Origin of the sequence: Pseudoalteromonas sp. SG44-17 (genome assembly GCF_014164235.1) — a bacterium.
GTDB lineage: Bacteria > Pseudomonadota > Gammaproteobacteria > Enterobacterales > Alteromonadaceae > Pseudoalteromonas > Pseudoalteromonas rhizosphaerae.
Window position 1 is genome coordinate 1 of sequence record NZ_JACJEV010000011.1, and the last position, 57,671, is coordinate 57,671.

Consider the following 57,671-nt stretch of genomic DNA (forward strand, 5'->3'; position numbering starts at 1 on the left):
TTATATCAACGGATATTACAACAATGTTAGACCACATCATTATAATGCAGGTTTAGCACCAAATGAATCTGAGGTTAGATACCAAGATTCTAAAACTGTGGCCAAAATTAGTTGACCACTACAAAACGGCGTGATATGAAATACCTTGAGTAGAATCAATAGTTAGTAATTGATCCGTAGTCATAATTATAGGTTCTTTGGTTTTGGGATGAGCTGGATGCTTAATACCCAGTATATTTGCCACTTTTAGTGTATAGTTAAGTGGCAAGATAGGAAACTGCTCTCTTATATCAACGACACTGTCAGAGAACTCGGCTAGGTAAAAGAGTTCAGCTTCAATTGAGGACATCATATGATGCTCACGCTGAGACTTTCGCCCAAAAACTAGTGACCTAGTTCCGTGGGATTTAACATCCTGAATTCGCAGCCAGGGCTTATAATTAAATCCTTCTCCTATCCCATATTTGTTCTTAAGGGCTCGCTGAAAATCCTGCACAGATTCTAACTTTCTTCCTCGTGACATGAGTATTATCATTACCTTTACATAGATAAAGCATAGTAGCAAACCTCGCTACGGGCAAACTTTTGTGCTTACGGACCAACTTTATTGTCGCTGCACAAGCTAACAATACTGCCCTGCTGCAAAGCCGCAGCTCCAAGCATATTGGAAGTTATAGCCTCCTAGCCAACCGGTTACGTCGGTTACTTCACCAATAAAGTACAGCCCTTGGGCTTTTTTCGCTTCAAAGGTTTTTGAGCTAAGTTCGTCGGTGTCTATACCGCCTAGAGTTACTTCCGCTGTGCGGTAACCTTCGGTGCCGTTGGGTTTAATTTGCCAGTTATGAATGTAATTAGCTAGATCGTCAATTTGGCTATGGGTGAGCTGATTTACATTGCAATCTGGAATAGCTTTACTCTCATGCAGTATTTCAATAAAGCGTTTTGGCAAAATAGTCGCTAGGCTATTTTTTAATGATTTTTGTGCTTGGGTTTCTCGCCATGTTGCTAATTGCTCTGTTAAATCAAGCTCTGGTAACAGGTTTATAGTCACTGCTTGCCCTGCTCGCCAAAATGAGCTGATTTGTAATATAGCGGGGCCTGATAAACCACGGTGAGTAAATAGGATGTTTTCTTTAAAACTTGTGCCGTCTTCACTGCTGACGATACATGGCACGCTAATACCCGATAACCCTTCAAAGCGGTCCTTATCATGTTGGTGCAAGGTAAATGGTACAAGTGCAGCCATGGTCGGTAATACTTTTAAGCCAAATTGCTCAGCAATTTTATACCCTATTGGTGTTGCGCCTAGTTTTGGCATGGTTAAGCCACCAGCGGCAACAACGAGTGACTCACAGCTGTATGACTGTTGTTCTGTGATCACGAGATAGCCAGTAGCGGTTTTTTCAACGCTAAGCACTTCGTTACGCAGCGCAACATTAACACCCGCCCACTCGCACTCAGTTAGCAAAATATCAACGATATCTTGTGCGCTATTGTCGCAAAATAACTGCCCAAGGGTTTTATGGTGATACGCCAAACCGTGTCTGTCCACCAGCTCAATAAAATCATGCTGGGTATAACGGCTTAAACACGATTTTACAAAGTGTGGATTACCACATAAATAGTTTTCAGGGCTGGCGTTTTCATTGGTGAAGTTACAACGTCCGCCGCCGCTGATGAGAATTTTACGACCAGGCTTTTTGCCCATATCAAGCACTGTAACACTGCGGCCACGGTATCCTGCTTGTGCTGCACACATTAAACCTGCGGCTCCGGCACCGATCACTATTACATCTACTTGGGTCATTTGTTCATCTCATGAGGAAATTTTTGCAATTGTAGCAAATTTAAAAGTACAAACTGAGCGGTATTTCACTATTTTATTATTAACAACAAAGTGTGAAAAAATAAATGTTCACCTCGCCAGTCTACAAATTAATTAATACTTTATAACCACTGTAACGGCATAATAAAAGTCATAAAATCGTATTTAGCCATATAAACATCCCGATATAACTAAAATAGAGACATTAATAATAAAACGTTATTTTAACTATTTTAACAGATCATTTACTTTTGTTCCCCTTCACGACAATTCATCGTGAAGCTTAATAACAATCTAGGGATAATTATGACAACAAGAAAAATATTTAAAAAATGCGCTGTAGCGCTTACTGTGAGCGCGATATTTGCAGCGACATCAAGCATGGCAAATCCTAGCGAAGCAATAACACCATCTATTGCTGACATAACAACAAAACTACAAAGCCAAGATCCTCTCGGTACACGCTTTATCATCAAGTATAAAAATAATAGTAATGATATGGCAACATTTTCGATTGCTGATACTAGCCCACAAATGATGAATAAAAAGGCCCAAGGCTTTGTTAAAAACTTTACCAGTAAAAAAGGAAAAGTTAAGGCGCAATATATCCGTGCAATGGCATTGGACAATCATCATGTTATGCGTGCAAATAAAAAACTAAGCGCTGACGAAGCCCAACAATATATGCAAGAAGTAATGGCTTCAGGCAATGTTGAATACATTGAAATCGACCAGATGTTAAAACCATTTGCAACTCCTAACGACCCTCGTTATGACGACCAATGGCATTACTATGAGCAAGCTGGCGGGTTAAACCTTCCAACTGCATGGGATACCGCAACAGGTAGCGGTGTAACAGTGGCAGTATTAGATACTGGTTATCGTCCACACATTGATCTTAATGCCAATATTTTACCTGGCTACGATATGATTTCGGATACATTTGTCGCAAATGACGGCGGCGCACGCGATAGTGATGCACGCGATCCAGGTGATGCAGTATCTGCCGGTGAGTGTGGTAATAATAACAGTGCACAAGGTTCAAGCTGGCACGGAACCCATGTTGCAGGTACTGTTGCAGCCGTTACGAATAATGGCGAAGGTGTTGCTGGTGTTGCTTATGATGCTAAAGTTGTTCCGGTACGCGTACTTGGTAAATGTGGTGGTTTAACATCTGATATTGCCGACGGTATTATTTGGGCTTCAGGCGGGTCAGTTTCTGGCGTACCTGCTAATGCTAACCCTGCTGATGTCATCAATATGAGTTTAGGTGGCAGCGGCTCTTGTAGCTCAACAACACAAAACGCGATTAACCAAGCACGTAATAACGGCACTGTAATTGTCATTGCCGCAGGTAATGATAACGACAATGCTAACAACTATAACCCTGGTAACTGTAATGGCGTAGTAAATGTTGCATCGGTTGGTCGTAATGGTGGGCGAGCTTACTACTCAAACTATGGTACATCTATCGATGTTGCAGCACCTGGTGGTGCGCAAAGCTTTGCTAATGATTCAGAAGGTGTTTTATCTACACATAACTCAGGTTCATCAAGCCCTTCTAGTGACAGCTATCATTACTCACAAGGTACATCGATGGCAGCACCTCATGTTGCTGGTGTTGCTGCTCTTATTAAACAAGCAAAGCCAACTGCAACGCCTGATGAAATTGAAAGCATATTAAAATCAAGCACTCGCTCATTCCCTGCCACATGCAATAACTGTGGTACTGGTATTGTTGACGCTGCAGCCGCAGTTGCTGCTGCAAGCGGTGGTACTACACCACCCGTTGGCGGCAATGAGTTACTTGATGGCCAAGCTCAAACGGGCCTAAGTGGCGCTGCGAGTAGTGATACTTTTTATACAATGACTGTACCAAGTGGCGCAACTAATGTGACTTTCACTATGAGTGGCGGAACGGGTGATGCAGATTTATATGTACGCTCAGGTAGTAAACCCACTACATCAACTTATGATTGTCGTCCGTATAAAGGGGGTAACAGCGAAGAGTGCTCTATAGACAGCCCAACTGCTGGTACATATCATGTGATGGTACGTGGTTACTCGGCTTACTCAGGCGTGAGTTTAGTTGGTAATTTAACAACCTCTGGTAACACAGGTAATCCACAAGCAGGTGGTGGAAATGTATCTGATATTTCAGCTAATGCAGGGCAATGGAAACATTATACCCTTGATGTTCCAGCAGGAATGGCAAGCTTTACCGTAACAACGTCTGGTGGCTCAGGTGATGCAGATTTATTTGTTAAGTTTGGCAGCCAACCAACAGGCTCTAGCTATGATTGCCGCCCATATAAAAACGGTAACGCAGAGACATGTACGTTTAGCAATCCTCAAGCAGGAACTTGGCACATGAGTGTGAATGCTTATAAAACCTTTGCCGGTTTAACGCTTGACGCACAATACCAGCCTTAATTAGCAATAAGGCATAGGGTTTGTATTAAACTCTATGCCTATAAGTGCTATTTGCCAGTTCCCTTGGTAACTTTGGCCGAATGAAAGTTCGGCTTTTTTAGCTCTTTTTTAAAGCTTTTCAAGTACCGCTTCTGCGCGACTTACTGCAAACTCTTTATCTTGTTCAACAAATAAACCTGTGACTTGCTGATCTTCAACAATCATTGCATAACGCGTTGAGCGTACACCACCAAATGCAGCAGTGTCTTTATCTAAACCAAGTGCTTTGGTAAAGCTAGCATCGCCATCGGCAAGCATCTCGATTGCTTGAGCATTATGTTGCTCACCCCATGCTTTCATTACAAACGCATCGTTTACTGATACACAGTAAATAGCGTCAACGCCTTTGGCTTTTATTTTATCTGCTAGAGTAATAAATTCAGGTAAATGTGCATTTGAACACGTAGGTGTAAACGCGCCTGGCACTGCAAATAACACCACTTTTTTACCTGCAAAAAGTGTTTCATTGGTAAGTGTTTGCATACCGTCGTCAGTAAGCTGTGTAAGACTAACGGCTGGTAATGTTTGACCTTGAGAAATCATGATATTTCCTTTTAAAGTGATGGGTTTTGAACAACACCAAAATAGCACAAAAGCGCAACCAACCCTAACATCGAGTTGCGAGTAATTGTGCCTTTGCAAGCAAAGTTACAATCCTAAACTACTGCGAATAGTATGCATTTGCTGCTGTAAACGCTGATGAATATCAGCCACTAATAAACTGGATTCACTCACCTGCCCTTTCATACTTTGCATTGACTGGCTGAAGTTCTCTAACAATGAGTTTTGCTGCTTTGCCAACTCCATGGCATCAAAAGCGACTTTATTAGCATCCTGTGCATTATGAGCTACCCCTTCGGAGTTTCGTTTCAGCTCTTGGGCATTATCGGTTTGCAATTGAGCATCATCAGCTAATGCTGATATTTGCGTTGACACCATAGTTGAGTTTTCACTCAATAGATTGAGCTGGTTATTAATATCACTCAGCGAACCTTGTGTTTGCCGAGCTAACTTGCGCACTTCATCTGCAACCACAGCAAAACCACGGCCATGTTCACCTGCGCGCGCTGATTCGATCGCAGCATTGAGTGCCAGCAAATTAGTTTGATCTGCAATATTGCGGATCACTTCAATAACTTTCCCTACATCTTGTACACCACTGAGCAACTCTTGCAAGCTATGTAAACCTTGCTCCACCCGCTGTTGTGTATTTGAGCTAGCACTGAGCATGTTTTGGGCAAACCCTAAACTTTGCTCCATTGCTGAAAACGTATGCTTGGCGTTATCTGCTACCTTGCCGTTTATATCGTTTACTTGCTCACCAATATGTTGAATATCAGCCAATAATTCTTGATTTTGTTCAACTTGATGATGACTGGCATCTGTTTGCTGACTTATCGTATGTAGATGCTCGCTCATTTCTTGCATAAAATCGTTAATCACCTTGAGCATTTGTGCACGCTCTTCAGCCTCTAACCGTTGACGCTCAATTAACTGGTTAAAGTAACTAGCTATTTCACCAACTTCTGTTTTTGAGTTACTACTTTCAATATTTTTTAATTCGTTACTTTCGATTAAAAATGCAAAGCCATCACGTAATTGACGAAGCGGGGTTAATACTTGATTTCGCTGTACAAAGTAAACACCAACAGCCAATACAACTAACATACCAATGGCAATACAAAACACTACAAATACTCGCTGCTTTAACGTACCTTGCTGAATTTTAAGTTGCTGCTCAGCATTTATCACCGTGTCAGAAAGTGTACTGATCTGTTTGCGCAGAGCCTGTATGCCTGTTTGACGCTGCTGAGCTTGTGCAATGGTGTTCTCTAAATCACGTGGGTAGCGGTTCGGCCAGCTTCTTAGCTCAGCCTTAATTTCACCTGCTAAATCTTCGGCTTCTTCATCTATAAACAAACTATCTTCATCAACTTCACTCATAACGCCCAAGTTTTCAAGCTCGTCAATCTGCTTTGCTAAACGGTTTAAGTTAGCAATACTTTGTTGTAAGTTGGTTTGTGTGTCTTGATCAAAACTAAGCATTAGCTGATAAGTAAACAACGACAAATTTGTCACTTCGCGGTAGTAATCACTGGCAAGCTGATAATAAGCCTGAGCGTTAGTATTTTGTTGCCCTGCTTTGTTAGCATAACCAATTAAAGAAGAAGCTGAGCCCGCCATTTGCCTAAGTGCATTATCAAGTAATGCTGTTTCATTACCTGACAGTTTACCTAAAGCACGATACTTACCTTTTATATCAGTATCGAGTTGGCTTAATTGCAGATCTAACTGTTGTTTTAAATCAATTGGTAAAATAGCAAGTTGGGTGTCTTTTACTTGGCTAATTAAATCCGACGCTTTCCCTAAATACTGACTATCGCCCTGTGCTAAGTAATCTTCTAGTAAGCCTTTTAAATCAACGAGTATTTTATTTTTTAATTGATTATAAGATTGGTCTTGTTGTTCGAGTTTAACTAAGGTTTGACTTGCCCAGTACAAGGTTCCGCCTAACAGCAGGCTAGCCAATGCCAGCAAAATAGCCAGCAACCGAGTGAATGATGACACGCGCATGAAATTAAATTCCTTTGGGTAACTGCGCGTACACTATTAACTATTTATGACAGTTTAATGAAAATCGATATGAAACTCTTATAACTTTATGGGAACAAAAATAAAAAATACGAATAAAGCCTCACACCATGGCGGCTTTGACATACACATCAAAGCGATTCTTTTTGGTTTTAATCTGCATGCTAGGCGTCTGATTATTTAAAAATGGTGCGTAATCAGGCCGCTTAACAACCACTCGCTTACTAGCCAGTGGGTAGGCAAATGCGAGTAAGTCATCAGCATCATTATCTGCGCCAACCAAGTCTTGAAACACCCGCATTTCTTTTTTAACCAGTGCTGACTTTTCACGGTGTGGAAACATTGGATCCAAATAAACTACATCTGGCATACTTTCGCATTGCGCGAGTAAGGTATGACTTGAGCCAAACACTAGGCTCATGTTTTGCTTCATCCACGGACCAATTTCATTATCGCTATAAGCACGTTGCAAACCATCATAAAGTAATGCTGCAACAACCGGATGGCGCTCATGTAAAATCACTTTACAACCCAGTGATGCTAACACAAAACCATCACGGCCAAGCCCTGCGGTCGCATCTAGAACAACGGGGGTCGCTCCTTTATTTAAACCCACCGCTTTAGCAATTGATTGACCTTTACCGCCACCGAATTTACGCCGATGAGCAACAGCCCCAGTTACAAAGTCAACGCTAATAGCGCCAAGTTTTGGTTCATCGGTTTTTCGTAAGCTTAAGCCTTGATCATCATAATGAAGTGAAAAGCCTTCGCTTTGTGCCGCCCACTCAGCGAGCCCAAAACGCAGCTCAATTTCATTAAGATAAGGACGTACTTCTTTAAAAGGACACTGTATAACCAAAATAAACTCCGACCGTAAATAGCTTGCGAAGTATATCAATTGCTTAACGCTATAGCACTAAAATAGCTCAATATCAGTTTGCGAAGTAACGTCTTGAGAGTGCTCTGACGCGGCTGTGTTGCTCAAGCTTTCTATCAATTCGCTGCGCGATTCAATAATGTGATTGAGCTGATGCTTAATAAAAGCCAAGTCATCATTCAAGATAGTTAACTGTAATTGTGTTTGCTCTAATTGCTCAACCTGCAATGCCAACGCTTGGTTCGCAGCAAAAGCGGGATCTTGCTGCATAAGTGCACGTAATTCAGATAACTGAGTTGTCAATTTAGCTACGGCTTCTTCACGCGCCTCGCTACTGACAAATAATTGCGAAGAAAGCTCATTGAAAGCATTACCAACCGCATGCGCTTGGGCTAGCGCCATTTCCTTTACTTCCATATCTTGAATTTTGGCATTGGTCACCTCCAAAATATGCGGGAATAAATCTTTATAGCGACCATACAGCACAACATCATCTAAAGGCATATTTTTAATTAAAATAGACACTTTAGGATAATTAACAATAGTACGACTACTAAAATCAACAAAGCGATTAGAGTAACGGTGCTTTTCTAATAACTCTTGCTCTAACGGACAAACACCACCGTCATCAGTACACACAACTCCTACATCTTGATACCAAAATGCCACAACCACATCGAGATTCAGCGGTCGGAAGAATTCAAAAAAATAGGCCGATAATGATTGCACATCATGGGCGTGATAGGTTTGCCCAACATAACGCATTATGCGCCCCATATCGCCGGAGTCAGTCATGGCGATTTCAGCAGTGCTCTGCGCGCGCGCAACATCATTTTTTAACTTAATAGAATGCTGACGATATTGATACAACACCCGAATACGCGCCATTAATTCTTCTGCATTAAAGGGCTTTACAATGTAATCGGCAGCACCGGCATTATAACCTTTAACACGTTCTGGTAATTCGCTTTTACCCGACAAAAACATCACTGGGGTATCTTTGGTTTGCTCATTACTTTTCAGCTCACGACACACTTCGTAGCCCGTTTTACCCGGCATTTCAACATCCAATAAAATAATGTCAGGGCTATATTTATAAGCTTGCCTTAAACCTTCTTCGCCATTTTTAGCATGAATTAACTGACAAAACCCCGCTAATGATTCCTCTATTACACGATGAACATATTTATCATCATCAATCGCCAGTACCAGTTTTGTCATGCCCAATTCCTTTTTATTAATTACTTAAAAAAGCATAGTACGGAGCCCTGATTTTGCGACAATTTATTACTCTAAATAGTAAAAAAGCGCCAAACGGCGCTTTTCAAGATTAAATATACGTAGTGCTTAAGCTGCAATACCACTGTGGCGCAATAGTGCATCGACACTTGGCTCACGACCACGGAAGTTTTTAAACAACTCCATTGGTTCTTCACTGCCGCCTTTTTCTAAAATATGCTGCATAAAGGCTTGCCCAGTTTCTGGGTTAAAAATACCTTCTTCTTCAAATTTGGAAAACGCATCAGCTGAGAGCACTTCGGCCCATTTATACGAATAATAACCTGCGCTATAACCACCAGCAAAGATATGGCTAAAACCATGTTGAAAACGGTTAAACTCTGGTGCTTTAACAACTGATGTATGGCTACGTACTTCATCTAAACGCGCTTGAATTTGGCATTCTTCACCCGCTTGATAATCGTTGTGAATTCTAAAATCAAATAACGAGAACTCGATTTGACGCAGCATTTGCATGCCTGAGTTATAGTTTTTAGCTGCTAGTAGTTTATCCAATAACTCTTTAGGCAATGACTCGCCCGTTTCATAGTGACCTGAAATAAAGTTAAGTGCTTCTTCTTCATAACACCAGTTTTCTAAAAACTGACTTGGCAGCTCAACGGCATCCCATGCAACACCATTAATACCCGCAACTGGCGCGGCATCAACTTGGGTTAGCATATGGTGAATACCATGGCCAAACTCATGGAATAAAGTGGTGACTTCATTATGAGTAAACAGTGCAGGCTTATCGCCTACCGCTTTATTAAAGTTACACACTAAATACGCTACAGGCGTTTGTAACTCGCCATTGGCGCGTACTTTGCGACCCATGCAGTCATCCATCCACGCGCCACCGCGTTTGTGATCACGCGCGTATAAATCAAGATAAAAACGGCCACGCAGGGTATTGCTACTGTCGTAAATTTCAAAAAAGCGTACATCTTTATGGTAACTATCAATGTCTTTTAACTCTTTAACACTAATACCAAATAAACGATTTACTGTTTCAAACAAGCCGCTTAGTACTTTATCTGCGGGGAAATACGGGCGCAGTACTTCGTCTGATATTGCGTATTTCTCTTGCTTAAGCTTTTCACCGTAATAACCATAATCCCACGCAGCGAGTTGCTCAATGCCATGTTTTTCTTTAGCGTAAGCTTGTAGCTCAGCGAGCTCTTGCTCAGCTTGTGGTTTAGATTTAGCGGCTAAGTCTTCTAAAAATGAGAATACTTGCTCTGGCGTTTCAGCCATTTTAGTGGCTAATGATTTTTCAGCATAACTGGCAAAACCTAATAGTTGCGCAATTTCATGACGCAGCGCGAGTTCTTCACTCATAATCTCAGAGTTATCAAACTGACCAGCGTGTGGGCCTTGATCAGATGCGCGTGTTGCAAATGCCGTATACGTCTCTTCGCGTAATTCACGGTTATCAGCATAAGTCATGATCGGTAAGTAAGACGGGAAATCAAGGGTAAATACCCAGCCGTCCAATTCTTTGCTTGCTGCTGTATCTGCCGCTAACGCTAACGCCGACTCAGGTAAACCTGCGAGTTCGCTTTCATCAGTAATGTGCTTTTGCCAAGCCAATGTGGCATCCATCACGTTATTGCCAAATTTAGCCGCAAGTTCTGATAAACGTGCGCTGATCTCGCCGTAGCGCTTTTGCTGCTCAGGCGCCAAGGCGATGCCCGATAATTCAAAGCTACGCAATGCATTAGTAATAGTTTTTTGTTCAGCCGTACTTAACGTTTTAAACTCATCGCTGTTGTGCAGTGCGTTGTAGGCTTCATACAACCCTTGGTGTTGACCAACAAAGGTTGAATACTCTGAGATAAGTGGTAAACATTGTTCGTACGCTTCACGTAATTCATCGCTATTAACTACGGAGTTCATATGCGATACCGGAGAAAACATTCGCGATAATTTATCGTCAACTTCTTCAAGAGGTAACACTAAGTCCTGCCAAGTGAATGATTTATTAGCCAGCACTTCGTCTATTTTAGCGCGGCATTCGCTAATACCCGCTTTTAGCGCCGGCACAACATGCTCTGGCTTAATTTTTGAAAACGGTGGTAAGCCTTCAAGGCCTATTAGTGGGTTATTTTGTAAATCGCTCATGTTAGCTCTCAAATCGTTTCGAATATGATTTTTAAGTTGGGGCGTACGTCTCGAAATACAAGGGGCTTTTAACGGGTCTGCCATGTGTTATTATCAGAGAAATACGTTTTATATAAACTTGAGGACTAAAGATGGCTCAGCATTTTGATTACATTGCGATTGGCGGCGGCAGCGGCGGGATAGCGTCAGCTAACCGTGCAGCAATGCGTGGCGCGAAAGTGGCACTAATTGAAGCAAAACATATGGGTGGAACCTGTGTAAATGTAGGTTGTGTACCAAAAAAAGTAATGTGGCATGGCGCTCAAGTTGCTGAAGCAATTAACTTATACGCCCCTGATTACGGCTTTAATGTTGAAGTAAAAGAATTCAACTGGAGTAAACTAGTAGAAAGCCGTGAAGCCTATATTGGCCGCATTCATAAAGGTTACGATAATGGCCTTGCTAAAAACGGCGTAACAGTTATTAAAGGCTTCGCTAAATTTGTTGACAGTAAAACAATCGAAGTAGACGGCGAGCACTACACCGCCGATCATATTTTAGTGGCCGTAGGCGGTCGCCCTAGCATTCCAAATATCCCAGGTGCTGAACACGGCATCGATTCAAATGGCTTTTTTGAGCTGAATGAACAACCAAAACGCGTTGCAGTTGTTGGTGCCGGTTATATCGCGGTAGAGATTGCCGGTGTACTACATAGCCTAGGTACAGAAACCCATTTATTTGTTCGTAAAAATAAACCATTGCGCACCTTTGACCCATACATCATCGACACCCTTGTTGATATTATGGCCAAAGAAGGCCCGACGCTGCATACCGAATGCTCACCAAAAGAAGTAGTTAAAGAAAGCGATGGCAGCTTAACTATCCACTTTGAAAATGGCTACAGTCAAAATGTTGATCAAGTCATTTGGGCCATTGGCCGTACACCGACGACTGATAAGATTAACCTAGTCGCAGCGGGTGTTGAAGTAAACGAAGGCGGTTACGTTAAGGTAGACGAGTACCAAAATACCACGGCTAAAAATGTTTATGCTGTGGGTGATATCATCGAAGGCGGTATAGAGCTTACCCCTGTTGCAGTAAAAGCAGGCCGTACTTTATCAGAGCGTTTGTTCAATAAAGACCTGCCAGATGATTTAAAAATGGATTACAGCTTAGTTCCTACCGTGGTATTTAGCCACCCGCCAATTGGTACCATTGGTTTAACTGAGCAAGAAGCAATTTCGCAGTACGGCAACGAGAACGTAAAAGTGTATAAATCAAGCTTTGCAGCTATGTACACTGCGGTTACTCAGCATCGCCAAGCATGTAACATGATGCTAGTGTGCGCAGGCCCTGACGAGAAAGTTGTAGGCTTACACGGCTTAGGTTTTGCTGTTGATGAAATGATCCAAGGCTTTGCAGTAGCTATGAAAATGGGCGCAACCAAAGCAGATTTTGATGCCGTTGTTGCGCTGCACCCAACTGGCTCAGAAGAGTTTGTTACTATGCGCTAGCTAAAGGCTAAAGGCTAAAGGCTAAAGGCTAAAGGCTAAAAAGATAAAACCTTGCAGTTAACGCTGCAAGGTTTTTTTTATCGCTGTATCCCTTCTCAATTGATCGCCCTAGCCCCTTTATTACTGTTCTACCGTGGTTAAATCTGCAAAATTTAGTTAGTATGGTCGCGTGTTATTTCTTATTAACGCTCCATCAATTAGGAATTTATGAACAAAGATTTACTGCTCCATCCGGTACTTATTTCACTAGCAATGATCACTATTGCGTTTACTCTTAAGGCGCTGGTTGACAGATTTGCGCGCCATAAAGCAGAAAAAAAAGAAAAAGATATTCGCTATATTTCGCACAATATTAAGCACTCTATTAACCTAGCAACGGTGCTATTACTGCTATTTGTATGGTCTACTGAAATCCAGAACTTTGCGCTGTCGATCGCGGCATTTGCAGTGGCTATTGTATTTGCGACCAGAGAGTTTATTCAATGTATAATTGGCTTTTTCTATTTAGTCACTACCCGTCCGTTTCGGGTTGGCGACTGGGTTCAGGTTGGTGAATATTATGGTGAAATAGCAGAAACTGATTGGATCAAAACCACCATGCATGAAATTGACATGCACACCTATCAGTTTTCTCGCAAAACTATTTATATTCCGAATAATAAACTGATCACTAACCCGATTAAAAACTTAAACTTTGTAAAACGTTTTACCACTCATCACTTTAGTATTGTGCGTAAAGAAAGTTTTAATCCGTATCCAATTTACGAAACTCTAACCACGAAAGCGAAGCAATATTGTGAAGAGTTTCAAGATGTGGCTGGTCGTTATAATTCGATTATCGAAAGAAAATTAGATGCAAAAATTTCTGGCCCTGAGCCTGAAATACACTTTAGTACCACAGAGTTGGGCGAGTTTAAAGCCAGCTTTACGCTATTTTGCCCAACTGACAAGGCGCTAGAAATAGAGCATAAGCTAACCGCTTTTTTTATGGAGCTTTGGTATAACGAAGCTGCAAAAAGTGAGTTAAAAAACTAAGTTTAAGCACTTAGTTATCAATCAATAAAGAAAAAGCTTAGCCCCATCAGGGGCTAAGCTTTTTTCTTTACAGCTCAACAGCAGTTACAAAAATTAAGCGGTGCCACCCACTGTTAAGTTATCTATTTTCAAGCTTGGCTGGCCAACGCCAACAGGGACACTTTGACCGTCTTTACCGCACACACCCACACCTTTATCCAGCGCAAGATCGTTACCAACCATAGATATTTGCTGCATAACTTCAGGGCCGTTACCAATTAATGTGGCGCCTTTGATTGGCCGAGTAATTTTGCCGTTTTCAATTAAGTAGGCTTCTGAGGCACTAAATACAAACTTGCCTGAAGTGATATCTACTTGGCCGCCACCAAAGTTTGGGGCGAAGATACCTTTTTTAACTGTGCTAATAATATCGGCTTGGCTGTGCTCGCCGCCTAACATATAAGTATTGGTCATACGTGGCATAGGTAAATGCGCGTATGACTCACGGCGCGCATTACCAGTTGGGTTAACGCCCATCAAACGCGCATTCATTTTATCTTGCATGTAGCCTTTTAAAATACCGTTTTCGATAAGTACGTTGTACGCTGCAGGCGTACCTTCGTCATCCACATTAAGTGAACCACGGCGATCGGCAATGGTGCCGTCATCAACTACAGTACACAGCTCTGATGCGACTTTTTGGCCCACTTTACCGCTAAATGCCGAGGCTCCTTTACGGTTAAAGTCGCCTTCTAGGCCATGACCTACGGCTTCATGCAGTAATACTCCTGGCCAACCTGCGCCAAGTACCACTTCCATCGTGCCCGCTGGAGCGTCAATAGCTTCAAGGTTTACTTTTGCTTGGCGTACGGCTTCTTCTGCGTATTCCATCCAGCGGGGTTTACCATCCACCAGCTCTTTAAAGTAACCATAGTCTAAACGTGCGCCACCACCTGCGCCACCGCGTTCACGGCGGCCGTCTTTTTCAAGTAATACCGAGCAATTTAAACGGATCAATGGGCGGATATCGGTGGCAAATGTGCCATCGCTGGCCGCAATCAATACTTCTTCATACACCGCAGACATAGAGCTAATAACTTGCTCTGCGTCAGGAGCAAGCTCACGAATATAATTTTCAAGCTCACGTAACAAATTTACTTTGTCGGTATCACTCATGCTTTGAATCGGCTGCAGTGGTGCAAACTGCTGTTTTGCTGCTACATCACTAAATACCTGAATGGCTTTACTTTCACCTGCTTCGGCAATACTGCGCGCAGCGGTTGCGGCTTTGTTAAGTGCTTCTAAATTAATTGCATCAGAGTACGAAAAACCGGTTTTTTCGCCGCTAACTGCACGTACGCCGACGCCGCGTTCAACGTTGTATGAGCCTTCTTTTACTAAGCCATCTTCAAGCACCCATGATTCATGGTGGCTAGATTGAAAGTAAAGATCCGCGTAATCAACTTTATGCTGATGAATAAAACCAAGCGTTTTTTCGAGTTCTTCTCGATTTAGCTGGCTGTCGTGTAATAAATGCTGTTCAACCGTGTTCATAATAAATGCTCTCTAAATCGTTGGTGAGATTGCACTGGCATATCTCGACGAATGGCGTGTAAGCGGTTTAGATCTGGCTGACAACCAATAAACCCAATGCCATTTGCAAGCTCGCTGAGGACGTCGCCCCAAGGAGAAATGATAATACTGTGGCCGTATGTCGCGCGACCATTTTCGTGTTGCCCTACTTGCGCAGCAGCAATCACATAACTTTGCGTCTCTATCGCTCTGGCCGTTAATAACGGTTGCCAATGAGCTGCACCTGTTATGGTAGTAAATGCGCTAGGCACTAAAATAACCTCTGCCCCAGCTCGTTGCAAAGCACTAAATAAGCCACTAAAGCGTAGATCATAACATACTGTAAGACCTATTTTACCAAACGGTGAATCGACCACCACAATGTCACTGCCCGCTTCGGTGAAGTTAGACTCGCGATACGCACCAGTCCCATCAGCAACATCAACGTCAAATAAATGCATTTTATTGTACTGGGCCAGCACTTCACCTTGCTCATTAAACAGCAAAGACGCTGCAAAATATTTGTCATGCTCTGTGGCAATCGGCACAGTACCTGCAGCTAGCCAAATATCATGTTGGCGACATAACTCACTTAATTGTTGTTGATAAACATCACTTTGCTTTGCTACAACAAGTGTTTCATGGCCGCTATTAGCAAACACCAAGAAGCTTTCAGGTAAACACACCAGTAACGGCCGAGTTGCAGGAAGCGTGGTTAACTGTTGCCTAAGTTGATTCATGTTGCCATCAGCACACAGCCCGGAGCACATTTGTAGAGCGACTATCATAGCTTGCATCGTTTAAGGCCTCATTGGGTGGCTGTATCCGCGGCATCTTTGAGTGTTAACTCACTGGAGGCGGCGGCTTGAGGTTGGTTTTGTGCAGCTTGCGGAAGAGTCACTTCACGACTTTTACGATCTACTTCTTTCACTACAGGATCAGTCATGCTGCCGGTCACTTTAAAGTTAATCTCAGAAATAACGCGCGCCGAGTGGATCACTTTATCTATCGCCAGTGCCGCAAGCCCAGTTACCGGATTGACCATCCACGCGACAATCACCGGAATACTTGAGGTCACTTGTGGTGCAACCGCTAAATCGTAATCAATTTCCATGGTATTGAGGTTGGTATGACCTTTAATCGTCAGATCAGCAGGCACCCCATCCATTTTAGTATCTTGCGTGTAAGCGATGCCTTTATCTACCTGCATGGTGCCTTGCAGACTGTTATAAAAAAAACCTTTCGAAAATACATCTCTAAAATCGAGTTTTAACTTACGCACTAATGAATCCAGGCTCAATAACGAAAATACCCGTGCGCCGCCATCGCTTACCTCAGCTAAATGCCCTTCGCCTAAATGCCAATCTAAATTACCATTGAGGCTGGCAATATCAAATAAATAAGGCGCATCTTGCCATTCAAGCGTAAATTTAATATCTGCGGGTGAATCTTTAACTGTGGTGGTTATATCAAACTCATCAAATAGCTCACCAATGTCATCACTTTGCATATTGCCACTAAATTGGCTTATACCATCTTGCCAGTGCCCTTTAGCACGTAACACATGCTTGCCTTTATCAACCACCAGCTCAGATATGGTGAGCTTATGACCATCGCCATAAAGCGATGCGCTGACTTTATCTAATTGATAGCTGGCCACTTTACAATCAGTACACTCAAATTCAATGGCCGGTATGTCACTCAACCAAGTGTAATCTTGAGGTGTTTCAGATGGCGGTAATTCGTCTGTTGTTGGGGTAAAATTAACGCGTAAATAATCACTGGCAATATGAATCGGACGACTTGATTTATCTCGCGGAATAAGTACTTGCGAGCGTAATTCTTTGGCGTTTAGCCGTAAGCTCATGTCACTTGGGGTCGGCGCTAAACGCATTTCAAAATCATTAAATGCAATATCACCAATGGTTAATTGCTGAATGTTACCCACCACTTCTTTTAATGGTGGTAGTACGCTCTGCTCAGCTGATTCTATTTGACTGATGGTGATGATCTGCTGGATCAAGCCAAGCCAAGGTAATAGATCTGTTTGCTCTAAATCAATTGCAACACTTAAGTCTTGCTGGTTTAAACCCAGATCATGCTCGCCTAAAATAAACTGTGCATTGGTTAGTTTGCCAACGTTATTCGCTAAGATGCCATTAAAATATAAGTTGTTATTAATATTAGCGGTGATCAAATTAGAAATATTATCACCTTGAATAACAGCCGTTAGCGGCCATACTTGATCGGCACTTTTAGTGTACGGTGCGGGCAGCTCACTACTGAGCCCTTCGAGTTGTGAGCTGACATTAGCGCGATAATCAAAGCCGTCCGTTAAAAAGTTTAGAGCAAGATTAATAGCCACTTCACTTTCACCATGCAAGTAACCTTTTAGTAAGTCTTGACCATGAGAAATTAACGTATCAGCATTTAACTGTGCTTTTATATCAACGTCAGCACGATAGTTTGGGCCAATATTTTTACCATTAAAGTTAACTTTCAGCGGCATTCCTAACCAACTTGCGTTAGCATTTTCTAAAGTGATCTGATCATCATTAAAATAGAGCTTACCTGTCACACCTTCAAGCTGAAGCCCAGGTTGTGCTAAATACACTGGCAGATCTTTTAAATTAACCATGCCTTTAGCTGTTACATCTAACTCATTTAAATCAACAAGTAGCTCAATATCAGCGCTGGCAGCGCCGTTACCTTGGATCACCTCAAATACATTTGCTAGTGGCTCAGCAATTGGCGTTGCTTTAAAAAACGGAAGTAATTTTTCCATCTCAGCACGTTTATTAATTTTTACGCTCAGTACATCTGCGTTCATTAGATCTGTAATACTGACATGCACGGCATCACCGACCGCTAAGTTAACAAGCCGCCCATGCTCAGAGTAAATATCCATACGCTGATTTTCAAAATGTAATTTTGCACTCGCTTGAGTTACTGCAGGCCAATCAGGGGCAAATTGATAATTGGCGTTATCTACCTGCGCTAATACTTCAAACTGTCCTGAATTATCGGCAAATGGAAAGCCCGTTAATGGCCCAGAAAACAGCACTTGTGTTTGAGTAAGTTCGCCACCTTTAATAGCCCCAGTTAAGTAATCAACTAAATTTTTAGTCATCACAGGGCGTGGGAAATAATGGCTGGCAACACTGGCATCTGGTGCAAATGCTTCTGCATATAAATCAAGCCGAGGCTGTTCGTCTAAGCTAAGCTTCATTTCGGCTGCAACAGTGACCTCATCATTATCAAGCCACATATTATCACTGCTGATCTGCCAACCTTGCTCACTATTGGCTAAATCAATTTGCATATTCAGTTGGTTATATTTGATTGGCTGGCTAAAAGTATCAGCGGTAAGTAACTCGCTATTTTCGCCAAACAGATTAATACGACCACGATCTTGATTTAACAAACCATCGACAAGTAAGCCCTGCACACCGGGCACACCTTGCTCTGCAAGCCAGCCCAATTGCTGGGCTTCAAACCATAATTGCCATTGCTGTGTTGATGTAAATTGCACATAAGCGCGCTTAACTTGACCACTGGGTTGACGACTTAACAGCGGCTCTAATTCAGCAAAATCACTTAACTGGGCTAACCTTGTAACCAAGTCAAAATCGAGTTCTTGCAACCAAATTTGTTGTTGCTTGTTATCCAGCTGTGCTTCAAATTGAAAGTCGGGCCAATGCTGTTGATCGTTTGAGAGCCGCACCCCTGAACTTTTTAACCGCCAACCTTGCTGCCAAGGGTAAAGGCGAAAACCCCCTTCACTTAAACTAAATTGATGACTTTTTGTATCTTGCTGCCAATTAATAAAGCTTGGCAACCATTTAACTGTGACATCTTTGATCAGGCCTTTTTCAATACTCAACCATGATTCTAAGTTAATGTCAGAATTGAGCTGCTCTTTACTGGCATTAATATACTGAGCCAGCCATTTCGACACATCAACATTATTTGCTTGCACATAAATATCACCCAGCATGGTTTCTAGCGTCGATCCGGTTAATGCCAAGCGAGCATCAAATGTACCCACTGAAATCCCGGGCAATGCTAAAGTACCACTAGCTAAGTGTTGTTCGTATTGATTTTGCCAAACGATGTCTTCAAGCATTACCCGACGCTCTTTACCATCTGCCAAGATAAAATTAAGACTACTATTTTCAACCGCAAAATGACCGGTTTTACCTAAGAATAAGCCTTCAATCAGCTCTTTTTGTTCAAACGATACCTCACTGCTGTTTGACTGCAACATAGTCGGCATATCAACATCAGCATGGAAACCGTTGATCACAAAGTAGTTAGATTTTAACTGTCGTGTTTTGATGGTTTCCCAGACGTTTAATTCAAGGCTAGCTTTAGCGATAGTCAGTGCGATGGGTGAGCTTTTATTATCTTCAAAGGTGATATCTTCCAAGACAATAGAAGGACCTTGGCCATGCCAGCTGGCAGAAATAGCCCCAATTGATAAATTAACCGCAAACTTATCATATAGGTAACTTTCAAGGTCACCTTTATAGTCATTGGCATACGGCAGGGTATATTTTAAAACCGAAACAACAACGGCAAGCAGTACCAGCGTTATGGCGAACACTTGCCATAACTTACGGATACAAAAAAAACAGACCGTCTTTGCTTTCATTACATCATAACCACATCAAACTGCTCTTGACTGTAGAGGCTTTCGGTTTGAATGCTCACTTGCTTACCAATAAATAACTCTAGTTCTGCAAGATTATGATACTCGTCGTTAAGTAATGCCTCACTTACCGCGGGAGCTGCATAAACCATAAATTTATCAGCCGCGTAAGCACGGTTTACTCGAACAATTTCACGTAGTATTTCATAGCATACGGTTTCAACGGTTTTTTGTGAACCGCGCCCAGAGCAGGCCGGACATACATCACATAAAATATGTTCAAGACTTTCTCGAGTACGTTTGCGGGTCATTTCCACTAAGCCTAATGCCGATAAACCATTAATATTTGATTTAACGCGATCTTTACCCAGCGCAGACTCAAGTGAATGCAATACCCTACGCTTATGCTCTTCGCTAACCATGTCAATAAAGTCGATAATGATAATACCGCCCAAGTTACGCAACCTAAGCTGACGGGCAATCGCAGAAGTAGCTTCTACGTTGGTGTTAAAAATAGTTTCTTCGAGATTTCGATGGCCAACAAAGGCACCGGTATTAACATCGACCGTGGTCATCGCTTCGGTTTGGTCGATAATTAAATAGCCACCTGACTTTAACGTCACTTTACGATGTAAGGCTTTTTGTATTTCACTTTCAACATCAAACAAATCAAAAATTGGTCGCTCGCCTGGGTAATACTCTAAAGCATCGGAAAGGATTGGTACAAACTCTGCGGTAAAGCTTTTTAGCTCTTCATAGGTTAGCTTTGAGTCAACCCGAATACGCTCCATGTCTTCCCCTACGTAATCTCGTAGAGTTCGAAATGCTAAGGTTAAATCTTCATGCAAAATACTTTCTTTGCTGGTTTTTTTACGTTTAGTGACGATTTTTTTCCATAGTTTTTTTAAAAACTCGGCATCGTGACGCAACTCAGCTTCGCTGGCACCTTCAGCTGCAGTACGAACTATAAAGCTGCCGTCTTCATCGCCATACTCACCTACAATGCTTTTCAATCGCGCGCGTTCTTCTTCGGTTTCTATACGCTGACTCACACCAACATGGGTGGCATCTGGCATAAATACTAAATAACGAGAAGGGATGGTGATGTCAGTTGTTAAACGTGCGCCTTTAGTACCCAGTGGATCTTTTACCACTTGCACCATAATGTATTGACCTTGGCGCACTAACTCGCGAATATCTTGTACTTTTTTAATTGGTTGCTCGTCAACACCTTCAACAATAGAGGCGCTATTTACAATATCAGACGCGTGTAAAAAAGCCGCTTTATCTAAACCAATATCAACAAACGCAGCTTGCATACCCGGTAACACTCGGCTTATTTTACCTAAATAAATATTACCGACGATACCTAAATTGCCAATACGTTCTAGTTGAATTTCTTGTAATACACCGTTTTCAATCAGGGCAACACGGCTTTCACTCGGGGTGACGTTGATCAGTAATTCTATACTCATGTTACCTACTTAGGAATTCGCTTAATAATTTTTCGCATTCATATAAAGGTAAGCCTACTACCGCAAAATAGCTACCGGAAATATTAGTAACAAAGCGCCCACCGAGTCCTTGTATACCATAGCCACCGGCTTTGTCTTGTGGTTCACCAGTTTGCCAATATGCTGCTAATTCTTGTTCTGAGAGTGTTTTAAAACTCACTTGCGTGGTTACTACACAACTCATGACCTTGTGTTCAGTAGCAAATGCAATTGCCGTTAACACTTGATGACTGCGCCCAGATAAACGTTTTAGGGTTGCCATAAAGTCAGTTTTATCACGGGGTTTACCTAGTGACTGATTATCTATGACCACTACGGTATCACTGCCGAGTACGGGGCGATCTGTATACCCCATAGCAACACCGGTTTGAGCTTTTAGACGCGCTAAACGCTCAACAAGTTCAAGGGGAGTTTCGTCTGCTAGCTGGCTTTCATCAGCATCAACACTAAATTGTGAAAATTCGATACCAAGTTGAGTTAGTAATTCTTTGCGCCGAGGAGAAGCTGACGCTAAATAAATGGCAGTTTGCATTACCTGATCCTGAAATGACGGCGATATTTACGTAGCAATAAGAAAATCCAAGGCCAACTTAACATGCCAGTCACGACCGGCCATAAATACTGCGGGTTGAAATAAACATCCATTAAAAAGTGATTAAGCCAAAATTGCATTAAGTGATATAGGGTTAAAAATAAGCCCACGAGTATCGCTTGCTGCCAAATTGAAAAATTACGAATTTTTTGAAAGTTACTTGCGGTTACAAAAATACAAATTGAGTAAGTGAGTGAATTAATTCCCAGCGGTGACCCTGTGGCTAAATCAATCAGCAAGCCAACTACCCAAGCCGTACCAATATTTAATCGATGTGGAACAGCTAAAGACCAGTACATTAATACTAATAACACCCAGTCAGGGCGAAAGGGTTCAAACGAAAAAGGCAATGGCATCAAAGCCATGATCAACGCAAAGAAAATACTCACGGTGATCAATAAGAAGTAACGACTATTCATTGCTGATAGTTTCCTGCTGATTACGCCATAAGATCACTAATAAGCGAATACGATCTAACTGAGCTATAGGCTCGGCGTATACTTGAGCAAACGGGCGGCCCTCATCGCGATTAATTTCAGTTACCACAGCAACCGGGTAGCCCTCAGGAAAAGTGCCTCCAAGTCCTGATGTCACTAGCACATCACCAATCCGTACATCTAAACTATGGGGTACATGGGAGAGTTTAACTAAATTAATTTTACCAATCCCTTCAACCACGGTACGCACATCATTACGTAAAATACGTACTGGTGTGGCATGGGTTGTGTCGGTCATCAGTAACACCCGAGACGTCGTTGAGCCTACTTTGGTAAGTTGTCCGACGACCCCCATCTCATCAATCACCGCTTGGCCTTCACTGATGCCATCTATCGTGCCACGATTGATCACCACTTGATGGCTATAAGGATTTGAATGAACAGAGAGAACTTGAGCAATAATTTTACGATTTGACTGCTTAGCAGAAGAACCAAGTAACGCGCGTAGCTTTTGATTTTCTTTGTTTAAGAATTGATATTGCTGAAGCTGTTCGCTTTGCAGTAATTGTTTTTTCTTGAGGGCTTCGTTTTCAGTTAATAATTGATCGCGCGTGTGTAAGCTTTTAGCCCCGAGGCTAAATACTTCATAAGGTAAATTGGCTAAATACAATAACGGACTAACTAAGGTGTTTAAACTAGTGCGTACTGTGGTGCCACCTTGCGTATAACGATCGCCTACGATCAACACGATACTCAAAAGCACTGCGACAAAAAGTCGCAGCTGCAAAGAAATGGCACGCCCGAACATTAACTTCATTAGTCGTAACTAAATACATCACCACCATGCATATCAATCATCTCAAGTGCCTTACCGCCGCCACGCGCAACGCACGTTAATGGATCATCAGCAACCACAACAGGAATGCCGGTCTCTTCCATTAATAAACGGTCTAAATCTTTAAGTAATGCACCACCACCTGTTAATACCATGCCTTTGGCTGATATATCTGACGCCAGCTCTGGTGGCGATTGCTCAAGGGCAACCATTACCGCACTAACAATCCCCATTAATGGCTCTTGCAAGGCTTCTAATATTTCATGTGAATTAAGCGTAAATGAACGCGGAACACCTTCGGCAAGGTTACGGCCACGTACTTCAATCTCAATTGGCTCATCTGTTTTAAACGCAGAACCAATTTGATGTTTAATGTTTTCAGCCGTTGCTTCACCAATTAAACTACCAAAATTACGACGTACATAGTTGATAATTGCTTCATCAAACTTATCCCCACCAATACGTACAGATGATGAGTACACCACGCCGTTTAGTGAAATAATTGCAACTTCAGTGGTACCACCACCGATATCTACAACCATTGAACCTGTTGCTTCTGATACCGGTAAACCTGCACCGATTGCCGCAGCCATTGGCTCTTCAATTAAATAAACTTCACGCGCACCTGCGCCCATAGCCGATTCACGAATTGCGCGTTTTTCTACTTGCGTAGCACCGCACGGTACGCAAATAAGCACACGCGGACTTGGACGTAAAAAGTTATTGTTATGCACTTGTTTAATAAAGTGTTGTAACATTTTTTCAGTTACATAAAAATCAGCAATTACACCGTCTTTCATTGGCCGAATGGCTTTGATATTACCAGGCGTTCGACCAAGCATTTGCTTTGCTTCAGTCCCTACTGAGGCTACACTTTTAGGTCCACCAGCGCGTTCTTGACGGATCGCAACTACTGATGGTTCATTAAGGACAATGCCTTCGTCTTTAACATAAATAAGGGTGTTGGCTGTACCCAAGTCGATCGATAGATCGTTTGAAAAAATACCACGGAGCTTTTTAAACATGAGGCTGGATGACCTTTGAAAAATATTCTTATATTAGCTTATGCAACTTTACCATGCTGAATCAGTTCGGCAATAAAAGTGCAGCTACCTTTGTTAATTGGGTAAAAAAGGAAGCTATGCTTCCTTTTTAAATTAATTTTATCGTTCGCGTACTAGACGAAAACCAATATAGTTTGCACGAAAATCTGGCGCTAAAATCAAACGAGTTGAAGCACGAGCTAAGCTAGGCGCGAAATTCCACGCACCACCACGGACAGTAACATCCGCTTGTTCAGCTGACTTATGAGTCCATTCCCATACATTTCCTACTGTGTCGTAGAGACCAAACGCATTAGGTGCAAACGAGCCTGTTGGCGATGCACTTTTATTTGACCACTCACTACCACACCAACCACAATTGGCTAAATTTTTACCTATCTCATTCCCCCACGGGTATTCAGTTTTAGTACCAGCGCGTGCTGCATACTCCCACTCAACCTCATTAGGTAAACGATATTGTTGACCTGTTTGACCAGACAACCAATCAGCGTATGCTTTCGCATCGTTGTAGGTTAAGCACACTGCTGGAAAATCACTGCCTTGCTCAAAACCTGGATTACGCCAATTTAAATTTGCTTCCCAGACCGGTTCGCCATTTAAATAATAAGCACAGCCACGATTACGCTCAGCTTCAGTTTTATAGTTAGTGTTGCTGACGAACTTTTGATAAGCCCCGACTGTCACTTCTTTATTTTGCATCGCAAATGAGTTTGCAATGGTTTTTTCAACAACTGGACGCTCATTTGCAAGTCCATTGCCATTGATATCACCCATTTCAAACTTACCTGCGGGAATAACTACCACGTCAGCGGCAGCATTGCCTATAGCTGCACTAGTTACTGATGTCGTATTACGTTGCTCGCTGGTGTATGTCGGTGCAGCAATCGACTCAGGCTTTTTTACCAACTTAGCATGAATCGTCTGCGGCTTTCGTAAATCAACACGCACGCGATAAGGTTTATAACCCTGCTTGCGAACTTCAACATCATGAATACCACTTGGTAAAGTCGTTGCTAAACGTGTTGAACCAAAACTTACGCCATCAATAAACACTTCGTCGTCGTATACGTTTGAACGCAGTGTAAATTCAATCATTTTATTACTATCAACGACTTGTGTATTAACCGTTGGCATTGGTTTGACTGAATAATCACGTATTGGTTGTTCACTCAAGCGTGACACCGAAACGTTGGCATTATCCTGACCATCACTGAATGTTAACTGACTATCAGTAAAAGTAGTGTCATACCGAGTTTGATAGGTTGCCGTTAGCGGCGTGCCGTACTCTGAACAATAGCGATTATCAACACTCAATAAATTACATAAGCGGCTGCTATTCACATCACCGCGCATAGTGACGCTTAAGTTAACGTTATAATTGCCTTGACCGCTAAAAGCACTATTAACTACATGGCTACTTAAAACCTGTACTTGTGCACCAGCCATATTACGTTTGGGTTCAACTAGGCGCTCTTCAGTTAAGTTAGCAAAAATTTGGTCTACAAAACGCTTGGTTGCTTTTTGTAAGCCCATTTGCTGGCCTCGTTGCTCACAGGCTGCCAATGTTTCTGTTCGTTTACAGTTGATAGTGTGATTAACTTCTAGCGTCCCTTCGCGGGTAAACTCATTGCGTAAGCGCTCAACTCGGGCTGTTGTTAATTGTTCTTTTAAGCTTTCGAGTGTATTTAACTGAGTATGTTTTGCTACGCGAATTTGTTCAATGTCTTTGCGGTGGGATGCAATTGCCGCCAACTGCATCGCGATATCGTCTTTATTTTGCTTATGATCAACCACAGCTTGCTGATATCGCGCCTGTGCAGCACTTATATCAATAGTGGGATCATCAATTAAACGACGATACATTTCATTCATGGCATCAAGTGCTTGATTTTTTTCTTTGTCCAGCTCAGTCGAACGAGTGCGTAATAAATCAAGTTGACTTTGTAACTGACTTTCTTCTTTTAAATGTTTTTCAAGTATCTGTGTAGCGTTATCGTATTCAGCTTGTTTAATACTGATCTCAGATTCAATTCCAGTAACTGTGGCTGTATCTTGTGCAAATGCACTCGATGCAAACAAACTAGCTGAAATTAACAGAGATAAAGGAGCAATTCGCATATATTCCATTCCCAAAAAGCGGCAATTATTTGGTCATTATTTATTTTTTATAATTAAACTCTTATGCTATGTACTTGCAAGGCAAAACACAAGCTTTGTTCAAAAATTATCTGAGTTTACAACTATTACCGTACTTCATGCCAGTAAATTACCATCACATAGTATGAAAATAGCCCCTTTTCTTGTTCATGGCTAATTTGTTAAACTTATGGCCCATTTATTTTAAGTTGCAACTGTGAATTTAATCCCTGAGTCTCCACTGCAAAAAATCACTTGTTCGATGCTGAGTGAACAAAGAATATCTTTATCGATAAAACGTGACGATCTTCTGCATCCGTTAATAAGCGGCAATAAATGGCGAAAATTAAAATATAACTTAACTGCAATGAAAACAGAGGGTAAAACAGAATTAGTTACTTTTGGCGGTGCTTTTTCAAATCATATTCATGCCTGTGCTGCTGCAGGAAAGCAATTCAACTTAAAAACCCACGGCATTATTCGCGGCCCTGAACTTGATCGACACAACCCCACCTTACAGTTTGCTAAGCAATGCGGTATGCAGCTTCACCCTGTAACACGTATAGAATACCGAGAGCGAAATACTCCAGATTACCTAGCTCAGTTACAAGCATATTTCCCCAATGCATATATATTACCGGAAGGTGGCACTAATAAAGCCGCCTTGCTAGGTTGTAGAGAACTCGCTCAATCATTACCTCACACTGATTATGTTTTATGCCCAACCGGTAGTGGCGGCACATTAGCAGGACTGATTGAAGGCTGCGATAAGACCACTCAGGTTTTAGGGGTTGCGGTATTAAAGCAAGCAGATTATCTAGTGGATGAAATCAAATCTCTTAGTGCAATAGCTACGCAGCAGCAAAACTGGCAATTACTCACCGCGTTTCATGATGGTGGCTATGGTAAATTTAGCCCTAAACTTTGGCAGTTTTGCCAAATGATGCAAACCCAACATAAATTACCACTTGAGCCTATTTATTCAGGAAAAATGATGTATGCATTATGGCAATTAATCGCACAAGGCTACTTTCCAGCAGGTAGCAGGATCGTTGCGATTCATACCGGCGGTTTGCAAGGCTTAGATGGACTGCGTTACCGCCAGTTAATAGATTAATTAACCATTACATTAGTAAACTCTTGCAAAGGCTCCGTAAAATAAAATCCTTGCGCGCCAATGACGCCCTGTTTTTTAAGCATATTGAGCTCTTGCTGCGTCTCAACACCAACACCGTATACGGGTAAGTTCACTCGCTCTGCACTGGCTACAATTTGGCGCACCACTTTTTGCTGCGTTACATTTTTATCAATGTCGTGGATTAAATCATAGCTAAGCTTGAGTCCTTTGATCCCTTTGTAAGGCGCTAATAAAGCGATTTTATCGTGCGATGAAACATTATCAATTGATACTGAGCTCCCCACTGATTTAATTGTACTAAAAGCAAAATTCAATCGCTGTTGATGTTGATAAAAATCCACCTCCGATATCTCAAACTGTAGTTTATCAGCGCCTTTTACATTTTTCATCCTCTGCCCAAACCAGCGCCAATAGTCATTAGAAAACCAATTAAATGCGTGTAAGTTAATACTCACAGTTAACGCACTTGTTTCACTTTCTAATAACTTAACAACTTGATCCAATACTGTTTTATCCAATAAAACAATCGCTGAATCATTTTTTAGTTGAGGAATAAATTGCTTAGCAGAAAGCATCCCTAAAGACTTATGACGAACCCGGATCAAAGCTTCATGCTGTAAAATATCACCACTGGCGAACTCAAATAGCGGCTGAAAAAACAACATAAATTTCTTTTTGCTAATGTAATCAGCTAAGTTCTCATCGCTATTTGCCAGCACCGTTGAACGCGTATGGTTAAACGGTACCCGATGAGTATGCTGCCATGGACTTTGTTTTGCTAATGCGAGTGCTGATTTAGTTAACTGATAAACCACAGTTTGATCGGCACCATCGCGGTAATTACATACGCCTATTTTAATTTCTTTACGAGACAAATCACCGCGATAAAGCAAAGAAGCCTGATAAATAATTTGATGCAAGCGCTTAGTGTAAGCATCGATATCAGGTTGAGGTATATTCTCCAAGGTAATTGCCAGACCTCCTGAAGATAACAACTTAACTGATACCCGAGATAACTCTTTAAAACCTTTGATTACAATAAGTTTAAAGTGGCTTTCTAAATCAACGTTATCTGGAAATGGCCGTGTCCAATAAAGTAAAGCAAAAAGGTGGTTATGATTATTTTGGATACCGTACATTGCGGTAATTGCAACATCGTCTGCGGAACTTAATTTACGCTTGGCTGTAAGTACTTTTGTACTATTAATTGCAATATCATTTAGTGCTAATTTAACCACATCTTTAGGCGCTTGTTGGCTGCTTGATACTTTACTACCAGTTAATAATGCAATTGAATCTACGCCATCGCGCTGTTTAAATAGCAGACGCCACCAGCGATAACTCCAAATAGCAGCGCCAATCATCACTAGATTTAATAAAATAAATAGCGGACTTTCTACAACCCAAAAAGGCAAATGATAAAGCTTTAAACTAACTGTTTTATATTTAAAGATATCACTATCTTGGGTCATAAAAGCAGAAAAGTGAAACGACTCATGGGCTGATTCAAGCATAAAACCATGACTTTGAGCAAGTGCGGCAATGATCTCTTTATCTGCAATTGGCTTTAGTTTGAGGCTATAGACTTGCTTAGCTAATTGACTCCCAGTGATGTGTACTTTTTGATGCAATATCTCCCCTAACAAGAGATTAAATACTGTTAGTAAAAGCATAAAAGCAATCACATAAATACTTAGCATCCGTACTTGTGCATTTTTAAATTGAGTCACCATGGCTGTTACGCTATTTGTATGAATAGCTAAAGTGTTGTTCAAGATCCTTATAAACACAAGACTACAGCATGATTAAAGATGGTTTTAAATGCTATAAATATAGTAACAAAGCCAAAACTGACGCTTTTTTAGAGACCTAGGACAGTACACGTTCTAAATAAAAATAACTCTCACTCCATAGCATTTGATAGCTGTTAACTAAAAAAACTCCAACATAAAAGAAAAATAGCGGTCAGCTCCCTCTATTCACCAGCTCTTACTATTTTGTAATATTCAGACTACAGCACACTATAAAAACAAAAAAGCCGCTTAAAAGCGGCTTTTCAGGGTATTTTTAAACATTTTCATTTTTGTCTTGAATTAGAACGGGATATCGTCATCAAAATCGATAGGTGGTTCCATTGGATTTGATGCGCCGCCTTGCGGAGCACTTTGTGGCTTAGGTGCAAAACCACCTTGCGCTTGTCCACCACCTTGTGGAGCATAGCCGCCACCTTGGTATTGATTACTTTGCTGTGGTGCTGCCGCTGATTGCTGACGAGCTGCTGGCGCTTGTTGTGGCGCTGGTGCATACCCACCGCTTTGCTGTGGTGCACTTTGCTGCTGAGCATACCCACCACCTTGTTGTGGTGCGCTTTGCTGCGGTGCGCTCTGTTGTTGGCCGTAACCACCTTGAGATTGACCACCGTGGCTTTGCTGTTGGCCACCTTGGTAACCGCCACTTTGTTGGTCGCCACCACGGGCACCTAACATTTGCATTTGACCAGTGAAACCATCCACTACGATTTCAGTGGTGAATTTCTCTTGGCCTTGTTGGTCAGTCCATTTACGGGTTTGAAGTTTGCCTTCAACGTAAATTTGTGAACCTTTACGGCAATATTCACCAACAATTTCAGCTAACTTGCCAAAAAACACAACACGGTGCCATTCTGTTTTATCAACCATTTGACCGGTGTTTTTGTCTTTATAGCTATCTGACGTAGCTAGAGTAATATTCGCTACACCATTGCCGTTAGGCATATAACGTACTTCTGGATCTTGACCTAAATTACCAACCAAGATTACTTTGTTCACACCGCGTGCCATGGACCTTTCTCCTATAAACGTTATATTAAACCAGCCACTTTGCGGGCTTGGTCTAGGTCAAATTCTTTATCATCAATCTTTAAATAACTGCGATTTTCATCACAGACTACTGTTGCTTCAATTACGCCTGGTAAAGCAACTAAACGAGAAGCAAGGGTTTGCGCTTGCTGCTCGTTACTTAATTCTGTCATTAAGCTTATCATTTTACTGCGTGGCGGGACTTGCATATTCCACGCAAGGATAAGCCATATTACCCCAACAACTGCGGCTGCGGCAAACACTGCTTGCGGCGTTGTTGATTGCGCAACGTAACCGCCTAAAATACCACCTAAAAATGCACCAAAAAATTGTCCTGACGAAAACACTCCCATCGCCGAGCCTTTTTGGCTAGCAGGTGCTAAGCGCGATACTAATGCCGGCATTGTCGCTTCTAAAAAGTTAAAGGCAACAAAATACGCCAGCATACACATCGCCATGCCGATGATTGAGTCAACACCAATTGCCATTGCCAACATACTTAGAGCGAGCACTGCGATAGAGCCAACAAATGCCTGTTTCTCTTTTTCTTTGCGGATCGCAATGATCATCACTGGCGCCATTAATAAAAATGCCAGTAATAAAACGGGAATATATACTTGCCAATGCGCTTGTGCTGCTAAACCTTTGGCAATTAACTGCCCTGGTAAGGCGACAAAAATCGTCGTCAAGGTCAAATGTAATAGCATCACCCCTAAATCTAAACGCGCTAATTGCGGGTGCTTAATGAGTTTTTTAATATCGCTAACGCTTGCTAAGGTATCGCCTTTGGGGGCTTTACTAACCGCTTTGGGGACCAGAAACAACACAATAAAAATACCCGCAACAGCCAAAATAGCAGTTAACCAGAACACTCCAGCAAGACCCCACGCTGCGGCAACCATTGGACCAAGTAACATAGCAATAGCAAAGCTCATGCCTATGCTCATACCAATCACGGCCATCACTTTTGGTCGTTGCTCATCGCGGCTCAAATCAGAAGCAAAAGCTAATAACGAGCTGGCAATTGCGCCCATCCCTTGTAATGCTCGCCCTAACGTGACCATTTGCATTGAATCAGCCGTGGCAGCAATCACCGAACCGATGGCAAAAACAGTTAAACCGCCAACAATGACTTTTTTACGGCCAATTTTATCCGATAACCACCCCATGGGAATTTGTAACACAGCTTGTGTTAAACCATAGGCGCCAATCGCAAAACCAATCCATATCGGTGAAAATCCTGATAATTCTTGCCCATAAATCGCCAATACTGGCATCAACATAAATAGGCCAAGCATACGAAATGCAAACACACTCGCTAAGGAAACTGCGGCGCGTTTTTCTCGTGAATTGAGTGAAGAAGCTGTCATGATTCGCGTGTTCTTGCTGTCTATTAAAATTTGAGCAGGGATTCTACCACAAGCTTACAGAGAAATAATCGTCCCAATGCGATGATTTTTCATTGATCAAGGATTAATCTTCGCACGTATTATGAGATACTCAGTAAATCAATTTGGTAATGAAACGAGATAGCATGGAAAACATTGAAGTCCGAGGCGCCCGCACGCACAATTTAAAAGACATCAGCCTAACCATTCCCCGTGATAAATTAATTGTTATCACCGGCCTATCTGGTTCGGGTAAATCGTCTTTAGCATTTGATACCTTATATGCAGAAGGGCAGCGTCGGTATGTAGAATCTTTATCGGCCTATGCCAGACAATTTTTATCTTTAATGGAAAAACCGGATGTTGATCATATTGAAGGGTTGTCGCCGGCAATTTCAATTGAACAAAAATCAACGTCACATAATCCCCGTTCCACCGTTGGCACCATTACCGAAATATATGATTACCTGCGCTTAATGTTTGCCCGTGTTGGTGAACCGCGTTGCCCTACTCACGATTTGCCACTCGCTGCACAAACTGTTAGCCAAATGGTCGACACTGTGCTGGCGTTCCCAGAGGGCAGCAAGCTGATGTTGCTAGCCCCTGTTGTGAAAGAGCGCAAAGGTGAGCACGTTAAGTTGTTAGAGCAACTAGCCAGCCAAGGTTATATTCGCGCCCGTATTGACGGGGAAGTATGCGACCTTTCTGATCCACCGACTTTAGAACTACATAAAAAACACACTATTGAAGTCGTGGTCGATCGTTTTAAAGTGAAAGATGGCTTACAACAGCGTTTAGCAGAATCGTTTGAAACCGCGTTAGAGCTGTCAGCCGGTGTAGCAACTATTGCATCGATGGATGACGCAAACGCCGAAGAGCTGCTGCTCTCCGCCAACTTCGCTTGCCCAACATGTGGCTACGCCATGACCGAACTTGAACCTCGGTTATTCTCATTTAATAATCCGGCAGGCGCATGCCAAAGTTGTGATGGTTTAGGGGTTCGTCAGTATTTCGACCCAAATCGAGTGATTCAAAACCCAGAGCTTAGTTTATCTGGCGGTGCCATAAAAGGCTGGGATAAACGCAGTTTTTACTATTTCCAGATGCTACAAGCCGTTGCTGAGCACTATAAATTTGATTTAGAAATGCCATTTCAGGAACTATCTAAAGATGCTAAAAAAATCATTTTAGACGGTTCTGGCGATACAAAAATTGCTTTTAACTACCGCAACGACCGTGGCGATCTGATCACTCGTAACCATGAGTTTGAAGGCGTGTTAAATAACATGAACCGCCGCTATCGTGAAACAGAATCAAATTCCGTGCGCGAAGAGCTGGCTAAATATCAAACCAGCCAAGCTTGCCCAAGTTGTAAAGGGTCGCGCCTTCGCCAAGAAGCGCGCAGTGTATTTATCGGTCAGACTAACTTACCCGCTATTACCAGTATGAGTATTGGTGAAGCGATGAGCTTTTTTGAGCAACTAAGCTTAACGGGCCAAAAAGGCCAGATAGCTGAGAAAATCTTAAAAGAAATTCGCGACCGTTTATCGTTTTTGATCAACGTAGGGCTAAATTATCTCTCTTTAGAGCGCAGTGCTGATACTTTATCTGGCGGTGAGGCTCAACGTATTCGCTTAGCCAGCCAAATTGGCGCAGGCTTAGTAGGCGTAATGTATGTACTTGATGAACCATCGATTGGTTTGCATCAACGTGATAATGACCGTTTACTGCAAACGCTGATCCATCTACGCGACTTAGGTAATACCGTGATTGTGGTAGAGCATGACGAAGATGCCATACGTGCCGCCGATCATATTATTGATATTGGTCCTGGAGCTGGCGTGCATGGCGGCTATATCATTGCCCAAGGTACTCGCGATGACATTTTAGCTAGCGAAGAGTCAGTAACAGGGCAATTTTTATCTGGCCGACGCAAAATTGAAGTTCCCAAAGAGCGTCATAAAATCAACGATAAGTGGTTAGAGCTGTTTGGCGCTAGCGGTAATAACTTAAAAAATGTCGATTTAAAAATACCTTTTGGTTTAATGACCTGTATTACTGGCGTATCAGGCTCTGGTAAGTCAACACTTATCAACGACACCTTATTTAAACTTGCTCATACCGAACTAAACGGAGCAACCACCGCCGAAGCCGCACCGTACAAATCAATTAGTGGCCTTGAGCATTTTGATAAAGTTATCGACATTGACCAAAGCCCGATTGGCCGTACCCCACGCTCAAACCCAGCCACATATACCGGTATTTTTACTGGCATTCGTGAACTGTTTGTGGGCACGCAAGAATCTCGCTCTCGTGGTTACAAAGTCGGTCGCTTTAGCTTTAATGTAAAAGGTGGCCGCTGTGAAGCTTGCCAAGGCGATGGCGTGATCAAAGTCGAAATGCACTTTTTACCTGATGTATATGTGCCATGTGATGTCTGTAAAGGGCAACGTTATAACCGTGAAACGTTAGAAGTGCAGTATAAAGGCAAAAACATCCATCAAGTATTAGAAATGACGGTGGAAGACGCACACGACTATTTTGATAAAATACCCGCCATTGCGCGTAAACTAAAAACCTTAATGGATGTGGGCTTGTCTTATATTCGCTTAGGCCAAGCCGCGACAACGCTCTCTGGTGGTGAAGCTCAACGGGTTAAACTCGCCCGCGAGTTATCTAAACGTGACACAGGTAAAACCTTATACATTTTAGATGAACCAACCACAGGCTTGCACTTTGCTGATATTGAACAATTATTAGTAGTACTGCATCGCCTGCGTGACCACGGTAATACGATTGTGGTTATTGAGCATAATCTTGATGTAATAAAAACAGCCGATTGGATCATTGATCTAGGTCCCGAAGGTGGTGCTGGCGGCGGTGAGATCCTCATTGCAGGCACGCCGGATGAAGTAGCCGAATGTGAGCGTTCACATACTGGCCATTATTTAAAACCCCTATTATCAAAATAGGGTTTTCGCTTTATGTACTAAGGTTGGCCGGTGTTAAGATACATAAAAATTGCCAGATGGCGTGCAAACAAACAGCTGAGGCAACAACAGCAAAATTTGCAACCTCATAAACTGCGCTTTTATGAGCAAGGTAAAGCTATTTGGTTTAATCTTAACACCGGGCAAAAGCTCTACTTATTGGCGTTAATCTGCCTAATCATCTTTCAAAGTGGTTGGCTATGCGCCAGTATCACTATCGTAGCGCTTACTATTGAGTTTTGGCCAAAGTTCAATAAGCTCTGGCATTCACTTGCTGGCAAAGCACTTATACTTATTTTCTATGCCAGTATCGCCAACTTTGTACTGGCCAATGCCAGTGGCATTGTAAATAATGTAACTCATGTTTCAGCAACACATTTTAATTACACCCACAATTTTGCCACGCTACTTTATTTACCACCCTGGGCGTTGGGCATCTCTCTATCGACATTACTATTATTACAATTGATATTGCCGTTCTATATTTTTATGCTCTTAATCATCAAACCGTTTGGTTCACAGCGGGTAAAGTTTATTAGCCAAAGCTATTCACCTTTACTTACAGCTTCTATACGGTTTTTTTTATCAACGATTGTAATAATCAATCTAATGTCTTTTGTTGATGACAAAGATACCGGTGCCGTTTTTGATGACATAGTAAGCAACTTCGTCAGCAGCAAGCAGCTCTCAAGTCGAGCACTAACAGAGCAACAAGAAGTTGAAGTTGTAGAAGAGCTCAGCCAAAAAATACATGGGCAACTACCAAGTGAAAATATTACCCAAACACCTCCCACACTGCCAGTAACTCCGACGGAAGAAGATGAAACCACTCAATCCGTACGATTATTCTTTAACACAAAAGGTTACTTTGAACGCAGCAAACGGTTAATTGCTATGTTTGCTTACACCTACGAAGCAGACCAATACTCCCGTTGCAAAAAATCTGACGACAGTAAAGCGATTGAGATTAACGACTACGAAATTGTTGAAATTGCACCAGATAACAGCAAACCTTACGGTTACAGCTTTACGGTAAAAGCCTGCCAATCGCCGGGCATTAAAGCGCCATAGCGGGCTACGGAAAATACTAAAACCAGCGAATTAAAGTAAAACCTGTTTTTAAATTATGCACGCCATTAATAAAAGGTTGAGTTGCTCATTAGATGTTCACGGCATAACTCAGGGATCGCCATAACGCTTTCGGCTTGCTTCAAAATAGTGAGGCTCTGACTGTCTGTAAAATATGCTTTCCCATAATTTTATCCTTTATTTACAATAAGATAAAATTCTACGTTTGGCTTCTATTATTTTTCGGTGGAATTACACTTGCTTATATACTTACTTAATTATTGGCGAGCAATAATTACTTAAGACTTACTGGTAAAGCGCATCAATAACTTAACGGGTCTTATTCTCGCTCAATACTGCCAGCTTTAACAACAATAGCGGTGTTCAATAAATTGCCAAGGTCCGATTTGATAATTCATATTGGATTCTGGACTTTTAATATTCTTAAACCCTAACACCGTCAAGAGTTTCAATATAACGTTACCTTTAAATCTTATATATGAATATAAGATTTAAAGGTAACGACATGTTTTATAATATTAAAAATACTCAGAATGTTATTTATAAATCCCTTATAAGTAGATAAGCGACTTACAAAAAATTTAGAGCTATTCTTTTCACCGTCAACAGTAAACCAGCCAGTTAAACATATTAGCAGACGTTCACTTGCTGACTCACTTTACAATTAAAAAGGGTTTTATTATGAAAAAATTAATCAAAAAAGCATTACCTGTAATTCTGATCATAGCAACATTCTGTTCATCTTCAGCCATGGCTGCTGGTAACCCTGAACTTATTATGCAACAGTTAAGCAGCGTCCATATTTCTAAAGTCGTGATGCAAAATCCACAGCAAAAAGAGCTTCGGTTTGAAAACTCACTAAACACTAAGCTAAACGTAAAGCTAGAAAAATCAATGCGAGAAATTCAAAAACAGATTGACAATAAATTAACGGATCAATTAGATAAAAAGTAACGCCTTTAGTTATTTGCTGCGCCCGAAATATAACGGCGCAGCCAGAATTCAACACCACGGACAAAAACGCTCACCTGACACTAACCGGTTGTGGGTACTAAATCGATAAGGTTTTCTTGCGTGAATCATAAAAAACATCCTTTATATTATTGAATATAGAGTAATAGTGGTTGATGCTATGATTCTTGCCCGCTCCATTGTTAGTTGTTTTGCAGATAATGTTTTACTTTTTTTGCATAGTTATCTTAACTACTCATTCCAACTAATTTGCATTATTTGCATGTCTTTGTATTTTGAGCCCGTAAATAAAATTTCGTCATCACCGCTTATAAAAAAAGCAATTGGTCGAAAGTCCATATGCATATCTTGTATGGTGTTATCTTGTAAGTTAAGTCGAGCAACTCTTGAAATCGCATCTGAATAATATAAATAGTTACCCCGAATAGCATAGCCAATCGCTTTACTAGCATCTTTAGATAACTCCCAACTTTGCCTATCAGATAGTCGAATTAACTTATTATTGGTAATTACGTAACTACTACCATCGCTATCTGAAATTAGTTTATTGGGTTTAATATCGTCTAATAATGTGGTGTCGCGAGTTAATAAATTAAGTTTGGCAAGTATATTTTTTGAATCACCTTGTTCAATATAAAGGATACCTTCATTATTTTTTGACCATACATAGCTTACTATTTTACGCCCTTTAAACTCTGCTATTGAGTAGAGCTTTTCAGCTATAACATCATAAAATGCAATGCTTTTATTTATTCTCAACAAAATACGCTGCTGATTAGGAGATACACTCAATCCTCCCATTGCAAACGTAGATGAGCCATCGTGGGTAAAATGACTAAGCTGCTTTATCAGTCCATTTTGAGATAGCCATAACTGACTACTACCAGAGCGTTCTGATACAAAAACCTGTGCAGGCCCCTCTTTGTTAACGACTTCAACAATGTTGTAATCATCTTTTTCACTTTTATAGAGTGCTTCATATTTAGGAGTATCACTAAATAAACCGGTAACTTTGGTTAATGAGTAAGTTTGCGTTTTATTTGCAGAATAAAATAGGCTATTAGCTGATTGAACCGCTATGTAATAGGGCGATATTTCAGGCGTAACTTGCACTGTATTTTTAAGAATACTCTTTTCATCAAATAAAACGGTTGTGAGCTGTGATCCTTCAGAAACAATCACGCCTTTATCATTTAAAAGCCAGTCAAAAGCAAAGCTAATGGTATTTTTCTGTGCTTGAAATAAACGCTTAGTCTCACGAGTTTCAAAGTTATAAGTAAATACAGAGAATGGCTGACCTTTTTGATTGAGTATATACGCTAACTTATTACCAGAATGAGATAAACGAGGCATGCTGATGCCATACATTATACCTGGCGGTGGGATGATAATTGACTCCTTTTGCGATTCTAAGTCAAATTGATATAAACCAGACCCATCTTGTTCATTCTTATACTCGGTGTAATAAATATGTTCCCCATTTTCGTCTACTTGTGCATAGCCAGTGTATCTAAGATCGCATTTTTTAATTAACTTTGTTTCCCCAACAATCGGAAATTCACTCAGATCAACTAATACCATTTCACAAAGCTGTTGCTTTAGGTTTGTAGCCTGTAATAACACATAAGGCTGGTTTAACTGCCACGATAAAACGGACACCTGAAAACCAGGATAAGTGAGTTCAACCTCTCTTTGATCGGAAAGACGCTTAACAAATGCATGATTAATATCTGTTTCTGGCTCAATATTGGTATAGGCTAAATATTTCCGATCTGAGGATAGTTCGGGGTGTACTTCACTTCCTAAGTTCCACGTACTTGCTACCTTTTTTATCGTTACCTGTTTAATAGACTCTCCCTCTGGCTTGCTAATAAATACTAAACTGAACCATGCTAAAAAGCACAAGCAAACAATACCGGCTAAAGCAAAAATAAGGGGCTTTTGAGTGCTCTTTTTTTGAATAGCTTGATTGGGCTTTATCGTCGAAATATCATCACCTTTTTCAACAGCAACCGATATGATACTTGCAGGTTGTTGAGTTTTATCAAGTTCAAGCTCTTGTGTTAAACGCTCAGGTATAACCGTTAAACTGTAACCTTTACGATAATGTGTTTTTAAAAGAGGAGCTTTTTCAATCGGATGCGCTAGCTGCTTTCTCAGCTCTGAGATAGCACGGTTAATTGCATTATCATCTACAAATTTTTGCTGCCATACACTCTCTATGAGCTCTTGACGAGATACGATTTGTTGAGGCTTATTTATAAAATGAAGTACTAACTTTACTAATAGAGGATCTAACTCCCTTTCTATACTATTTGAAGTAATCACACAGCGATTACTAATAAATTGCCAAGGTCCGATTTGATAATTCATAGTCTTTAAGTATTTTTTATTTTGCCAAACCCTACCACATGTACATTCTGTTTTATAGTAACTGTATTTATAAACCTTATATTAGCAGATAAGGTTTAACATCAAAATATTGATTTTAAAGAATAAAACAAAGTGAAAACCTTATACATTAATTGCTCACAACTAGATAAGCGACTCTATGAAAATTCACCGATATTCTTTAAAACGTCATCAACAAGCCGCTTAGCCAAAATCGTTTTGCATACTAATTTGGCAGCGCTTAAAAAACATAAAAGGTTTGATTATGAATAACGCAATTAAAAAAGTACTACCCGCTCTACTATTAGCAACTGCATTTAATACTGCATTCGTTATCGCTGCTGAAAGTAAAACGCTGGCGATTCAATCAAAATCAGCACAGTGCATGATTGGCGAAACAATAACGAATGCTCAACCACTCAATAAGCAAACAACTTCCTCTGATGCGGTTACAACAAGCAACATAAATACTCAAACCTTACTCTCTACCATAGATGAGAAAATAGCTGCTGATTTTGACTCATCCATAAATAAAATTAACTCACAAATTGATAAGAACCTTTCACGAGTAACGTCATCAATTACAGCCTACATAACTTCTGTTTTGACTAAGTAATAAAAACTTTAAACAGCTTAAATTAAGGAATTGCTATGAACACATTTACCAAAAAAATAGTATCAGCAAGTGTTTTACTTAGTAGTAGCCTAATAGCAACAACAGCACAAGCACAAAGCTCTGTGTGGCAGGTTAACAAAGGCAGTGACTCGTTATTTATTGGTGGTACGGTACATATTTTACCTAAATCAGAAATGCCGCTTCCTGCAGAGTTTAATCACGCTTATAAGCAAGCAGATACTATTGTTTTAGAAGCGCCAATTCCAGACCCATCAGATGCGAACGCACAAATGCAAATGTTAGCAGCGCTATCATATGCTAATAACGAAACGTTAAGCCAAAAGTTAAACCCGCAAGTAAAGCTTTTATTGGAAAATAAACTTACTGAATTTGGCGCTAACCTAACCAAGTTAGATGGTTTTCGCCCTGCTATGGTAAGTATTGTTTTAATGTCGATGGAGTTGCAAAAACAAAACTTAATGGGTGAAGGCGTTGATGCGTACTTTACCAAAAAAGCGACGATAGATAATAAAACAAAGAACTATCTGGAAACTATGGAGTTTCAGTTAGAGCTTTTCAAAACAATGGGACAGAACAACGAAAATAATTTTATTAAAAATAATTTAGCCGAGTTAAATAATTACGGTGTAATGTTTAAAGAGCTGGTATCTGCATGGCGTCAAGGTGATACAGACACACTGAATAAAGTGGCTATTGAAACAATGCAAAAAAATGATCCGCATACTTATCAGCAGTTAATAACAGATAGAAATAATGCTTGGTTAGCTAAAGTAGAAGAGATGTTTAATAACGATAAAAGTGAATTTGTACTTGTTGGAGTTGCACACCTTGCAGGCAAAGATAGCTTACTTACATTACTTGAAAATAAAGGTTACACCGTTTCTTTGGTTAATATTGACGATAGCACTGAAATGACAAGCAAAAGGACTGAGTAATGGATAAAACAGACAAGCAAGCTATGTCATTACTGTTTATATTTGGATCTTTAATATTAATTAGTATTCTATAAAAAATGCCGCTATTTAAGCGGCATTTTTTATTTAAGCGGACAAGCAACCTTTTACGGACGTGGAATAAATCCTAACGCGTTGTAAACAGACTTTAAGGTCACTTCTGCACGTGCGCTGGCTTTTTCAGCACCGGTTTTCATGATGTTGTTGAGCAATGCTTGATCTTCACGGATCTCTTTAAAGCGCGCTTGGATTGGCTCGATCATGCTTACTACTGCGTCAGCGGTGTCTTTTTTCAGATGGCCATACATTTTGTCTTCGTATTCAGGCACTAACTCTTCAATTGAGCGCTTGGTTGCAACAGACATAAGTGTTAGTAAGTTTGATACGCCTGGTTTTTCAGTGCGATCAAAATAAATACGCGCTTGCTCGTCTGAATCGGTTACTGCTTTTTTAAGCTTTTTCTCGATCTTTTTTGGTTCGTCTAACATCATGATAAAACCATTTGGGTTTTCATCTGATTTAGACATTTTTTTCAGTGGATCTTGCAGGCTCATTACGCGCGCACCAAACTCTGGAATGTAAGGTTCTGGGATCGTGAAAACTTCACCATATAAGTTATTAAAGCGCGTTGCGATATCGCGTGTTAGTTCAAGGTGCTGCTTTTGATCATCACCTACTGGTACTTGCGCCGCTTGATAAAGTAAAATATCAGCTGCTTGTAATACCGGATAAGCAAACAAACCAACGTTTACGTTGCTGGTGTTCTTTGCTGACTTATCTTTAAACTGGGTCATGCGGTTAAGCTCGCCCATTTGCGCATAACAGTTTAATACCCAACCTAGCTGTGCATGTTCAGGCACTTGCGACTGCACAAATAAAGCAGCTTTATCTGGATCAATACCACATGCAACATACAAAGCTATACCATCTAATACACGGGTTTTTAAAAGCTCTGGATCTTGGCGTAACGTAATCGCGTGCAAATCAGCTAACATAAAGTGGCTATCATACTCTTCCTGTAGCTTTACCCACTGGTTAATAGCGCCAACATAGTTGCCTATTGTCATTCCACCGGTTGGCTGCATGCCACTTAACACTACTGGTTTACTCATGATGTTCCTTTATATTACAAAAATAAAAAATGCTAAAATTAAAAAATCGCTTAACGCTGGGTAAGAACAGGTATTATATCTAAGAAATTCTCACAGAGGTACTGTGGATTCAAATCAGCAAGATTTTCACCTTGGTTATAACCATAATTAACGGCAAGTACGTCTATATGTGCCGCTTGCGCCGCTAAGATATCACTTTTTGAGTCACCAATCATAATTGCTTGACTCACTGGTACATTTAATTGCTGACAAGCAAATAAAAGAGGCTCTGGTGAAGGCTTTTTGGCCATGTCATCACCACACACTATCACCTCAAAATGACTGCTTAAAGCGAGCTTATCAAGTAGCTTTTCAGTAAAGCAGCGGGCTTTGTTAGTGATCAACGCTTTTGGTATACCACGTAACGCCGCAAGGCCTGTTTCTACGTGTTGATAAAGCACACTGTATTCACCTACTTGTTGCTCATAATGACCATAAAAAAGCGCAATTGCTTTATCTGCTAATGCTGGATCTAGGTGTTCACTGACTTTCATGTCGCCACTGAGGCCTCGCTTAACCAGCATTTCAATGCCGTTACCAACCCAGCTTTGTACCAACCCCTGACTTACAATTGGAAAAGCTAAATCAGATAAAGTCAGATTCATCGCTATATATAAATCATAAACACTATCAACTAAAGTACCATCAAGATCAAATAAAGCGGCTTCATACTTCATTATTTTACACCCTCTAACTGGGCACGCATTTGTTCAATTACTTGTTGGTAATCTGGCTGATTAAAAATAGCAGAGCCGGCAACAAACATGTCAGCTCCGGCTTGAGCCGCCGCCGCAATATTATCGACTTTAATACCACCATCTACTTCTAAACGAATAGCACGACCTGAATCATCAATTATTTTCCGTGCTTGGCGTAGTTTTTCCAAAGTATTAGGAATAAAACTTTGACCGCCAAAACCTGGATTAACCGACATTAATAAAATCACATCAAGCTTATCAATTACATGTTCTAAATAGCTTAAACTCGTCGCAGGGTTAAAGACTAAACCAGCTTGGCAACCATGATCTTTGATCAGCTGCAAAGTGCGATCAATATGTTCACTCGCTTCAGGATGAAAAGTAATGATTGAAGCACCAGCATCAGCAAATTGCGGTATTAAACTATCGACCGGTTTAACCATTAAATGCACATCAATAGGCGCCGTAATACCATAATCACGCAGCGCTTTGCACACCATAGGCCCAATTGTTAAGTTTGGCACATAGTGATTATCCATCACATCAAAATGAACTACATCTGCACCAGAAGCTAAAACACGCTCAACATCTTCGCCCAAACGGGCAAAATCAGCAGATAAAATAGACGGGGCGATAAGGTACTTTTGTAGTGTTTCTAACATAAACAATCCTTAGTGATATTAAAAATGCGCAAAATAGCAGGGCCGATAATTGCCATAATGTAACCTAAATCAAGCTATTCCCCAAGAATCCCAGCTAATTAAAGCTTTAACTCTATTTGAAGTTTTGCAACGGTTATATTTTAAACAGCTAAATATAAACATTATTTTTACCTTAACCTTTTAATTTTATTAATTTTTTATATTTGTTAAGGATAAATTAAGTTTGTTATTTGAGCATTTTTTATGTATGCTCTAGTGAGTAACACTATTATGGACTTAGTAAAATGCGTGCTTTTAAAATCGGGATCTTAACTGCGGCTGCTATAACTATCGGTACACTAAGCTATTTTTCAAAAAGTGATAATACACTTATCGCAGCTAACGATTGCGAATGTAGCTCAGGCCATTTAAAAATTAATAATGCAGTGCAATGTATGAAGGTCGAACAAGAATCAAGTTGGATGTCATGGATCACTGGTGATAGTCGCAGTGCACAATTTCATTATTTAGATTTACTTGAATTATTAACCAGCTCAGACGAACCACAAAAAGCACGTTCACTTAGTCCTAGGTTCTAGTAAAGTGCGGCAACTGATCAGCGCTATACAAAGTGTTGTTGCGGCATTTTTTGGTGTGCAATCTGAGCACAAGCGTCACGCTGACTTTAAACAACACTCGCCTACCAGTATTATTATCATCGCTATTATTTTATTTATATTTTTTGTAACCGCTATCTATGGCGTGGTGACTTGGGTGCTAAGTACATAGCCATCAACTCATTGACTTTATTGCGCGAACCACCTTTTGGACTAATCGTCCGCTTAACTTGAATTTCAGCTAACGTTGCTTGGCTATATATTTTACGTGTCCATACAGTGTCATGATTCGAGATCAATACCGGTGTTTTGTTTTCAAATGCCGCTTGCTCAGCTAAATTAGCTAGATTCGCCTGATCATCTAAATTAAAGCCACCCTTAGCATAAGAGGTAAACGACGCCGTTTTACTCAAAGGAACATAAGGTGGATCGCAATAGATCACTGCGTTATCGGGTACTAATTTAAATACATCGTCATAACCTAAACAAGTAAACGTGGCTTGTTGCGCTTTTTCGGCAAAAAAGTACATTTCTTTTTCAGGAAAATACGGACGTTTATACTTACCGAACGGAACATTAAAAATTCCTTTCAGGTTATAGCGGCATAAACCGTTGTAGCCGTGGCGATTCATATATAAAAATAAGATCGCTCGCTCGTAAATGTCATTACTTTGATTAAACTGTACGCGATAATCATAATATGCGTCAGGCTGATTGTTTAAATCAACAAACAGCTTTTTAGCATCGCTGATGAATTCATCTGGAGAGTTTTTTAATTCGTTATACAAGTTAATGAGATCAGCATTAATATCATTAAGAATATAATCTTTAAAATCTGTGTTTAAAAATACCGAGCCAGCACCAACAAACGGTTCAACTAAGGTATCAGCGTGTTTGCTCGCTTCATTTAAGCGCGCGCTAATATCTTCAACTAAGCTGTATTTTCCGCCAGCCCATTTAAGGAAGGCTCTGGTCTTTTTCTGCATCGGCTCTTTACTTCAAACTGGTGTGCCGCGATTTTACACTAAACAGTGTAAATTTACTGATCTAGTAACGCGATTTCTTGTTTTATTTTACTGATTTTTTTATAAAACGGCTGATTTTTACGCACCGCTTCAGGTAGGCTTGCTAGCACTTCGCGAGCAGCATTTAAGTTATCAAAGCTGCCATAGGTTACCACCCACCAAATTTTATCGTTGCGGCGTGTTTGATAGACTTTACCAAGTACTTGCAGCGACTGTTTAGCAACAAACTGCTCGGCGATTGTTTGCTGAGTTACCGCTAGTAACTGGATCACGACCTTACTATCCGGCTGTTGTAGATACCAAGCATTATCTGCTGGCATAATTTGCTGCGCTTGAGGAACAGGCTCTACCACAGTGGGTTCTTCAGCCAAGCTAGTCGTGATATCAACAGGCTCTGCAACTGGCGCTAAACTATCGAGTATTGCCGCAACATTATTTTCCTGAGTAGGATTATCAATAAGCGGCTTGTCTTGCTCTGGTTGAGCTTGTTGATCAGCTGATTGAGCATCTGCAGCTTCTACTTGTGAGGAATCTATTGTCACCGCTGGTTCTGTTACAGCTTGCTTTAAAGTATCGACTGCGATTGCCGTCGCCACTGGAGTTTCAGGTTGTGGCTGATAAAAATCATGCCACCAACGGGTCATATCAGATTTATATAAAAAGCCAATGATGAGTAACATAATAATCACTAGCAGCGTTATTAAATGTACTCGCCAAGATACTTTATCAGTGACTACAACCTTAGCTGTATGCTGTGTTGGTTGCCACGCTAACAATAAACTCGGATTACCGTGTGCTTCGCGCAAAAAGGTTTGAAATACCGGGTCTTCATCATAAGGTAAATCATTAAAATAGCACTTCATCAACTGTTTACTTTCTGCTATTGAAAGTGCTTCAAGATGAATTTCAACAGCGCTTTTAAATTGCCCCACTGATTGCGATGCCAGTAAGACATATAAAGTAGTAGGACTATGCTTGGTAAGCGTTGTTAACTCTTCGACCATTTCTTCAGATAAATGCCGTCCACCATCTAACACCCATAAACATGGACCACAGTTTTGCTGTTTAGCTAGTTGGTAAAAATTTTCTGACAGGCTTAGGTTTTGATCAATTAACGGCGAGCGGAAGCTTTGTTCCAGTAACTCACTCATCAATTGCATATCACTCATACGCGCACTTAGCTGCACAAATGACTTATTAAAATCACTGTATTTATCAGTAATGAAGGTTTCGAGAAGATAACTTTTACCAAGTCCAGAAGGACCCAGTAAGACAATTAAATTTTGCCCATATTCAAACTGTAGGGCAATCCGATCAACCAAAGCCGCACGGCTAGGTAAGATTTGCGATTGCATTAGCGCCCTATTAAATCTCGGACCTGTTGATCTGAGACATCATCAACCAACGCGCATTGACCAAACTGAGTAGGAAGAATAAAACGGATCGTGCCTTTTTTATTCTTTTTATCTTTACGCATATGATGAAGGAAATGTTCAGCAGTCATCACATCAGGGATCTCACTAGGCAAATTATATTGCGCTATTAAGGTAACGATCCTTGCAACTTCTTGTGCACTTAAATCACCACGAGTATGAGCTAGCTGTGCTGCTAATACCATGCCAGTGGCAACAGCTTCACCATGTAGCCATTGGCCGTATCCCATTTGCGCTTCGATAGCATGTGCAAAGGTATGGCCTAAATTAAGTAACGCTCGTAGTCCTGCTTCTTTTTCATCCTGAGCGACAATCAGTGCTTTAATTTCACAACAACGAAAAATCACATGCTGAATGGTTTCTTCATCCAAAGCCTGTAATTGCGCGGTGTTGTTTTCTAGAAAAGTAAATAATTCTGTATCGTAAATTAAGCCATATTTAATAACTTCAGCCATACCGGCTGCAAATTCACGAGCAGGAAGTGTATGCAATGATTGAGTATCAATAAACACGGCTTGCGGCTGATAAAAAGCCCCAATCATGTTTTTACCCAAAGGATGGTTAACCGCCGTTTTACCGCCAACTGATGAATCAACTTGCGATAATAAGGTAGTGGGTACTTGAATAAACGGTACTCCGCGTTGATAGCAGGCCGCAACAAAACCAGTCAGATCACCGACCACACCACCACCAAGGGCGATTAAGCAAGTATCTCTGCCGCAATTGTTTTCAAGCAAAAAAGCCGAAATTTTCTCAAACCATTCCAGTGATTTATATTGCTCACCATCAGGAATAATAAAACTTAGCGGATTTAAATCAGCTAATAACGCCATTGCATCGCTTAAGTACAAAGGTGCAATGGTGTCATTAGTGATAATGATAGGTCGACAATCACCAATATGATGATGCAGCCTGTCAGTCTGTTGAAGAGCAGATTGACCAATATAAATAGGATAACTTCGCTCGTCTAAATTAACTGTTAATTCAAGCATCGCTAGTATCCTTTCTTATTGGTATTTAAAAATCTAATTTCTCGATGATTTGATTAGCGACAACTTTAGCGCTTTGCTCATCAGTGCGTACAACAAAATCAGCTACTTCTTTATACAACGGTTCGCGTTCTTCAGCTAAGCGCTCTAATACATCACGAGGTGCTTCTTCTGTTTGCAGTAATGGGCGACGCTTGTCGCGCTGCGTGCGTGCAACTTGCTTTTCGATAGGTGTCTCTAGGTATACAACAATACCACGAGCCGAAAGCTTGTTTCGTACTTCTTTACTCATCACAGAACCACCACCAGTTGCAAGTACAATACCTTGCATTTCTGTTAGATCGCCAATGACAGATTCTTCACGAAGTCGAAAGCCTTCTTCACCTTCAAGATCGAACACCCAGGCAATATCTGCACCGGTACGGCGTTCGATTTCTTGATCAGAATCGACGAATTCAAGGTGCAATTGATCTGCAATGTGACGACCAATTGTGCTTTTGCCAGCCCCCATAGGGCCAACTAGAAATATATTACGTTTTTCAGCCATATCTTTTAGTACAAACGAACTCTAAAATTTGAAATAAAACCCCGCCTAACGACCTGGCCCCAAAATTAAGGAGGGGATTATCTCAGTAATTGATTGGGTATTTCAAGTCAATTAGAACAAAAAGCCAATTAACGAGCAATTAAAGTCAATAATTGCCCATTGTGTAAGAATAAATCAGTGTAAATTACTCTATTTGGATTTTCGGAGTAACGAAAATCAGCAATTCTTTCTTTTCATTGAACTCACTAGTGCTTCTAAACAGCACTCCTAGGTAAGGAATATCACCTAATAATGGTACTTTTTTAACTGAGTTAATGATTTGCTGCTGGAATATACCACCAAGTACCACGGTTTGACCATTCTCAACCAGTACTTGGGTTTGAATTTCTTGGGTATCAATTGCAACTGCAGGACCAGTTCCAGTTTGTACCGTATCACCTCGGGTATCTTGGGTAATGATTAAATCCAAGATAACTTTATTATCTGGGGTGATGTGTGGTGTTACCTCAAGACTCAATACTGCCTTTTTAAAGCTAACAGTTGTAGCACCACTTGAAGCAGATTCAACATACGGTATTTCGGTACCTTGTTCAATGCGTGCTTTTTTCTGGTTGGCAGTCGTAATGCGCGGACTTGCGATAATTTCACCACGGTTTTCTTCTTCAAGCGCGGTTAGCTCTAAATCAAGTAACGTGCCATTTGCTAATTTAGCAACGTGCATACCAATACTGCCAGCGGCACCTGTGATAGGCAAGTTTACATTAAGGCGATCAGAAATACTTGGAATGGTGCCGTTAGAAATCGTATTAGCACCTTCTAAGGTACCTGAAATACCATCAGTGCCTTGTTGATCACTAAACCCCCAACGTACTCCTAAGTCTTCTTTTACGTTATCACGTACAGTAACCATACGTGCCTCAATAATAACTTGTCTAACCGCTATATCCAAAGTTTCGACCATACGGCGAACACTTGCAATGCTTTTAACGGTGTCTTTAATTAACAAGGTATTGGTACGTTTATCAACGGATACACTGCCGCGAGCACTAATAATGCTGTTAGTGTCGGTTTTCAGTAAATCAGCAAACTCTTCCGCTTTAGCATAATTCAAACGAATATATTCACTATAAAGCGGCTCTAAATCTTCAACTTGTTGTTTGGCTTTTAGATCTTTCGCTTCGCGGGCGGCAAGCTCTTCAGATGGTGCAACCATTAATATAGAGCCATCCATACGCTTATCTAAACCTTTAACGCGTAATACCACGTCAAGAGCTTGATCCCAAGGCACACCATCTAAACGCAGAGTTATGTTGCCACTGACTGAGTCACTGGTTACTAGGTTGAAATCATTATAGCCGGCAATAATTTGTAATACGGCACGCACTGAGATGTCTTGAAAGTTTAAGGTCATTGGGCGACCTTGGTATTCTTTACCACCTTCTAAATATGAACGTTGCGAGTCATCTTTTTCAACTGTAAGAGTAAGGATATTTTCAATTTGCTGATAAGTAAATTTAAACGCTGCATTAGGAGTTATTACCACCCTGCTCATATTATTTTCTTTAAATGTCTCAATTGAGCTGACCACAGTGCCAAAATCTAGCACATCTAGCTCATATAATAAGTCATCTAAAATATCGGTATGATGAAATTCAGCAATAATTTTACCGCCACTTTCATGCACATCAATCGCAGCTTGAGTGTCTTGCAAGAATACTAATACTCGTGCTTCACCTTTTTCACCACGACGAAAATCAATAGACTGGATTGAGTTAATGTAATTGCCAGTCACTTCTTTGGCGGTATTAGCATCTTCTTGTGACGTGATAGGATTATCGGAAACGTGTAATGAAACAAGATTATTATTAACCGTTGTTTGGTAAATTTTTAAACGCTCTAAATGAACAGTGACAATCAAGTTACCATCAGCAGCTACACTATTAACTTTTTCAATACCGCCTTGGTTGATTTGTACTTCACTTATACCTTGTTCAACATCAGTGGCATTAAAGCGCATTTCAATACGGGCTGGGTTATTAAATACCTGAACTTTTGGTTCTTCACTCAGCTCCTCATCAAATACCAGCTGTAACTGTGTTTCTCCAGCTATTAATGGGCTATAACGAATGTCATACAATAACGGAGTTGCCATTGCTGATTGCGTGATAAAAAGGGCAATAACAACAAACAAAGCCTGATGAATGCGATTACTCCAAGATACTCCCTTATGCATTTTAATTTTACCTTTTTTATTTTTAACTAGTGCCATTGGAGCCCGCCTCTAACATTTCAAGCTTCGTAAGACGTTCTTTCCAACAACCAGACCCGTCGGGTATTAATTCTAACAATTCTATATAATCACTTTTAACATCTTGTACAACACCATGATATAAACCAATATGATTACCCACAGTCACTCGGTGCAAAGTATCATCTGCAGCTTTAATTAATGCCCATGTTTGGCCACCAGAACCCAGTGTGCCTTTCATTGCCAGATTATCCAACGGATATTTCTCTAAAACTTCACGCGTACGATCAGGATCAGGATGTAAACAGTTTTTAACTTGGATCATGTTATTTTGAATAATTTCTGGCTGCGGCGCAACAAAAGGACTACGTAGTTGCTGTGCATTGTATTCAAAGTGCTCAAATTGGATCAGTTTTGGAATGGCCTCAACTTTAGGTGTAGTGCTGGCTTTTACCTGATCAATAAACTCTTTTTGCTCAGAGGTATCATCGTTACATGCGCTCACCAAAATACAGCCGAGTAAAACCAAGGCTAATTTTTTCATTTTTTAGCCCCTACTTTTTTCACGCCGCCTTCGTAGCGGTAAGTTTTGGCGACCACGCTAAATGTCAGCTTGCCTGAATCTGAACTAGTAATTGAAAAGTCATGCAAACTTACGATACGAGGAAGTTGCGCTACTTTGCCAACAAAATCACCAAACTCATGGTAGCTACCTATTACTTCAATTTTAATCGGCAACTCAGTATAAAACTCTTTTTCCACTTCTGGTAACCAGCCAATTTTAAGAAAGGTTAAGCCACTGGTCGTGCCCACATAAGATAAATCATCAAGTAAGCCTGGTGTTTCGTTTGAAGTCGGTAAGCGCTTTAGCAATAAAGAAAACTTTTCTTCCATTTCAACCATTTGTTGACGGTAAATTTCTAGATTACTCGCTAGTGAGTATTTCACTCGGTAGTTACTGCGTAACTCAACTTCTTTACTAACCGCATTATGGTAGCTATCTATTTCATCTGAAACCAATAAGCTGTAACTGAAAAACAATACGAGGGCCGCTACAAAAGTGCAGCAAATAATCTTGACAACTATTGGCCAGTCGCCAATGTTTTCAAGCTCAATTTCGTTCCATTCAATCTCTGTTAACGCTTTGATATCAAGGTTCATTATTTAACCTCTCCAATCTTATCAAAGGGTTTTACATAAAATTCCATATTAAAATCACTCAATAAACGAGACGATTTTTCACCAGCAATAATACCTTGCATTATCGGCTTTTCGAGCAGATAGGAATTTTGTACTTGGCGTAACATATTTGACAAGTAATTATTTGATTCGCTACGACCAACCACATGAATTGCACTACCACGACGCTCTAACTTAGTTAGATACACCCCCGTTGGTACAATTTTGGCAACTTCATCCATAATTTGCGTACCCAAGTTTCGACTACTTTGCAGTTCTTCGATTAAGCGCATACGTTGCTGCAAGTTTTCTTTCTTTTTGTCTAATTCACGTATTTCACTAATACGTTTATCTAATTGGCCAATTTCAGCTGAAAGGTAATTATTTTTAATATTTTGACCATCTCGTAAACTACCGTAATAACTACTGAGTAAATACATACTGATAAAACTGCCAAGCACCACAAAAAACAAAACAGTGGCAAATTTATTCTGTGATTGTTTGCGCTGCTGTTCGCGCCAAGGCAGTAGATTTATATGTGGCATGATGAAAAACTCCTTAATGCCAAACCAGTCGCTATTGCAAATTGAGTACGATGACGCTGTAACACATTGCGATCGACATGATGGGAAATATCCATATTTTCAAAAGGCTCTGCCACTATGGTATGGATGCCTAGTTCTTCGATTAGCAGTCGATCGAGGCCATCAATCATCGCTGTGCCACCAGTGAGCACAATGTAATCGATTTGATCTTTGCCACTGGTAGTTAAAAACATCTGCACTGCGCGGCGTACTTGCTGTAATAATGAGGTTTGAAATGGTGCCAATACTTCAAACGTGTAGTTAGGCGGAAGATCGCCTGTAGTTTTACCTATTTCAGCTTCATCAAAACTTTTATTATAATAAGCTACTATGCTGTTAGTGTATTGATCGCCACCAAATACTTGGTCTCGGGTGTAAATCGTTTCACCGCCAAGTACCACACTTACCAACATAAGTACCGCGCCAATATCGACCACTGCTACACACTTATTAAATGCATCGCTTGGTAATTGCTGATAATACACATCCATTGCGCGACTCAGGGCATAGCTTTCTACATCAACTACTTTTGCTATTAAGCCAGCTGATTCTAATGCACCAACACGAGCTTCAACACTTTCGGTACGCGCAGCTGAAAGCAACACATTCATTTTGGAAGGATCGGCTTCGTTGGTACTGAGCTTTTCAAAGTCTAGGCTAACTTCATCTAAAGGATAGGGAATAAGGCTGTCAGCTTCGATTTCTATTTGCGACTCAAGCTCTGCATCTGAAAGCGTAACATCCATAAAAATTACTTTCGTAATGACGGTTTGTCCCGATACTGCTACTGCTGCCGAACGAATTGACTTTGGTAACTTACGCTTTAATTTAGTAATGATATTACCAATCGCCTCAATATCTTGAATATTGCGCTCAGCCATTGTACCTTTTGGCATTGGCTCAATTGCTAACGCTTCGAGCCTATAGCCACTGTCCGTTTCATTCAGTAACACTGCTTTTATAGCATGTGAACCGATATCTATCCCTACCATCATCGATGAAGACTTATTCAATAGTTGACTTAGCATGTTCGCAACTTGGCCTTTGTTTTAAGAATAAACAAGTTATAATTTTTATATGAAAAAATACTATTCATTTTTTAATCAATATATACTAGCAGTCTCCGATTCTAATTGGGAGTCCATTTAGGGAAAATATAAGTGATTTTATTAAAACGAACTTTACAATTTTTTATCATCTGCGCGTTTTTAGGGCTCATTACCTTAGTAAGCCTTTATTATTACGTTAAATCTGATATCCCCAGTGTGCAAGTTTTAAAAGACGTGCAATTACAAACTCCTATGCAAGTCTTTTCGAAAGATGGTTTGTTAATCAACCAGTTCGGTGAAAAACGCCGCATTCCAGTGACTATAGAAGAGATCCCACAACCACTCATAAATGCTATTTTAGCCACTGAAGATAACCGTTTTTATGACCATATAGGTATAGATCCTATAGGTATTTTACGTTCAGCGCTCGTATTAATTTCAACTGGTGAGAAAAAACAAGGCGCAAGTACTATAACAATGCAGTTAGCTCGTAACTTCTTCTTAACACGTGAAAAGGCCTATATTCGTAAAGTAAAAGAGATCTTCATTGCGTTACACATTGAGAACTTACTTACCAAGGATGAAATACTCGCTTTATACCTAAATAAAATAGAGTTAGGTAATCGTGCTTTTGGTATCGGAGCCGCTGCACAAGTCTATTATGGTAAGCAACTAAACGAGTTAACTTTAGCGCAAATGGCAATGATTGCAGGCTTACCAAAAGCGCCTTCAGCTTTAAATCCGATCAGAAACCCAGTTCGCGCCAAGGCACGCCGTAATGTGGTACTCAGACGTATGCTTGATGAAGGTTATATCTCTCAAGCAGACTACAACCAGAGCTCTCAAGAACCAATCACGGCAAAATTTCATGGTGCCGAAATAGACTTATATGCGCCTTATATATCTGAAATGGTGCGTGCAGAAATGGTCGCTCGTTATGGCTACGAAAAAGCATATAATACCGGCTTTAAAGTTTACACCAGTGTTGAATCTGACGTACAAGCCGCAGCGCAAAAAGCACTCGTTGATAATCTCCATGCATACGATATGCGCCATGGCTATCGTGGCCCAGAGCAGCAACTGTGGGATTTTGAAACGCAACCTGCCCTAAGCTCTAGTGAAATTTTAGCAAAGCTTGAGCCGGTAAAAGAAATTGCCCCGCTATTAACGGCAGCAGTTTTGTCTGTAGGAGAGCAAACGGCAACAGTGTTATTAAAAAGTGGTGAGCAAGTCACTCTAGACTGGGATAATCTCAAATGGGCGCGCAAATACATTACGCGTTACCGTCAAGGTTTTCCACCAAAAACAGCTGCTGACATACTCAATCCAGGTGAGCAAATTTGGCTACGTAAAAATGACGATGGCAGTTATCTACTCAGCCAATTACCTGAAGCCTCAAGTGCATTAGTATCGCTGGATCCGAATGATGGTCGCATTAAAGCAATTGTTGGCGGTTATAGCTTTGAACAAAGCCAATATAACCGAGCCGTGCAAGCAAAACGTCAGGTCGGCTCTAACATTAAGCCGTTTATTTATTCTGCGGCGCTGAATAATGGTTATACCTTAGCGTCTATTTTAAATGATGCGCCAATCAATCAATGGGACAAGAGCCTAGGGGTTGCATGGCGACCAAAAAACAGCCCTGCGGTATATAACGGCCCAATCCGTATTCGTCGTGCTTTAGCACAATCGAAAAACGTTATTTCGGTGCGCTTACTGCGCGGTGTAGGCTTGCAGCGCACAGCTGATCACCTATTAAAATTTGGCTTTCAAAATAATGATATCAATCGCAGTGAATCGCTAGCTTTAGGTAGTGCGTCAATCACTCCTTTAGAGCTTGCCCGTGGCATGAGCACATTTGCCAATGGCGGTCATTTGATCACCCCTTATTTCATTAATGAGATTCAAGACTCAGCAGGTAATGTGTTATTTAAAACAAAACCATTATTAGCGTGTGATCCTGTTACGCCTCAGCTAACAATGACTCAATTTGAGTCCACTACAGGGTTAAATACCAGCCAAACAGCAAATCATTGTGCGCCGCGCATCATATCTAAACAAAACGCGTTTTTGATAGCTGATGCGATGAATAGCGCAATTTGGGGAGGCGGTAGTTGGGCCCATAAAACGGGTTGGAGTGGAACCGGTTGGCGTGCTCAGGTATTAGATCGTCGCGATCTTTCCGGTAAAACGGGTACTACTAATGACTCTGTCGATACTTGGTTTAGCGGCTTTAACCGTAATGTTATGACCTCGGTCTGGGTTGGATTTGATAATCCAGGTAACCCGCTTGGTCGCTCGACGTATAACAACAACATGGATAATACCCAGATCTCTGGTGCAGAATCTGGTGCTAAAACAGCTCAACCGGCATGGATTGACTTTATGCGAGTAGCACTCAAAGATAAGCCAGAAGCACCAATCGAGCCACCTGAAGGATTAGTGTCGGTACGAATCGATTTAGCAACGGGACTCTTGAGTCAAAAGAACGATTACACTAGTCGCTTTGAATACTTTGAAAAAGGCACCTCGCCCACTAAGTATGTGATGCAGCATGTAGAAAACGTTTTTGAAGAAGAAACTAAAACAGAAGAAGAGCTGTTTTAATATTAATATGTCGCGATATAAAATCGCTGCTACATAAAAAAAGCGCCAATCGGCGCTTTTTTTATTTTACAAACTCAGAGCTCATTTTAAGTTTTGTATTAACCAATATAAATCAGAATGCACGCCTGCTGCGGTAACTTCTTTGCCTGCACCAGGACCTTGGATCACCAACGCATTATCGTTATACCACTGACTGTTGATAACAAAAATATTATCACCTGGAGTTAAGTTAGCTAAGGCATCACCCTGTGTTGCATAAGCTAAACCGACTTTAGCGGTTACTTTGCCATCAGCAATTGTTAACGCACCGGTATAACGCAGTACTTTGTTTTCTTTGGCGGCTAACTGCGCTTTTTCAGCAATAAAGTCATCAAGCAACTGCTTATTAGCTAAAAAAGACTGCCAATCACCTTGCGCTAGTTGCTCTGGCATCAACGGTGTTAAGCCAATCTCATCAAGCTCTAAGGTGAGCCCTAATTCACGAGCTAAAATTAATAGCTTACGCTGCATATCACGCCCTGATAAATCTTCCCGTGGATCAGGCTCGGTGTAACCCATTTGCTGCGCTTGCAACACTAAATCGGAAAACGCTACACTGCCATCATAACTGCTACACAACCACGATAAAGTGCCTGAGAACACGCCTTCAATATGGGTAATACTGTCGCCACTGTTTTGTAAATCAGCTAACGCAAAATTAATTGGTAAACCCGCACCAACACTGGTGTTATAACGCCATAATAAGTTACGTTCAGCTAAATTACGGCGTAAATTTTGATACCAGTCATTATTTGCAGTGCCCGCATATTTATTAGCACTGATCAGGTGACAATCTAAATTTACAAACGCCGGGTAAAGCTTACTAAACGCTTCACTAGCAGTAATATCAATCAGCACTTTATGTTCGTAATCGAGTTCGCTGATACGTGTAAGTAAATCAGCTTCTTGGTAATCTATTGCTTCGTTTTGCCACTGCGACTGCCATTGCTCAAGCACGATACCACTTGGGCTGAACAACATAGAGCGCGAGCGTAATAAACCAACCAGCTTAACGCTGAAGTGTTGCTGCAAACGATTAAGCTGCTGACTTAGTTGCTCAATAAATACTTCACCAACATTACCAAGGCCAGCAACAATAATGGCAAGCTCTTGGCCTTTGTTAATCAGCTTATCATGCAATAAGGTCAACACATCACTATCAATAGATTGATCCGTTAGTAGTAATATGTAGTCTGCGTCTTGATGGCTAAAGCGCGGCACTAAACTTTGCTCACTAAGCACTTGCGTTGCTTGTTCAAATAATTGCGCTACATCATTTCGTGGCGTCACAACAGCGCAACCATGTAAGTTCGACTCAATAATATTAGCGCGCCCTTGCAAATGACTCACCACCTGATGAGTCGCTGCTGCCGGCACTAGTAAGTAGGTATCGCCGTTTTTAATAAAATGATGCAAGCTGTGTTGAATAAGCTGACTTAATTCGCCAATTTCACCGCCACGCAGCTGATCAATACGCAGTAAATCAATATTTTCTAAGGTAGTGATAAAACGCTTAGCTTTGCTGTAACCTTCTTTGACAATTTCTGTCGCGCTAGCTTCGCTGTCGTAACTACTGCGAACGACTAATTTGATATCAGTATTTTTTAATGGCGAGAGAGTTTTAGCATGTAACACTGGGTTGCCCAAACGCGCCAGTAAGTTTGCTTGGCCACGACATACTTTAGAATACTTAATCGCTTTTTTTACTTTACGAGGGTCGGTACTAAACACCCCTTGGGTATCAGTCCAAATTGATACCTGACTAGCATGACAATAACTGCTTAACAAAGTCGCGCTGTAATCACTGCCATTGCGCCCCAAAGTAACTGTATTTGCTTGGCAATCAGCGGCTATAAAACCAGTAACAATATTAATGCAATTGGCTGAAATTAACTCGGCACAGGCTTGTTGATTTTTTTGATGTAATAATTGCCCATCATTAAGGGTAAACAATTGACGAGCATCAACATCTTGAGCTGCAACATTTAACTGTTTT

45 protein-coding genes (1 of these 45 running past the window's edge) are annotated in these 57,671 nt (G+C 41.0%); 12 read left to right on the top strand and 33 right to left on the bottom strand.

Annotated elements, in window-relative coordinates; translation table 11 throughout:
• Positions 1–118: 118 nt before the first annotated feature.
• On the bottom strand, positions 119–352 hold the full coding sequence (locus H5182_RS22175) for a TnsA endonuclease N-terminal domain-containing protein (RefSeq protein ID WP_220497086.1): 234 nt from the start codon (positions 350–352) through the stop codon (positions 119–121).
• A gap of 270 nt (positions 353–622) precedes the next feature.
• Positions 623–1,807 carry an NAD(P)/FAD-dependent oxidoreductase gene (locus tag H5182_RS09865; protein ID WP_182732052.1) on the bottom strand — a complete coding sequence of 395 codons (1,185 nt, stop codon included), beginning with the start codon at positions 1,805–1,807 and terminating at the stop codon, positions 623–625.
• Between the two features lie 324 nt (positions 1,808–2,131).
• Between H5182_RS09865 and H5182_RS09870 the strand changes: the two genes are divergently transcribed.
• Entirely contained in the window at positions 2,132–4,258 is a 2,127-nt protein-coding gene (locus H5182_RS09870) for a S8 family peptidase (protein ID WP_182759950.1), read from the top strand.
• Positions 4,259–4,366: 108 nt separating this feature from the next.
• Here the strand turns inward: H5182_RS09870 and H5182_RS09875 are convergent, their stop codons facing one another.
• From H5182_RS09875 to prlC, 5 genes are all read right to left on the bottom strand, one after another.
• Positions 4,367–4,840: a peroxiredoxin gene (locus H5182_RS09875; RefSeq protein ID WP_145238704.1), complete on the bottom strand. Its 474-nt coding sequence runs from the start codon at positions 4,838–4,840 to the stop codon at positions 4,367–4,369.
• Positions 4,841–4,945: 105 nt separating this feature from the next.
• Entirely contained in the window at positions 4,946–6,871 is a 1,926-nt protein-coding gene (locus H5182_RS09880) for a methyl-accepting chemotaxis protein (protein ID WP_182759951.1), read from the bottom strand.
• A gap of 121 nt (positions 6,872–6,992) precedes the next feature.
• The gene (locus H5182_RS09885; RefSeq protein ID WP_145238699.1) at positions 6,993–7,748 is read right to left on the bottom strand and encodes a class I SAM-dependent methyltransferase; all 756 of its coding nucleotides are present in this window, start codon (positions 7,746–7,748) and stop codon (positions 6,993–6,995) included.
• Between the two features lie 57 nt (positions 7,749–7,805).
• Positions 7,806–8,987 (bottom strand): two-component system response regulator, encoded by a 1,182-nt coding sequence (locus H5182_RS09890; protein ID WP_182759952.1) that lies wholly within the window; start codon positions 8,985–8,987, stop codon positions 7,806–7,808.
• Positions 8,988–9,113: 126 nt separating this feature from the next.
• Positions 9,114–11,165: an oligopeptidase A gene (gene prlC / locus H5182_RS09895; RefSeq protein WP_145238693.1), complete on the bottom strand. Its 2,052-nt coding sequence runs from the start codon at positions 11,163–11,165 to the stop codon at positions 9,114–9,116.
• A 131-nt stretch (positions 11,166–11,296) separates the two neighbouring features.
• Here prlC and gorA point away from each other — a divergent pair, with 131 nt between their 5' ends.
• Both gorA and H5182_RS09905 read left to right on the top strand, forming a co-directional pair.
• Positions 11,297–12,658: a glutathione-disulfide reductase gene (gorA, locus tag H5182_RS09900; protein ID WP_149982657.1), complete on the top strand. Its 1,362-nt coding sequence runs from the start codon at positions 11,297–11,299 to the stop codon at positions 12,656–12,658.
• A gap of 207 nt (positions 12,659–12,865) precedes the next feature.
• Complete coding sequence (locus H5182_RS09905; RefSeq protein ID WP_149982654.1) at positions 12,866–13,693, top strand: mechanosensitive ion channel family protein; 828 nt, start codon at positions 12,866–12,868, stop codon at positions 13,691–13,693.
• 93 nt (positions 13,694–13,786) lie between these two features.
• On the opposite strand, the gene tldD is transcribed toward H5182_RS09905, so the two are convergent.
• The 9 genes from tldD to H5182_RS09950 form a co-directional block, all read right to left on the bottom strand.
• Positions 13,787–15,226, bottom strand: coding sequence for a metalloprotease TldD (gene tldD, locus H5182_RS09910; RefSeq protein WP_149982653.1), 1,440 nt, complete (start codon positions 15,224–15,226; stop codon positions 13,787–13,789).
• A complete protein-coding gene (locus tag H5182_RS09915; protein WP_182759987.1) occupies positions 15,223–16,032 on the bottom strand; it encodes a carbon-nitrogen hydrolase family protein in 810 nt (269 codons plus the stop codon). The genes tldD and H5182_RS09915 overlap by 4 nt, the downstream gene beginning before the upstream one ends.
• Positions 16,033–16,052: 20 nt before the next feature.
• Complete coding sequence (locus H5182_RS09920; RefSeq protein WP_182759953.1) at positions 16,053–19,898, bottom strand: YhdP family protein; 3,846 nt, start codon at positions 19,896–19,898, stop codon at positions 16,053–16,055.
• A complete protein-coding gene (rng, locus tag H5182_RS09925) occupies positions 19,898–21,370 on the bottom strand; it encodes a ribonuclease G (protein WP_149982651.1) in 1,473 nt (490 codons plus the stop codon). The genes H5182_RS09920 and rng overlap by 1 nt, the downstream gene beginning before the upstream one ends.
• 1 nt (position 21,371) lies before the next feature.
• Positions 21,372–21,941 carry a nucleoside triphosphate pyrophosphatase gene (locus tag H5182_RS09930; protein WP_145238593.1) on the bottom strand — a complete coding sequence of 190 codons (570 nt, stop codon included), beginning with the start codon at positions 21,939–21,941 and terminating at the stop codon, positions 21,372–21,374.
• Complete coding sequence (mreD, locus tag H5182_RS09935; protein ID WP_145238590.1) at positions 21,941–22,420, bottom strand: rod shape-determining protein MreD; 480 nt, start codon at positions 22,418–22,420, stop codon at positions 21,941–21,943. Before mreD ends, H5182_RS09930 begins: the two co-directional genes overlap by 1 nt.
• Positions 22,413–23,255 (bottom strand): rod shape-determining protein MreC, encoded by an 843-nt coding sequence (mreC, locus tag H5182_RS09940; protein WP_182717725.1) that lies wholly within the window; start codon positions 23,253–23,255, stop codon positions 22,413–22,415. The genes mreD and mreC overlap by 8 nt, the downstream gene beginning before the upstream one ends.
• Positions 23,255–24,298: a rod shape-determining protein gene (locus tag H5182_RS09945; RefSeq protein WP_145238587.1), complete on the bottom strand. Its 1,044-nt coding sequence runs from the start codon at positions 24,296–24,298 to the stop codon at positions 23,255–23,257. Before H5182_RS09945 ends, mreC begins: the two co-directional genes overlap by 1 nt.
• Positions 24,299–24,436: 138 nt before the next feature.
• Complete coding sequence (locus H5182_RS09950) at positions 24,437–26,455, bottom strand: formylglycine-generating enzyme family protein (RefSeq protein ID WP_145238584.1); 2,019 nt, start codon at positions 26,453–26,455, stop codon at positions 24,437–24,439.
• Positions 26,456–26,735: 280 nt separating this feature from the next.
• Between H5182_RS09950 and H5182_RS09955 the strand changes: the two genes are divergently transcribed.
• On the top strand, positions 26,736–27,590 hold the full coding sequence (locus H5182_RS09955) for a 1-aminocyclopropane-1-carboxylate deaminase/D-cysteine desulfhydrase (protein ID WP_182757987.1): 855 nt from the start codon (positions 26,736–26,738) through the stop codon (positions 27,588–27,590).
• Here H5182_RS09955 and H5182_RS09960 read toward each other — a convergent pair.
• The 3 genes from H5182_RS09960 to H5182_RS09970 form a co-directional block, all read right to left on the bottom strand.
• A complete protein-coding gene (locus H5182_RS09960) occupies positions 27,587–29,386 on the bottom strand; it encodes an EAL domain-containing protein (RefSeq protein WP_182759954.1) in 1,800 nt (599 codons plus the stop codon). The genes H5182_RS09955 and H5182_RS09960 overlap by 4 nt on opposite strands.
• Positions 29,387–29,704: 318 nt before the next feature.
• Positions 29,705–30,430, bottom strand: coding sequence for a single-stranded DNA-binding protein (ssb, locus tag H5182_RS09965; protein WP_182759955.1), 726 nt, complete (start codon positions 30,428–30,430; stop codon positions 29,705–29,707).
• 20 nt (positions 30,431–30,450) lie between these two features.
• Positions 30,451–31,818 (bottom strand): MFS transporter, encoded by a 1,368-nt coding sequence (locus H5182_RS09970; protein ID WP_145238569.1) that lies wholly within the window; start codon positions 31,816–31,818, stop codon positions 30,451–30,453.
• Positions 31,819–31,982: 164 nt separating this feature from the next.
• Here H5182_RS09970 and uvrA point away from each other — a divergent pair, with 164 nt between their 5' ends.
• The 3 genes from uvrA (at position 31,983) to H5182_RS09985 (ending at position 36,869) form a co-directional block, all read left to right on the top strand.
• The gene (gene uvrA, locus H5182_RS09975) at positions 31,983–34,808 is read left to right on the top strand and encodes an excinuclease ABC subunit UvrA (protein WP_182735081.1); all 2,826 of its coding nucleotides are present in this window, start codon (positions 31,983–31,985) and stop codon (positions 34,806–34,808) included.
• A 30-nt stretch (positions 34,809–34,838) separates the two neighbouring features.
• A complete protein-coding gene (locus H5182_RS09980; RefSeq protein WP_182759956.1) occupies positions 34,839–35,897 on the top strand; it encodes a hypothetical protein in 1,059 nt (352 codons plus the stop codon).
• A 699-nt stretch (positions 35,898–36,596) separates the two neighbouring features.
• Positions 36,597–36,869, top strand: a complete 273-nt coding sequence (locus tag H5182_RS09985; protein WP_182759957.1) for a hypothetical protein — start codon at positions 36,597–36,599, stop codon at positions 36,867–36,869.
• Positions 36,870–37,118: 249 nt separating this feature from the next.
• On the opposite strand, the gene H5182_RS09990 is transcribed toward H5182_RS09985, so the two are convergent.
• The gene (locus tag H5182_RS09990; protein WP_182759958.1) at positions 37,119–39,260 is read right to left on the bottom strand and encodes a winged helix-turn-helix domain-containing protein; all 2,142 of its coding nucleotides are present in this window, start codon (positions 39,258–39,260) and stop codon (positions 37,119–37,121) included.
• Positions 39,261–39,543: 283 nt separating this feature from the next.
• Here H5182_RS09990 and H5182_RS09995 point away from each other — a divergent pair, with 283 nt between their 5' ends.
• Entirely contained in the window at positions 39,544–39,894 is a 351-nt protein-coding gene (locus H5182_RS09995) for a hypothetical protein (protein ID WP_182759959.1), read from the top strand.
• Positions 39,895–39,929: 35 nt separating this feature from the next.
• Entirely contained in the window at positions 39,930–40,850 is a 921-nt protein-coding gene (locus tag H5182_RS10000; protein ID WP_182757926.1) for a TraB/GumN family protein, read from the top strand.
• Positions 40,851–40,975: 125 nt separating this feature from the next.
• Here H5182_RS10000 and trpS read toward each other — a convergent pair whose 3' ends face one another.
• Genes trpS through rpe form a run of 3 tightly spaced genes read right to left on the bottom strand, consistent with a single transcriptional unit; the run spans position 40,976 to position 43,379 of the window.
• The gene (gene trpS, locus H5182_RS10005; RefSeq protein WP_182735078.1) at positions 40,976–41,980 is read right to left on the bottom strand and encodes a tryptophan--tRNA ligase; all 1,005 of its coding nucleotides are present in this window, start codon (positions 41,978–41,980) and stop codon (positions 40,976–40,978) included.
• Positions 41,981–42,030: 50 nt separating this feature from the next.
• Entirely contained in the window at positions 42,031–42,696 is a 666-nt protein-coding gene (locus H5182_RS10010) for an HAD-IA family hydrolase (RefSeq protein WP_182735077.1), read from the bottom strand.
• The gene (rpe, locus tag H5182_RS10015; RefSeq protein ID WP_145238551.1) at positions 42,696–43,379 is read right to left on the bottom strand and encodes a ribulose-phosphate 3-epimerase; all 684 of its coding nucleotides are present in this window, start codon (positions 43,377–43,379) and stop codon (positions 42,696–42,698) included. Before rpe ends, H5182_RS10010 begins: the two co-directional genes overlap by 1 nt.
• A gap of 284 nt (positions 43,380–43,663) precedes the next feature.
• On the opposite strand from rpe, the gene H5182_RS10020 reads away from it, so the two are divergent.
• Positions 43,664–43,957 carry a hypothetical protein gene (locus H5182_RS10020; RefSeq protein WP_145238548.1) on the top strand — a complete coding sequence of 98 codons (294 nt, stop codon included), beginning with the start codon at positions 43,664–43,666 and terminating at the stop codon, positions 43,955–43,957.
• Positions 43,958–44,012: 55 nt separating this feature from the next.
• Positions 44,013–44,147, top strand: coding sequence for a DUF2970 domain-containing protein (locus H5182_RS10025; protein ID WP_257326428.1), 135 nt, complete (start codon positions 44,013–44,015; stop codon positions 44,145–44,147).
• Here H5182_RS10025 and H5182_RS10030 read toward each other — a convergent pair.
• From H5182_RS10030 to H5182_RS10070, 9 genes are all read right to left on the bottom strand, one after another.
• The gene (locus H5182_RS10030; RefSeq protein WP_149982636.1) at positions 44,110–44,961 is read right to left on the bottom strand and encodes a Dam family site-specific DNA-(adenine-N6)-methyltransferase; all 852 of its coding nucleotides are present in this window, start codon (positions 44,959–44,961) and stop codon (positions 44,110–44,112) included. The genes H5182_RS10025 and H5182_RS10030 overlap by 38 nt on opposite strands.
• A gap of 53 nt (positions 44,962–45,014) precedes the next feature.
• Complete coding sequence (locus tag H5182_RS10035; RefSeq protein WP_182759960.1) at positions 45,015–46,355, bottom strand: AAA family ATPase; 1,341 nt, start codon at positions 46,353–46,355, stop codon at positions 45,015–45,017.
• Positions 46,355–47,425 (bottom strand): 3-dehydroquinate synthase, encoded by a 1,071-nt coding sequence (aroB, locus tag H5182_RS10040; protein WP_182735074.1) that lies wholly within the window; start codon positions 47,423–47,425, stop codon positions 46,355–46,357. Before aroB ends, H5182_RS10035 begins: the two co-directional genes overlap by 1 nt.
• A 25-nt stretch (positions 47,426–47,450) precedes the next feature.
• A complete protein-coding gene (gene aroK, locus H5182_RS10045) occupies positions 47,451–47,969 on the bottom strand; it encodes a shikimate kinase AroK (protein WP_008466255.1) in 519 nt (172 codons plus the stop codon).
• Between the two features lie 184 nt (positions 47,970–48,153).
• Complete coding sequence (locus H5182_RS10050; RefSeq protein WP_182731698.1) at positions 48,154–50,238, bottom strand: type IV pilus secretin PilQ; 2,085 nt, start codon at positions 50,236–50,238, stop codon at positions 48,154–48,156.
• Positions 50,225–50,761 carry a pilus assembly protein PilP gene (locus H5182_RS10055; RefSeq protein WP_145238529.1) on the bottom strand — a complete coding sequence of 179 codons (537 nt, stop codon included), beginning with the start codon at positions 50,759–50,761 and terminating at the stop codon, positions 50,225–50,227. The genes H5182_RS10050 and H5182_RS10055 overlap by 14 nt, the downstream gene beginning before the upstream one ends.
• The gene (locus tag H5182_RS10060) at positions 50,758–51,378 is read right to left on the bottom strand and encodes a type 4a pilus biogenesis protein PilO (protein ID WP_182735072.1); all 621 of its coding nucleotides are present in this window, start codon (positions 51,376–51,378) and stop codon (positions 50,758–50,760) included. The genes H5182_RS10055 and H5182_RS10060 overlap by 4 nt, the downstream gene beginning before the upstream one ends.
• On the bottom strand, positions 51,378–51,941 hold the full coding sequence (locus tag H5182_RS10065) for a PilN domain-containing protein (RefSeq protein ID WP_145238523.1): 564 nt from the start codon (positions 51,939–51,941) through the stop codon (positions 51,378–51,380). The genes H5182_RS10060 and H5182_RS10065 overlap by 1 nt, the downstream gene beginning before the upstream one ends.
• Complete coding sequence (locus H5182_RS10070; RefSeq protein WP_182759961.1) at positions 51,929–53,008, bottom strand: pilus assembly protein PilM; 1,080 nt, start codon at positions 53,006–53,008, stop codon at positions 51,929–51,931. Before H5182_RS10070 ends, H5182_RS10065 begins: the two co-directional genes overlap by 13 nt.
• Positions 53,009–53,140: 132 nt before the next feature.
• Between H5182_RS10070 and H5182_RS10075 the strand changes: the two genes are divergently transcribed.
• Complete coding sequence (locus H5182_RS10075) at positions 53,141–55,636, top strand: penicillin-binding protein 1A (protein WP_182757924.1); 2,496 nt, start codon at positions 53,141–53,143, stop codon at positions 55,634–55,636.
• Positions 55,637–55,717: 81 nt separating this feature from the next.
• On the opposite strand, the gene metL is transcribed toward H5182_RS10075, so the two are convergent.
• Positions 55,718–57,671, bottom strand: the 3' portion of a protein-coding gene (gene metL / locus H5182_RS10080) for a bifunctional aspartate kinase/homoserine dehydrogenase II (RefSeq protein WP_182759962.1). 392 nt of this gene lie beyond the right edge of the window; the window shows 1,954 of its 2,346 coding nt (coding positions 393–2,346); the start codon falls outside the window, past its right edge — the gene reads right to left on this strand; it ends in the stop codon at positions 55,718–55,720.

What these genes read in the sequence shown, in the direction of transcription:
- uvrA (WP_182735081.1), top strand. Translation starts at nt 31,983, where the DNA reads ATGGAAAACATTGAAGTCCGAGGCGCCCGCACGCACAATTTAAAAGAC.
- rng (WP_149982651.1), bottom strand. Translation starts at nt 21,370, where the DNA reads ATGAGTATAGAATTACTGATCAACGTCACCCCGAGTGAAAGCCGTGTT.
- mreC (WP_182717725.1), bottom strand. Translation starts at nt 23,255, where the DNA reads ATGAAGTTAATGTTCGGGCGTGCCATTTCTTTGCAGCTGCGACTTTTT.
- H5182_RS09995 (WP_182759959.1), top strand. Translation starts at nt 39,544, where the DNA reads ATGAATAACGCAATTAAAAAAGTACTACCCGCTCTACTATTAGCAACT.
- H5182_RS09870 (WP_182759950.1), top strand. Translation starts at nt 2,132, where the DNA reads ATGACAACAAGAAAAATATTTAAAAAATGCGCTGTAGCGCTTACTGTG.
- H5182_RS09985 (WP_182759957.1), top strand. Translation starts at nt 36,597, where the DNA reads ATGAAAAAATTAATCAAAAAAGCATTACCTGTAATTCTGATCATAGCA.
- H5182_RS09880 (WP_182759951.1), bottom strand. Translation starts at nt 6,871, where the DNA reads ATGCGCGTGTCATCATTCACTCGGTTGCTGGCTATTTTGCTGGCATTG.
- ssb (WP_182759955.1), bottom strand. Translation starts at nt 30,430, where the DNA reads ATGGCACGCGGTGTGAACAAAGTAATCTTGGTTGGTAATTTAGGTCAA.
- H5182_RS09875 (WP_145238704.1), bottom strand. Translation starts at nt 4,840, where the DNA reads ATGATTTCTCAAGGTCAAACATTACCAGCCGTTAGTCTTACACAGCTT.
- H5182_RS10070 (WP_182759961.1), bottom strand. Translation starts at nt 53,008, where the DNA reads ATGCTAAGTCAACTATTGAATAAGTCTTCATCGATGATGGTAGGGATA.
- H5182_RS22175 (WP_220497086.1), bottom strand. Translation starts at nt 352, where the DNA reads ATGATGTCCTCAATTGAAGCTGAACTCTTTTACCTAGCCGAGTTCTCT.
- H5182_RS10035 (WP_182759960.1), bottom strand. Translation starts at nt 46,355, where the DNA reads ATGCAATCGCAAATCTTACCTAGCCGTGCGGCTTTGGTTGATCGGATT.
- tldD (WP_149982653.1), bottom strand. Translation starts at nt 15,226, where the DNA reads ATGAACACGGTTGAACAGCATTTATTACACGACAGCCAGCTAAATCGA.
- H5182_RS09890 (WP_182759952.1), bottom strand. Translation starts at nt 8,987, where the DNA reads ATGACAAAACTGGTACTGGCGATTGATGATGATAAATATGTTCATCGT.
- H5182_RS09915 (WP_182759987.1), bottom strand. Translation starts at nt 16,032, where the DNA reads ATGATAGTCGCTCTACAAATGTGCTCCGGGCTGTGTGCTGATGGCAAC.
- mreD (WP_145238590.1), bottom strand. Translation starts at nt 22,420, where the DNA reads ATGAATAGTCGTTACTTCTTATTGATCACCGTGAGTATTTTCTTTGCG.
- H5182_RS09950 (WP_145238584.1), bottom strand. Translation starts at nt 26,455, where the DNA reads ATGCGAATTGCTCCTTTATCTCTGTTAATTTCAGCTAGTTTGTTTGCA.
- H5182_RS09955 (WP_182757987.1), top strand. Translation starts at nt 26,736, where the DNA reads ATGCTGAGTGAACAAAGAATATCTTTATCGATAAAACGTGACGATCTT.
- trpS (WP_182735078.1), bottom strand. Translation starts at nt 41,980, where the DNA reads ATGAGTAAACCAGTAGTGTTAAGTGGCATGCAGCCAACCGGTGGAATG.
- aroK (WP_008466255.1), bottom strand. Translation starts at nt 47,969, where the DNA reads ATGGCTGAAAAACGTAATATATTTCTAGTTGGCCCTATGGGGGCTGGC.
- prlC (WP_145238693.1), bottom strand. Translation starts at nt 11,165, where the DNA reads ATGAGCGATTTACAAAATAACCCACTAATAGGCCTTGAAGGCTTACCA.
- H5182_RS10065 (WP_145238523.1), bottom strand. Translation starts at nt 51,941, where the DNA reads ATGCCACATATAAATCTACTGCCTTGGCGCGAACAGCAGCGCAAACAA.
- H5182_RS09920 (WP_182759953.1), bottom strand. Translation starts at nt 19,898, where the DNA reads ATGAAAGCAAAGACGGTCTGTTTTTTTTGTATCCGTAAGTTATGGCAA.
- H5182_RS09945 (WP_145238587.1), bottom strand. Translation starts at nt 24,298, where the DNA reads ATGTTTAAAAAGCTCCGTGGTATTTTTTCAAACGATCTATCGATCGAC.
- H5182_RS09990 (WP_182759958.1), bottom strand. Translation starts at nt 39,260, where the DNA reads ATGAATTATCAAATCGGACCTTGGCAATTTATTAGTAATCGCTGTGTG.
- H5182_RS09905 (WP_149982654.1), top strand. Translation starts at nt 12,866, where the DNA reads ATGAACAAAGATTTACTGCTCCATCCGGTACTTATTTCACTAGCAATG.
- aroB (WP_182735074.1), bottom strand. Translation starts at nt 47,425, where the DNA reads ATGCTTGAATTAACAGTTAATTTAGACGAGCGAAGTTATCCTATTTAT.
- gorA (WP_149982657.1), top strand. Translation starts at nt 11,297, where the DNA reads ATGGCTCAGCATTTTGATTACATTGCGATTGGCGGCGGCAGCGGCGGG.
- H5182_RS10020 (WP_145238548.1), top strand. Translation starts at nt 43,664, where the DNA reads ATGCGTGCTTTTAAAATCGGGATCTTAACTGCGGCTGCTATAACTATC.
- H5182_RS10030 (WP_149982636.1), bottom strand. Translation starts at nt 44,961, where the DNA reads ATGCAGAAAAAGACCAGAGCCTTCCTTAAATGGGCTGGCGGAAAATAC.
- H5182_RS10060 (WP_182735072.1), bottom strand. Translation starts at nt 51,378, where the DNA reads ATGAACCTTGATATCAAAGCGTTAACAGAGATTGAATGGAACGAAATT.
- H5182_RS10055 (WP_145238529.1), bottom strand. Translation starts at nt 50,761, where the DNA reads ATGAAAAAATTAGCCTTGGTTTTACTCGGCTGTATTTTGGTGAGCGCA.
- H5182_RS09865 (WP_182732052.1), bottom strand. Translation starts at nt 1,807, where the DNA reads ATGACCCAAGTAGATGTAATAGTGATCGGTGCCGGAGCCGCAGGTTTA.
- H5182_RS10050 (WP_182731698.1), bottom strand. Translation starts at nt 50,238, where the DNA reads ATGGCACTAGTTAAAAATAAAAAAGGTAAAATTAAAATGCATAAGGGA.
- H5182_RS09970 (WP_145238569.1), bottom strand. Translation starts at nt 31,818, where the DNA reads ATGACAGCTTCTTCACTCAATTCACGAGAAAAACGCGCCGCAGTTTCC.
- H5182_RS09930 (WP_145238593.1), bottom strand. Translation starts at nt 21,941, where the DNA reads ATGCAAACTGCCATTTATTTAGCGTCAGCTTCTCCTCGGCGCAAAGAA.
- rpe (WP_145238551.1), bottom strand. Translation starts at nt 43,379, where the DNA reads ATGTTAGAAACACTACAAAAGTACCTTATCGCCCCGTCTATTTTATCT.
- H5182_RS10000 (WP_182757926.1), top strand. Translation starts at nt 39,930, where the DNA reads ATGAACACATTTACCAAAAAAATAGTATCAGCAAGTGTTTTACTTAGT.
- H5182_RS10010 (WP_182735077.1), bottom strand. Translation starts at nt 42,696, where the DNA reads ATGAAGTATGAAGCCGCTTTATTTGATCTTGATGGTACTTTAGTTGAT.